56 protein-coding genes and 1 riboswitch (2 of these 57 cut by a window edge) are annotated in these 57,671 nt (G+C 53.3%); of the genes, 34 read left to right on the top strand and 22 right to left on the bottom strand.

The window, feature by feature from the left end:
* The 6 genes from NST08_RS19780 to NST08_RS19755 all read right to left on the bottom strand — a co-directional run.
* Positions 1-227, bottom strand: partial view of a carbohydrate ABC transporter permease gene (locus NST08_RS19780; RefSeq protein ID WP_341342643.1) — the 5' portion only. 673 nt of this gene lie to the left of the window's left edge; 227 of the gene's 900 nt are visible here — the first part of the coding sequence; its start codon is at positions 225-227; its stop codon lies off the left edge, out of view.
* The gene (locus NST08_RS19775; protein WP_186332934.1) at positions 220-387 is read right to left on the bottom strand and encodes a hypothetical protein; all 168 of its coding nucleotides are present in this window, start codon (positions 385-387) and stop codon (positions 220-222) included. The genes NST08_RS19780 and NST08_RS19775 overlap by 8 nt, the downstream gene beginning before the upstream one ends.
* A gap of 69 nt (positions 388-456) precedes the next feature.
* On the bottom strand, positions 457-1,794 hold the full coding sequence (locus tag NST08_RS19770) for an ABC transporter substrate-binding protein (RefSeq protein ID WP_028405384.1): 1,338 nt from the start codon (positions 1,792-1,794) through the stop codon (positions 457-459).
* A 141-nt stretch (positions 1,795-1,935) separates the two neighbouring features.
* Positions 1,936-3,480: a response regulator transcription factor gene (locus NST08_RS19765; RefSeq protein ID WP_210094723.1), complete on the bottom strand. Its 1,545-nt coding sequence runs from the start codon at positions 3,478-3,480 to the stop codon at positions 1,936-1,938.
* A 13-nt stretch (positions 3,481-3,493) separates the two neighbouring features.
* Positions 3,494-4,876 (bottom strand): sensor histidine kinase, encoded by a 1,383-nt coding sequence (locus NST08_RS19760; RefSeq protein ID WP_341342193.1) that lies wholly within the window; start codon positions 4,874-4,876, stop codon positions 3,494-3,496.
* A gap of 61 nt (positions 4,877-4,937) precedes the next feature.
* Complete coding sequence (locus tag NST08_RS19755) at positions 4,938-5,228, bottom strand: hypothetical protein (protein ID WP_341342192.1); 291 nt, start codon at positions 5,226-5,228, stop codon at positions 4,938-4,940.
* Positions 5,229-5,456: 228 nt separating this feature from the next.
* Between NST08_RS19755 and NST08_RS19750 the strand changes: the two genes are divergently transcribed.
* From NST08_RS19750 to NST08_RS19740, 3 genes are all read left to right on the top strand, one after another.
* On the top strand, positions 5,457-6,584 hold the full coding sequence (locus NST08_RS19750; RefSeq protein WP_007132201.1) for a rhamnogalacturonan acetylesterase: 1,128 nt from the start codon (positions 5,457-5,459) through the stop codon (positions 6,582-6,584).
* Between the two features lie 162 nt (positions 6,585-6,746).
* A complete protein-coding gene (locus tag NST08_RS19745; RefSeq protein ID WP_007132200.1) occupies positions 6,747-7,127 on the top strand; it encodes a sensory rhodopsin transducer in 381 nt (126 codons plus the stop codon).
* On the top strand, positions 7,124-7,540 hold the full coding sequence (locus tag NST08_RS19740; RefSeq protein WP_007132199.1) for a GNAT family N-acetyltransferase: 417 nt from the start codon (positions 7,124-7,126) through the stop codon (positions 7,538-7,540). The genes NST08_RS19745 and NST08_RS19740 overlap by 4 nt, the downstream gene beginning before the upstream one ends.
* 446 nt (positions 7,541-7,986) lie before the next feature.
* On the opposite strand, the gene sstT is transcribed toward NST08_RS19740, so the two are convergent.
* Together sstT and NST08_RS19730 are read right to left on the bottom strand one after the other, a co-directional pair.
* Positions 7,987-9,216: a serine/threonine transporter SstT gene (gene sstT, locus NST08_RS19735; protein ID WP_007132198.1), complete on the bottom strand. Its 1,230-nt coding sequence runs from the start codon at positions 9,214-9,216 to the stop codon at positions 7,987-7,989.
* A gap of 538 nt (positions 9,217-9,754) precedes the next feature.
* Positions 9,755-10,153, bottom strand: a complete 399-nt coding sequence (locus NST08_RS19730; RefSeq protein WP_341342191.1) for a hypothetical protein — start codon at positions 10,151-10,153, stop codon at positions 9,755-9,757.
* 687 nt (positions 10,154-10,840) lie between these two features.
* On the opposite strand from NST08_RS19730, the gene NST08_RS19725 reads away from it, so the two are divergent.
* The 18 genes from NST08_RS19725 (at position 10,841) to NST08_RS19640 (ending at position 28,230) form a co-directional block, all read left to right on the top strand.
* Complete coding sequence (locus tag NST08_RS19725) at positions 10,841-11,947, top strand: Gfo/Idh/MocA family protein (RefSeq protein ID WP_007132195.1); 1,107 nt, start codon at positions 10,841-10,843, stop codon at positions 11,945-11,947.
* 1 nt (position 11,948) lies between these two features.
* Positions 11,949-12,851, top strand: coding sequence for a hypothetical protein (locus NST08_RS19720; RefSeq protein WP_007132194.1), 903 nt, complete (start codon positions 11,949-11,951; stop codon positions 12,849-12,851).
* 121 nt (positions 12,852-12,972) lie between these two features.
* Positions 12,973-13,686 (top strand): GNAT family N-acetyltransferase, encoded by a 714-nt coding sequence (locus NST08_RS19715; RefSeq protein WP_210094722.1) that lies wholly within the window; start codon positions 12,973-12,975, stop codon positions 13,684-13,686.
* Positions 13,683-14,474 (top strand): lipid II flippase Amj family protein, encoded by a 792-nt coding sequence (locus NST08_RS19710; RefSeq protein WP_341342190.1) that lies wholly within the window; start codon positions 13,683-13,685, stop codon positions 14,472-14,474. Before NST08_RS19715 ends, NST08_RS19710 begins: the two co-directional genes overlap by 4 nt.
* Positions 14,475-14,528: 54 nt before the next feature.
* The gene (locus NST08_RS19705) at positions 14,529-14,813 is read left to right on the top strand and encodes a hypothetical protein (RefSeq protein WP_007132190.1); all 285 of its coding nucleotides are present in this window, start codon (positions 14,529-14,531) and stop codon (positions 14,811-14,813) included.
* Between the two features lie 440 nt (positions 14,814-15,253).
* Positions 15,254-15,952: a FadR/GntR family transcriptional regulator gene (locus NST08_RS19700; RefSeq protein WP_007132189.1), complete on the top strand. Its 699-nt coding sequence runs from the start codon at positions 15,254-15,256 to the stop codon at positions 15,950-15,952.
* Positions 15,953-16,043: 91 nt separating this feature from the next.
* The gene (locus NST08_RS19695; protein ID WP_034273300.1) at positions 16,044-17,423 is read left to right on the top strand and encodes an acyclic terpene utilization AtuA family protein; all 1,380 of its coding nucleotides are present in this window, start codon (positions 16,044-16,046) and stop codon (positions 17,421-17,423) included.
* Positions 17,407-17,733 carry a DUF4387 domain-containing protein gene (locus NST08_RS19690; protein ID WP_007132187.1) on the top strand — a complete coding sequence of 109 codons (327 nt, stop codon included), beginning with the start codon at positions 17,407-17,409 and terminating at the stop codon, positions 17,731-17,733. The genes NST08_RS19695 and NST08_RS19690 overlap by 17 nt, the downstream gene beginning before the upstream one ends.
* 3 nt (positions 17,734-17,736) lie before the next feature.
* Entirely contained in the window at positions 17,737-18,630 is an 894-nt protein-coding gene (locus NST08_RS19685) for an ABC transporter permease (protein ID WP_007132186.1), read from the top strand.
* 9 nt (positions 18,631-18,639) lie between these two features.
* Positions 18,640-19,515 (top strand): carbohydrate ABC transporter permease, encoded by an 876-nt coding sequence (locus NST08_RS19680; protein ID WP_232239323.1) that lies wholly within the window; start codon positions 18,640-18,642, stop codon positions 19,513-19,515.
* Positions 19,516-19,577: 62 nt separating this feature from the next.
* Positions 19,578-21,077 (top strand): extracellular solute-binding protein, encoded by a 1,500-nt coding sequence (locus NST08_RS19675; RefSeq protein ID WP_007132184.1) that lies wholly within the window; start codon positions 19,578-19,580, stop codon positions 21,075-21,077.
* 14 nt (positions 21,078-21,091) lie between these two features.
* The gene (locus NST08_RS19670; RefSeq protein WP_007132183.1) at positions 21,092-22,255 is read left to right on the top strand and encodes an ADP-ribosylglycohydrolase family protein; all 1,164 of its coding nucleotides are present in this window, start codon (positions 21,092-21,094) and stop codon (positions 22,253-22,255) included.
* 287 nt (positions 22,256-22,542) lie between these two features.
* A complete protein-coding gene (locus tag NST08_RS19665) occupies positions 22,543-24,654 on the top strand; it encodes an ADP-ribosylglycohydrolase family protein (RefSeq protein ID WP_210094721.1) in 2,112 nt (703 codons plus the stop codon).
* Between the two features lie 27 nt (positions 24,655-24,681).
* Positions 24,682-25,611 (top strand): ribokinase, encoded by a 930-nt coding sequence (gene rbsK / locus NST08_RS19660; protein WP_210094720.1) that lies wholly within the window; start codon positions 24,682-24,684, stop codon positions 25,609-25,611.
* Between the two features lie 239 nt (positions 25,612-25,850).
* Positions 25,851-26,036 carry a hypothetical protein gene (locus NST08_RS19655; RefSeq protein ID WP_007132180.1) on the top strand — a complete coding sequence of 62 codons (186 nt, stop codon included), beginning with the start codon at positions 25,851-25,853 and terminating at the stop codon, positions 26,034-26,036.
* 371 nt (positions 26,037-26,407) lie between these two features.
* Positions 26,408-26,956 carry a nucleotidyltransferase family protein gene (locus NST08_RS19650; RefSeq protein ID WP_210094719.1) on the top strand — a complete coding sequence of 183 codons (549 nt, stop codon included), beginning with the start codon at positions 26,408-26,410 and terminating at the stop codon, positions 26,954-26,956.
* Positions 26,957-27,034: 78 nt separating this feature from the next.
* The gene (locus tag NST08_RS19645) at positions 27,035-27,742 is read left to right on the top strand and encodes a class I SAM-dependent methyltransferase (protein WP_210094718.1); all 708 of its coding nucleotides are present in this window, start codon (positions 27,035-27,037) and stop codon (positions 27,740-27,742) included.
* Between the two features lie 2 nt (positions 27,743-27,744).
* The gene (locus NST08_RS19640; RefSeq protein ID WP_144870805.1) at positions 27,745-28,230 is read left to right on the top strand and encodes an NUDIX hydrolase; all 486 of its coding nucleotides are present in this window, start codon (positions 27,745-27,747) and stop codon (positions 28,228-28,230) included.
* Between the two features lie 148 nt (positions 28,231-28,378).
* Here the strand turns inward: NST08_RS19640 and NST08_RS19635 are convergent, their stop codons facing one another.
* Together NST08_RS19635 and NST08_RS19630 are read right to left on the bottom strand one after the other, a co-directional pair.
* On the bottom strand, positions 28,379-29,629 hold the full coding sequence (locus NST08_RS19635; protein ID WP_007132176.1) for a methyl-accepting chemotaxis protein: 1,251 nt from the start codon (positions 29,627-29,629) through the stop codon (positions 28,379-28,381).
* Between the two features lie 223 nt (positions 29,630-29,852).
* Positions 29,853-30,575, bottom strand: coding sequence for a class I SAM-dependent methyltransferase (locus NST08_RS19630; protein ID WP_007132175.1), 723 nt, complete (start codon positions 30,573-30,575; stop codon positions 29,853-29,855).
* Between the two features lie 139 nt (positions 30,576-30,714).
* On the opposite strand from NST08_RS19630, the gene NST08_RS19625 reads away from it, so the two are divergent.
* On the top strand, positions 30,715-31,413 hold the full coding sequence (locus NST08_RS19625) for a nucleotidyltransferase domain-containing protein (protein WP_028405362.1): 699 nt from the start codon (positions 30,715-30,717) through the stop codon (positions 31,411-31,413).
* Between the two features lie 116 nt (positions 31,414-31,529).
* A complete protein-coding gene (locus NST08_RS19620; protein WP_007132173.1) occupies positions 31,530-31,628 on the top strand; it encodes a sporulation protein YjcZ in 99 nt (32 codons plus the stop codon).
* A gap of 74 nt (positions 31,629-31,702) precedes the next feature.
* Here NST08_RS19620 and NST08_RS19615 read toward each other — a convergent pair whose 3' ends face one another.
* Together NST08_RS19615 and NST08_RS19610 are read right to left on the bottom strand one after the other, a co-directional pair.
* Positions 31,703-32,308: a YkoF family thiamine/hydroxymethylpyrimidine-binding protein gene (locus tag NST08_RS19615; protein WP_028405361.1), complete on the bottom strand. Its 606-nt coding sequence runs from the start codon at positions 32,306-32,308 to the stop codon at positions 31,703-31,705.
* A 100-nt stretch (positions 32,309-32,408) separates the two neighbouring features.
* Positions 32,409-32,512: riboswitch (TPP riboswitch) on the bottom strand.
* Positions 32,513-32,686: 174 nt separating this feature from the next.
* Positions 32,687-33,289: a nitroreductase family protein gene (locus NST08_RS19610; RefSeq protein ID WP_028405360.1), complete on the bottom strand. Its 603-nt coding sequence runs from the start codon at positions 33,287-33,289 to the stop codon at positions 32,687-32,689.
* 532 nt (positions 33,290-33,821) lie between these two features.
* Here NST08_RS19610 and NST08_RS19605 point away from each other — a divergent pair.
* The 5 genes from NST08_RS19605 to NST08_RS19585 all read left to right on the top strand — a co-directional run bounded on the left by NST08_RS19605 (position 33,822) and on the right by NST08_RS19585 (position 39,637).
* Complete coding sequence (locus tag NST08_RS19605; protein ID WP_007132170.1) at positions 33,822-34,775, top strand: ABC transporter permease; 954 nt, start codon at positions 33,822-33,824, stop codon at positions 34,773-34,775.
* Positions 34,765-35,712 carry an iron chelate uptake ABC transporter family permease subunit gene (locus tag NST08_RS19600; protein WP_007132169.1) on the top strand — a complete coding sequence of 316 codons (948 nt, stop codon included), beginning with the start codon at positions 34,765-34,767 and terminating at the stop codon, positions 35,710-35,712. The genes NST08_RS19605 and NST08_RS19600 overlap by 11 nt, the downstream gene beginning before the upstream one ends.
* A complete protein-coding gene (locus NST08_RS19595) occupies positions 35,709-36,467 on the top strand; it encodes an iron ABC transporter ATP-binding protein (RefSeq protein WP_341342189.1) in 759 nt (252 codons plus the stop codon). The genes NST08_RS19600 and NST08_RS19595 overlap by 4 nt, the downstream gene beginning before the upstream one ends.
* A 364-nt stretch (positions 36,468-36,831) precedes the next feature.
* Complete coding sequence (locus NST08_RS19590) at positions 36,832-37,794, top strand: siderophore ABC transporter substrate-binding protein (protein ID WP_341342188.1); 963 nt, start codon at positions 36,832-36,834, stop codon at positions 37,792-37,794.
* 418 nt (positions 37,795-38,212) lie between these two features.
* A complete protein-coding gene (locus NST08_RS19585; RefSeq protein ID WP_341342642.1) occupies positions 38,213-39,637 on the top strand; it encodes an NAD-dependent succinate-semialdehyde dehydrogenase in 1,425 nt (474 codons plus the stop codon).
* Between the two features lie 127 nt (positions 39,638-39,764).
* On the opposite strand, the gene NST08_RS19580 is transcribed toward NST08_RS19585, so the two are convergent.
* The 6 genes from NST08_RS19580 to NST08_RS19555 all read right to left on the bottom strand — a co-directional run bounded on the left by NST08_RS19580 (position 39,765) and on the right by NST08_RS19555 (position 46,453).
* Positions 39,765-40,733: a Gfo/Idh/MocA family protein gene (locus NST08_RS19580; protein ID WP_341342641.1), complete on the bottom strand. Its 969-nt coding sequence runs from the start codon at positions 40,731-40,733 to the stop codon at positions 39,765-39,767.
* A gap of 427 nt (positions 40,734-41,160) precedes the next feature.
* The gene (locus tag NST08_RS19575; protein WP_144869130.1) at positions 41,161-42,147 is read right to left on the bottom strand and encodes a Gfo/Idh/MocA family protein; all 987 of its coding nucleotides are present in this window, start codon (positions 42,145-42,147) and stop codon (positions 41,161-41,163) included.
* Positions 42,144-43,190: a Gfo/Idh/MocA family protein gene (locus tag NST08_RS19570; protein WP_007132163.1), complete on the bottom strand. Its 1,047-nt coding sequence runs from the start codon at positions 43,188-43,190 to the stop codon at positions 42,144-42,146. The genes NST08_RS19575 and NST08_RS19570 overlap by 4 nt, the downstream gene beginning before the upstream one ends.
* 104 nt (positions 43,191-43,294) lie before the next feature.
* Positions 43,295-44,131 (bottom strand): carbohydrate ABC transporter permease, encoded by an 837-nt coding sequence (locus NST08_RS19565; RefSeq protein WP_007132162.1) that lies wholly within the window; start codon positions 44,129-44,131, stop codon positions 43,295-43,297.
* Positions 44,132-44,151: 20 nt separating this feature from the next.
* Entirely contained in the window at positions 44,152-45,093 is a 942-nt protein-coding gene (locus tag NST08_RS19560; protein WP_210094717.1) for a carbohydrate ABC transporter permease, read from the bottom strand.
* Positions 45,094-45,193: 100 nt separating this feature from the next.
* Complete coding sequence (locus NST08_RS19555) at positions 45,194-46,453, bottom strand: ABC transporter substrate-binding protein (protein WP_028405352.1); 1,260 nt, start codon at positions 46,451-46,453, stop codon at positions 45,194-45,196.
* 440 nt (positions 46,454-46,893) lie between these two features.
* On the opposite strand from NST08_RS19555, the gene NST08_RS19550 reads away from it, so the two are divergent.
* The 4 genes from NST08_RS19550 (at position 46,894) to NST08_RS19535 (ending at position 52,734) form a co-directional block, all read left to right on the top strand.
* On the top strand, positions 46,894-48,105 hold the full coding sequence (locus NST08_RS19550) for an ROK family transcriptional regulator (RefSeq protein ID WP_245255968.1): 1,212 nt from the start codon (positions 46,894-46,896) through the stop codon (positions 48,103-48,105).
* 64 nt (positions 48,106-48,169) lie between these two features.
* Positions 48,170-49,660 carry a glycerol kinase GlpK gene (gene glpK / locus NST08_RS19545; RefSeq protein WP_210094715.1) on the top strand — a complete coding sequence of 497 codons (1,491 nt, stop codon included), beginning with the start codon at positions 48,170-48,172 and terminating at the stop codon, positions 49,658-49,660.
* A gap of 260 nt (positions 49,661-49,920) precedes the next feature.
* A complete protein-coding gene (locus NST08_RS19540; protein WP_083832668.1) occupies positions 49,921-51,603 on the top strand; it encodes a glycerol-3-phosphate dehydrogenase/oxidase in 1,683 nt (560 codons plus the stop codon).
* 138 nt (positions 51,604-51,741) lie between these two features.
* Positions 51,742-52,734 carry an aldose 1-epimerase gene (locus tag NST08_RS19535; RefSeq protein WP_007132156.1) on the top strand — a complete coding sequence of 331 codons (993 nt, stop codon included), beginning with the start codon at positions 51,742-51,744 and terminating at the stop codon, positions 52,732-52,734.
* A gap of 154 nt (positions 52,735-52,888) precedes the next feature.
* On the opposite strand, the gene NST08_RS19530 is transcribed toward NST08_RS19535, so the two are convergent.
* On the bottom strand, positions 52,889-53,644 hold the full coding sequence (locus tag NST08_RS19530) for a YwaF family protein (RefSeq protein ID WP_306436997.1): 756 nt from the start codon (positions 53,642-53,644) through the stop codon (positions 52,889-52,891).
* Between the two features lie 90 nt (positions 53,645-53,734).
* On the opposite strand from NST08_RS19530, the gene NST08_RS19525 reads away from it, so the two are divergent.
* Entirely contained in the window at positions 53,735-54,670 is a 936-nt protein-coding gene (locus NST08_RS19525) for a hypothetical protein (protein ID WP_244869139.1), read from the top strand.
* 96 nt (positions 54,671-54,766) lie between these two features.
* Here the strand turns inward: NST08_RS19525 and NST08_RS19520 are convergent, their stop codons facing one another.
* The gene (locus NST08_RS19520; protein ID WP_007132153.1) at positions 54,767-55,114 is read right to left on the bottom strand and encodes a hypothetical protein; all 348 of its coding nucleotides are present in this window, start codon (positions 55,112-55,114) and stop codon (positions 54,767-54,769) included.
* Between the two features lie 271 nt (positions 55,115-55,385).
* Between NST08_RS19520 and tnpA the strand changes: the two genes are divergently transcribed.
* Positions 55,386-55,859 (top strand): IS200/IS605 family transposase, encoded by a 474-nt coding sequence (gene tnpA / locus NST08_RS19515; protein WP_213613863.1) that lies wholly within the window; start codon positions 55,386-55,388, stop codon positions 55,857-55,859.
* A 194-nt stretch (positions 55,860-56,053) separates the two neighbouring features.
* Here tnpA and NST08_RS19510 read toward each other — a convergent pair whose 3' ends face one another.
* Together NST08_RS19510 and NST08_RS19505 are read right to left on the bottom strand one after the other, a co-directional pair.
* A complete protein-coding gene (locus NST08_RS19510) occupies positions 56,054-57,211 on the bottom strand; it encodes a peptidylprolyl isomerase (protein WP_210094713.1) in 1,158 nt (385 codons plus the stop codon).
* A 129-nt stretch (positions 57,212-57,340) separates the two neighbouring features.
* Positions 57,341-57,671 carry the 3' end of a permease gene (locus tag NST08_RS19505; RefSeq protein WP_341342187.1) on the bottom strand. Its footprint extends 740 nt past the window's final position, so 331 of the gene's 1,071 nt are visible here — the last part of the coding sequence; its start codon lies off the right edge, out of view; it ends in the stop codon at positions 57,341-57,343.

Genomic DNA, 57,671 nt, shown 5'->3' with positions numbered 1-57,671 from the left:
TATGTAAAGGTCACCTGAAACGATTTTCCGATTTTATCGTCCTCCGTGAACATCCGCTCATAATTGCCGAGGCCGAGCCAGCTTGGCGCCTCCATCAGGTTATAGTTGGTGAACGAATAGTAGAGGGACGACAGGATCGGATACAGCGTAAAGATCAGAAAGCCAAGAACGAACGGAGCGGAGAATACGTATCCGGTGATATGCTCGTTCTCGCGAAGTCTATTCATCATTTTCAACCCCTCGTCTTTCAAATTTGACAGCGCCCGTCCGGCGGGCGAATTCGCTGGCGGATAGTTCCATTATAGAAAGTCTGACCGAGAGGGCGTTATGAAGAAAACCGTCCATTTTGTTTAAAAACCAGAGGTCCGCCCGGTCCGGTGTCATCATAAAGGCACCCCCTGCCCCGTACCTGACGTACGTTTGAAAGGGGATGCCTCAAGTTAGGTGCATCCGGAACTACTGCTGGGATCTGGCCAGGATCGCATTCGCTTCCTTGCGGAATTCGGCAGCCGCATCCTCCACCGATATTTTCTTGTACAGGATGCGCTCGCTGAGATCGCGAAGCAGCTTCTCGATTTCCACGGCACCGATCGGATTCGGCGGATCGCCAGGGCTGCTGTTCGCCTCGGCCCAGGTGACGTAATCGAATATTTTCGCCTCATTCTCGGAGAGCAGCGGCTTCAGCGCTTCCTTGACTTTAGCGGATACCGGCACGCCACGCTCGCCCTTGATCAGCTTATTTGCCTCGATGTCGTTGATGAAGAAGCTGATGAATTTCGCCGCTTCTTCCTTATGCTTCGACGTCTCCGTGACGGAGAAATACATGGACGGCTTCAGGAAGAGCCCTTCCTTCGTGCCCGGTCCCGGCATCGGATTCAGCTCCAGCGGACGATCGGGAACGAGATTGGCAACGGCGAGAAACTGGTTGGACCAGCCCGTGCCGGAAATGGCGTTGCCAAGCACGATTTCATCCTCCTCCGCGACGCCTTTCTTCTGGGCTTCCTTATCCAACGACAGGATGTACCCATTGTCATACCACTTCTGGTAGCGGGTGAAATAATCGATAAAGGCCTGATCATCGGCATAGCCGATCGTTTTGCCGTCCGCGCTGTACATTTTTTGGCCGATCGTTCTCAGATAATACGGGAAGAAGACGTCATGCCGGTAGGCGAAGCCACCGATGAGAAATCCTTTTTCCTTCGCTTGCGCGCCCATTTTGTCCATGTCGTCCCAGGTCCAGTCCTTGCCGGGAATATCGATGCCGTTCTTCTTCATCGTCTCTACGTCGAATGTCGTCTGGAGTGCGTTGACGCCAAGGTTCATCGCTACCAGCTTGCCGTTGACCTCGCCTCCGCTCAGGGCATTCTCGCTGACGTCCGAAACGTCCAGGACTCCGCTGTCGGTGAACGGCTTCAGATCGGCAAGCTGATTGCGGCCGGCATATTGGTTCAGATAGGAGATGTCCATCTGAATAATGTCCGGAAGACCGCCGGCTACCGCCTGCGGAGCAAGCTTCTTCCAGTAATCGTCGAACGGGGCGTATTCGGGCTCGATGGTGACGTGCGGGTTCTGCTCCTGATACATTTCAATGACCTTCAACGTGTAATCGTGCCGGGACTGTCCGCCCCACCAGGCGATGCGCAGCTTTACCGGCTCCTTCTCGTCGCTGGCGGCTGCGGACGGCGCTGTATCGGTTCCGGCGCTTGCAGGCTGATCGGCCGAATTCCCGCCGGAGCAGCCGATCAGGCTTCCGAGCAAGGAGCACATGAGCACTGCGGTTAACACTTTTCTCATTCCATTTCCTCCCCTTGGTTGATGAACCCATCTGTGACTCGTTTGATAGTGCTTACATTCCCAATTATTATGTGTAACAAGGGAAAGAGTAAGGAAAAAAACCGTGCACTTTGTTCAAAAAGCAGATATGTACGTACAAGCCTAGCCCTCTTTTTTCATGTATTCCGAAGGCGTGCAGCCCATTTGCTTCTTAAACACCTGGCTGAAGTACTGGGGATTGTCGCCGAAGCCGAGCTGCTCGGCCATTTCGAAAATTTTGATATCCGGGTCCTTCGCCATCAGCTCGGTCGCGCGCTTGATGCGCAGCTTCATGACGTAATTCGAGAATTTCTCGCCGGTCTCTTTTTTGAACAGCTTTCCGAGATAGTCGGCATTCATGTACAGCATGCTGCATGCGACCAGGTTCAGGGTCAGCTCCGAATTGCCAAGCTGTTCCTCGATAATCTCGATCATTCTCCGGACGATCGCATTATATTTCATGGTGTTCCGTTCATAATTCCGCTGGGTAATTTCGATGACCGTTTCTTCCAGAAATGCCTGGATCGACTGGAGAGTCGTCATTTCCGCGATGACCGGTATCCGTTCGTATCGTTCCGCCATCTCCTCGGGATCCGTCAGCCGAATGAGGGATACATACTGCGATATGGCGTGGGACTTGGTCATCTCAATGCTCAGCTGGGCCCTCTTCAGTTCATGGATGAATTCATTCAGCGCCTGCCGGGCCTCTTGGTGGTGACCGGACCGCACCGGCATGCACAGACGCTGCTCGTCGAAGGAAAATGCACCGCTGTCGTCTTCGGATTGCAGCGTGTCGTTCGTCGTAATGATGCCGCTCTCGTCCAGGTAGAAGCGGTAATTCAGGCACTGCAGCGTGTCGCGGTACAGCTTGCGGGCCAGCGTTACGGGCCCAGGATCGCTGATGGCAACCGTCACGTCCAGCTTGTAATACTGCTTGAACGTACAGCGGATGTCCTGGATCCGGTCATGGAGTTGAAGCCCGGGACGCTCCTCAATGAGAACCAGCACATGCGGGCCGATGGTGGTGCTAAGAAGGGTGGTGTCCAGCAGATCCTCGGCAATATTCTTCACGGCGAATAGATGCTCGTAATCCGCCTCGCCTTCCAGCTGGAACAGCAGCAGCTGCACCGGCCGGTCGAAGTCGTATTGGAACAGTCTGCGATATTCCTCCAAGTCATTATGACCGTAAGTCTTGTTCGTCACGAATTCTTTCAGCACCTGCTCCTTCACATGGGGAAGCACTTTCTCGAAACGGTGCTTCATATCCTGAATGAAAGCTTCCTTGCGGCGGTGATCCGCCAGGTCAAAGGTAACCTCCTGCAGCGCTTCCCCGATCTTAGACTCATCGGTCGGCTTCAGCAAATAATGCTTGACCCCGTACTGCATGGCGCGGTTGGCGTATTCGAATTCGCCGAAGCCGGACAGCAGCACGAATTTGATGTGGGGATGGCTTGCATAGGTTTTGGCCACGAGCTCGAGCCCGTCAAGGCCGGGCATGCGGATATCGCACACGACGATATCCGGAGAATCGCTAACGATTTTTTCGTAGGCCTGGATGCCGTTCTGAGCGGTTCCCGCAAGCTCGGTTTGATAGGCGGACCAGTCCACCATGCGGGAAATACCATCCAGAATGATGCGCTCATCGTCTACGAGCAGAACTTTGTACATGGGAATCCCTCCGTTATAGTGGCAGTGATAGAATGATGCGGGCGCCGAGCCCAGGTCGGCTCTCGATATATAAACCGTAATTGTCGCCGAAGGCGAGCTTCAGGCGTTCGTCGATGTTAAGCAGTCCGATGCCGTTGCCTGTCGTCTGCAGGCTTCCGCTTCGAAGCCGGTCGAGGGTGTCCGGAGCCATGCCCGGTCCGTCATCCTCAACGATGACGCAGAAGGCATGCTCCTCCCGCCGGGTGTACAGGGCGATTCTGCATGGCTCGACCGATGGCTCCAGCGCGTAGTGGATTGCATTTTCAAGCAGCGGCTGCAGGGACAGCTTCGGAAGTCTGCGCTCCAGGTCCTCATCCGGTACGTTCATGCTAAACTCGAGCCGGTCCTCAAAACGAAACTTCTGGATGATGATATAGTTCTTGACGATTTCGAGCTCTTCTCGTAGAGAAAGAATCGGCTCCTTCAGGCTGACGGAGTTGCGAAGGAGGAAGGCCAGCGCCTGTACCATATCGGAGATTTGCGTCTGCTTGTTGATTTTTGCAAGCCAGTTGACCGACTCGAGCGTGTTGTAAAGGAAATGTGGATTGATTTGGGCTTGGAGGGCCTTGAATTCGGTCTCCTTGACGAGCAGCCGGCTCGCATAATTTTCGGTGATCAGGACATTGATTCTCTCCACCATCAGACGAAACGTCCGGTGCAGCAGACCGAGCTCATCCATCGCGACGGGCGCCGCGTCTTGGGGGAGTACGTTAGCTTCAGCGAAATTCCCTTTCTCGGCCAGCTTCATCCGGGCGATCAAGCTTTCGATCGGCTTGGTCAGGCCCCGGCTGAACCGAATGCCCAGCAGAATGGCGACGGCGAATATCATGCCGAATACCATGATGACAAGCTCTTTGATAAAAATGATTTGCCTAAAGGCCTGATTGAAGGGGGTAGCATTAATATAAGTCCAGCCCGTATTGAAGGAACGGTTATATGCAACAAAATACGTGTGCCCTTCAATCTCCCGGGTAAAATATCCGCTGCCGGATGATACGTCAGCCTGGATGGACGCCGGGTCGAAGTTCGGCCGGGTCGGGTAGATGACGTCCGTTCCCGAGGTCATGATCAGCTCTCCCTCCTCAGCTGCAGATGTACGTACAAGCTTGTCGATATTGACCCGAACTACGATCGTGCCCAGATATTGAAGGTCGAACAGGGTTCCTGAATAGGAGCGGATCTCCCTGGACAGCAGCAGGGCCGGGTCGTGTTCATCGGGGGAGAACCAGCGCTCTTCACCATCGGCATCGCCCGCAAGCTGCATGATATGCTGCATCTTGGAGGGAGCGATCGGTATGACGCTGCCGACATCGTACTGTTTGTTGAAGGAGTCGATCAGGTGGATGGAGTAGAGCATAGGCTCGGATCCCACGTAGTTGAGGAGCCGATCGACAAGGCGCTGTCTCAAGGTGAGCCGGTCATAGTCGGAGTCGCTGTTGGAAATCGCCCGTAATATTTGCTGGGATCTCCGTGTCGGTAACCATGTTGAAAGATAACTGCTCGATTCGCTCAAGCTCGGATTCGATGGCTGATGAGGACAAGTGTAGGACCTTGGACGATTTGAGGTACAGCTGCCCGTCGTAGATGGAGAAGGCATACTGCTGAACGATGACCGCGAAAGTGAATGCCATGGCCACGATCAGCGCGATGAGGAGCGACAGCTTGTTTTTGATTTTCATATTTTTGTAGACTGTGGTCCACTTCCTCACGGCATCCGTCTCCTTACCTTGGAGTTGAAATGTTGTGTACACATTATGTACCGGGTTGTAAACGCTGTCAACATGGTTATCCAGCGTCGGTATCCGGCTTGCGAGGTGCCGCTTCGGCCTTTGGCAGTTGACCGGAAATTTAAACAAAATAGCCGGATAAATAGATGGAATTGCGCATTTGGGATCGTGCATAATGGGGAAAGAGCGATTTAACGGGAGGGTGCTATGATGCAGAGCGAGGACCGCTATGCTTTTGATTTCGGAACCGGGGAGCCTGCCTTGGATTACGTGAAAATTATGTCCGACACGCTGTACGAGCCGGAGCGGGGGTACGGTTTCTTATCCGCTTCTGGCCTTACGGGAATACGAAGGGAGGGGGAGACGGGACTGGGCGCTGACTTTGTCATCCCGCTTGAAGCCGCCTTTCGGGTGGACGTGCCGAAGGACGGATTATATACGCTTCGTTTGACGATCGGCGACCCGTGGTTTGCGACCGAGACGACGGTCAAGGGAACGGACGGACAGATGCTGTTGTATCAGCTGCGGACGCCGCCCGGTTATATGGAGCGTTTCAGCGTAACGTTGCCGGCAGTCGAGAGGCGGATCGTGCTTTATTTTTCTGGAAGAGCGCCGCGATTGAACGGATTGGAACTGGCACCGGCACCGGATGCTTGCACGTTGTTCATCGCAGGGGATTCAACCGTGGCGAATCAGCCTGCCGATGGCTATCCCTATGCCGGCTGGGGCCAGATGCTGCCGGCCTGGATGAAGCAGGATGCAGCTGTAATCAATGCCGCCGCTTCCGGTCGAAGCTCGAAAAGCTTTGTGGACGAAGGCAGGCTGGACCGGATATGGACTTGCATGCGGCCGGGGGATTATCTGTTGATCCAATTCGGCCACAATGACCAGAAGTCTGACCCTAGTCGATATACGGAGCCTTTTTCGACATACAAGGAGCATTTGAGGATGTACATCGACGGCTGCAGGGAGAGAAAGGCCGTGCCGATTCTGGTCACCTCGGTTCACCGGCGTTTTTTTGATGATAACGTCCGGCTGAAGGACACGCATGGAGATTATGTTACCGCGGTCCGCGAGCTCGCGCAGGAAGAGCAGGTGCCGCTTGTCGATCTGGCTGCAATCAGCATGGGGCTGTTCAACGAGCTCGGTCCGGAAGGTACACGTTCGATCTTCATGTGGGGAGCGCCGGGAGAGTGGATGAACTTTCCGCTCGGGGTTTCGGACAATACGCATTTTCAGGAGAGGGGAGCTCTTCGTCTGGCCGAACTGGTGGCCGAGGGTTTGAAGTCCTTGGCGCTTCAGCCGTTGTCCTTGTTTTTGCGGATGCAGCAGGGATGAGCGTCAGCTGATGACCTATCGTAATCTAACGGCAACCGAAAGGTAGAAGCGTGCTCCTCTCTTTTCGCCAATGCCTTAAAGGTTGTAGAGGAGCCGATGCCCTGTGCGACGAATGTTTACTATAAAGCGAGAGCTAAAAATGCGTCAGGAGGTGTTTTTCGAATGTCAAAAGGCGAGACTTTGTGGATCATTCCCGATGGCTATATCCCGCCGCAGAGCAGCGGGGAACTGACGAGTCATGAGTCGGTATGCGTGCTGAATACATCGGAGGAAGACGTGACGGTGACCATTCATGCCTATTTCGAGGATCGCGAGCCGCTGATGGGCATGGAAACGATCGTGCCGGGGAGACGTACCCGTCACATTCGTACGAGCTCGCTAAGCGCTGATGGCCGGACGATTCCCGCAGGCGTGCCGTACGCCATGGAGGTCGTCTGCAGCGGGCCCGTCTATGTGCAGTACAGCCGCCTCGATGCTACCCAGGCGGAAAATGCGCTTATGAGCGTTATGGCGTACCCCGTCAAGGGGAGCGGGAGCATATGAGCCAGGTTGAGCCTGCAGTTACTTATACGTCGGAGCTGCCCGGGGACTTTACGGCGCTGCTCGAATTATATGAGACATTAGGCTGGAACTTCCTGAACTTGAACATTGGAGACCTTCAAGCCATGTGCGCAGGAAGCTGGTATAGTGTTTATGCCTATGAAGGGAAGCGCCTCGTGGGCATGGGACGTGTCATTTCGGACGGAGTCCTTACCGGACTTCTATGCGGCATTTGTGTGCATCCGGATGTTCAGGCCAGAGGGATCGGCACCGGTATCGTTCAAAGGCTCGTCATGCAGTGCGAGAAGTTTGGAGTCATCCCCCAGCTGCTGTGCGAACAAGAATTGGAAGGCTATTATGAAAGGCTGGGTTTTACGGCATTTACGATCGGCATGAAAAAACACATAGCGCGCTAGGTCAATAGGTCGTAGCCCTGCTACCGCAGACAACAAAAAGGAAGTTTAAGCGGCGATTTGTTCCCGGCATTCTACGGGGATAGATCGCCAATTTGTTTTGCGAACATCTCTCGTTGTAGTAAGCCATGTGTTCTGCCGCTCTGCCATCATTCGTGCAGCATCCGACAAATTCTATCTCTCCTGATCCCTAGCGTCCCGATGATCATGGAGTAACTCCAATTTTCCTCCAATCGTAGGCGCGCCCCTATTTATAGTTCCTTTGTTACATCGGTTTGAGGCTTGTCGTTTCTTGGGGAATAAAAAAATCCCCTCAGATCTACAGCGTTGAATTCATTGGAATAAGAACTCTTCTTTCACTGTATACCATAAGGGGATAATACCAAATTGACTTCCCTAATTATCCACTACAAGCCATGGAAGGACAGTTCACAGACCGACTGCTTTCATTAGGCTTTCGCAATCGTTGCGTTTTCTTCTTTACGCTTCTTCGCATACTCCGCCGTGGCCGTAAACAGCACGTCAGAGGAAGAATTCAGCGCGGTTTCGCAAGAGTCTTGCAAAACGCCGATAATAAAGCCTACGCCAACTACCTGCATGGCAATGTCATTCGAAATGCCGAACAAGCTGCATGCCAGCGGAATGAGCAGCAGCGACCCCCCAGCCACCCCGGAAGCGCCTGCTGCGGCAATCGCCGATAAAATGCTGAGAATAAGCGCTGTGCCAAAATCCACCTGAATCCCGAGCGTATGGACCGCTGCCAGCGTCAAGACCGAGATCGTCACCGCTGCCCCCGCCATATTGATCGTGGCGCCTAGCGGGATGGATACCGAATACGTATCCGGGTTCAGCTTTAATTTCTCGCATAATCGCATATTGATCGGTATGTTGGCCGCAGAGCTGCGGGTGAAGAACGCGGTAATGCCGCTTTCCCGAAGGCAGGTCAGCACCAGCGGATACGGATTTTTGCGCAGCCTTGCATAGACAATGAGCGGGTTCACGACAAGCGCGATAAACAGCATGCATCCGACAAGCAGGAGCAGCAGTTTCCCGTAATCGAGCAGGGACGCTAGTCCGTTTGCGGTAATGGATTCGAAGACAAGCCCCATAATACCGAACGGAGCAAGCTGGATCACCCATTTGACGATTTGGGATACCGCATCCGAGACATTTGTCAGCAGGCTTTTCGTTCCCTCCTTAGCGCTTCGCAGAGCCAGGCCCAGCAGGATCGCCCATGCCAGGATTCCGATATAATTGGCTTTCATCAGTGCGTTGACCGGATTATCGACAACCTGTAACAGCAAGGTCCTCAGCACTTCGAGAATGCCCTCTGGCGGAGTCAGGTCCGTCGATCCCGTGACCAGCGACAAGCTTACCGGAAAAATAAAACTGGCGATGACCGCCACCAGCCCCGCCAGAAATGTGCTTATACCGTACAGGACAAGGATCGATTTCATATTCGTCTGACGGCCTTTCGCATGGTTCGAGATGGCGGACATGACGAGGAACAGCACCAATACAGGGGCAACCGCTTTTAACGCGGATACAAATAAAGTACCGAATAAACCGACTCCAGTCGCACCGGGAACAATCAGGGCAAGGATAATCCCTGCAATGATCCCCGCCAAAATTCGTTTTACAAGACTTATTTGGTTCCACTTGAGAATAATTGCTTTCATCTTACTCCTCCGAAATATGCAATTTCAAAATATCAAAACGCACCGCCTCGACGCTGCAATGTAATATAGCGCTAGTTTATCATGTAAAGTGAAGATTGTATATAACTGGTAATATATATGATTGTTTCCAGAAGTTAGAATTCAAGGGGGCGGTCGGAATGAGCAAAGCCGTCATGCGATAATATTGGAGGTGTTACCAGAGTATGTATAGACCTGGGACAGCTTTCGGGACTCGTTGGGGCTGGGCGTGGAAGATAGAGCTTGAACAAGTCCTATTTAAGGATTTGCAGGGGTCAGGAGCGCCGCAAAAGACAGAACAAGTCCCGTTTCGGGACTTGTTGGGGCCGAGGCGTGAAAGTAGGTCAGAACAAGTCCTATTTAAGGACTTGCAGAGGCCAGGAGGCCCGCAAAAAGAAGAACAAGTCCCGTTTCGGGACTTGCTGGAGTCGAGGCGTGAAAGTAGGGCAGCAGCTAACGGCGTTCCCCTAAAACGAGACGTGGTGTGCGTCAACCGGCGTATCATAACAGATTCGAGTCTCTAAGGGGCGTCAACTTGTTTCAGCTCATACACGTCAATCGAATCCTCTCGAATTTCCAAGGCGATCTTCGTATCATCCTTACGAAAAAAATGCACATGACCCAGACGCTCTTCCTCGATCTCGGTCCAGCCGGAAGCTCTGATACCCTCCAGGAAAGCCTTCGGCGGATATAATCCCTGCTCGCCTCCGATATTTTCCAACTCGTACTTTGCACCCTCCGCGATATTCGGATTCCTGAACGTCACCTCACGCTCCAGCGCTTGCTCAGGGACAGGGAAGTCCTCATGCACGGGCGACATCTTGTATTCGTTGATAACAACAGGCTTGGGGGATGATGCGCAGCCGATCGTTAAGGCGAACATGACGAGCACCAGGAACGCAATCAGATTTTTTCGCACGGGAAACCTCCTTGACAATGGATAAGTGTCTATTAATTGCGTTGAAAAATAAGTTTCTATTGTTTCCGTTGAACCGGTCATTAGAATTCATACAACAAAGGTTAATAATTATGTCACATGCCCGTCATTTTGCTCCTATTCGAGCTGCTCGAAGTTGCTCGGTAGCTTTGCAATCCTCTGGATAGGTTTGCAATGCTTCATGTTTTTGTAACGACTCTGATCTGGTAAAAGTTTCAGATGATTTCCTCGATGGTGGAGCCCCAACAGATTTTTAGCACAAACAGACACATCGGAGGTAAATAATGTTAAAATGGAAGCGAGTTAGAAGGCTGGCATGTACATTCATAGCATGACCCGCCAGCTTGGGTCAAAGCATGAACACAGGCAAACGCAGCATCATAAATTAGCATCGGTTCTTCAAGACAGGTACCGGTGAGAGTAACGATGGAGCTTTTGTTTATACGCCATGCCCAGGCAGAGCATGCGATGAATCCATTCCGCCGTTTTAGCCTTCGAAGGACGATGCGGGCGTGGAACCTCGATGTCCTGCCGGAAGCTTCTGGGTACGAGGTTACGCGATAGGAATTTTTGGTAGAGACGGGAAGTTATTGAGGAAGGTCGTCAGGGATTAACGTGGAAATAGTCAGTTGAACTAATCAGCAATATCACGCGGTAAGGAGCGTATCCATGAACAAAATCAATGTCGGAATTATCGGCACCGGCTTCGGCGCCGAGGTTCACGCCCCCATCTTCCGGCTGCATCCGGGCTTTCAACTGAAATCGATCGCCAGCGTATATCGAAGCGATCATGGAGCGAAGCGTTCGTTTCAGGACATCGCCTTTTACAGCAACTGGCGTGAAATGCTGGAATCGGAGGAGCTGGATTTGGTATCGATTGCCTCCACGCCCGCACAGCATCACGGCATGGCGCTGCAAGCCCTCCGAACCGGGCATCATGTGCTGGTAGAGAAGCCGCTCGCCATAAATGCCGGACAAACCCTGGAGCTGGTCGAAGAGGCGAATCGGCTGAAGCGATGCGCATTCGTTAATTTCTTATGGCGGCTTACACCCCTTCGGCAGCGGATTAAAGCCATGCTGGACCAAGGACTACTGGGCCGGATTCAGCATATTCGGTATTGCGGCAGCTTCTCGGGCTATTCCACTCTGGCGGGAGGGCAGCGTGGCTGGGAGGGCCGAAGCGAGGAGGGAGGCGGCTTCCTGTTCGCCGTCGGGTCCCATATGATCGATTCCCTGATGTGGTGGATGGGAGAAGAGATTGCCGAGGTTCAGGGAGATCTCAGGACGCATATTCCGAGTTATGAAGGCAGCGACGGCCGTGAGGTGCGCAATGCCGACGATGCATTTGCATTCACGGGCCGGTTCCGCAGCGGTGCGAGCTTGGCGGTGGACGTATTCCTGCCTGGCAGAACCGGTACGGGATGGAGACTGGAGATATACGGGGATGAGGGGACGCTCGTTATGCGAGATGACCGTATGTTGGAATTCAGCAGAGGAGGAGCATTGGAGCCAGTTCAGATTGAGGGCGTAGAACCGCCGAAGGGATTGACGGTTCCGGCCGTTCATTACTACGGCGGCTTCTATCCGATGATCGACAGCATCTATAGGAAGCTGACAGACAAGCCGTCGCCGCTCGAAATCCCGAACGTTGCGGACGGACACCGAACCCAGGCGGTCATGGATGCAATCCTTCGTTCATCCGAAACGGGTTCGCGGGTACAGATCGATGATCTATCCCCTTGGAATCAGGCCATTGCCGCGAGGGGGGAGGCCTAGCATGAGACGATTGCAGATCGGCATGTGGGAGCAATTTAGCCCCGATCGGTGGGAGCAGCTGGCCATGCCGCTGATCACCGGGATGGAGGTATGCTGCCTGCCGGATCGAGCCGCTTTAGCCCAGGTCCGGGATTTCTGCCGTCAGCACGGGCTTGGATATGGAATCCATGGACCGGTGCTTGCGGAAGACGGATACCGCCTGCCTGTGTTAAATGCACCCGCCCCCCGGCAGTTTAAGGAAGAGCTGCAGTACATAACCTCCGAGGTTGAGCTGGCTTCATCCTACGATGCGGACTACATCCTGTTCCACTATCCGTTTTATCCGGTGTTTCAAGAGCCCTTCACGCCCTTTCCGCGGCTTCCCGACATTGGACACCGCTACAGCTGCGAACAGCTGGGCAGAGGGCAGTTCAGGGATATCTCCATAACCTTGTTTGAACATCTCGCCGAGCTGCAGCAGCGCTTTAAGCAGCGGATCGTGTTGGAGCATGACTTCTTCGGGGATTACGGTGACATCGTGATCGATGCATTTCTGGCCTATCCGGAGATTCGTTTCGTGCTGGATACGGCAAGGCTGGATATCGCCCGCAGGGCTTTTCCCGGATTCGCCCCGTATTCCTTTATGGAGGCGCTCGCGCCGCAAATCGATGTGGTCCACTACAGCAATGTCCGTTATGAGGGCGGTACGTTCAAGCATCATCTCCCGGTGCTGCCCGAGCATGACGAGGATGAGCGGTTCGGCGACGCATATGCCTATTTGGAATACGCAGCGACGAGGAATCATCAATTTCATGTGACGTTTGAGCACGATGCCAGTCTTGTCAGCAGGCAGGAGCTGGATGCGATTTATCGGCGAACCGCTGCACTTCTCAAAGAGAAGGAGAGCTTACCGCATTCCAGCTGACCAAGGCCGCATTCCAGCTGACCAAGGCCTCTCATGCCATGTAGGCTTGCTAAAGCACGAACCTGGTTCAGCTGGAAGGTATCCGTTACGTAATGATAACGCGAAGGATGGAGGGAAACTTATGCCCTATGCCGCATACGATGATGCGGAGCTGATGCGGATCCAGTCGGAGACGTTATACCTGCTGGACGGCCGAAGGCGGATCATCGGCATCAATGAGCCGTCGCAAGCCGCCGAAACGGCAGTGTTCGTTGGCACAACACGCTTCGGACGGGAGGTGCTGGTAGCGGCAGATATGCCGGACCCCATGGAGGAAGAGCTGCGGATGCAATGCGAACGGGGGACTAACATGAGCATCGTGCAGATGAGCAAGACGATCGAGACATACATGCCGGTAAAGCAGATATGGGTCGGGCCGGCCTATGTGTTCCCGGACAAACCGATCGAGCCAGCAGCCGATCCGGGCATCGTGTTCATTGATCAATCCAACGCAGACTTGCTGGAGACCTACTTTTCAGAGATCAAGTCGGAGCTTGAGGAACGCCTGCCGGTCATAGGCTGTGTGATCGGCGATACGGCCGTATCCGTCTGCTGCTCGGCCCGGACTTCCGCCAAGGCGGCGGAGGCAAGTCTCAGCACGGCCTCCGATTTCAGGGGGCGGGGACTCGCTGCCAAAGCGGCAGCACGATGGGGCTGGGAGATTCGGCGGTTGGGGCGTATTCCGCTATACAGCACGGCTTGGGACAATCTGAGCTCACAGCGAATTGCCCGCAAATTGGACCTTTATCAGTACGGGACGGATTTTCATATCACCATTCAGAGGAATCGCTTATGATTCAAACGCTGATTGTCGTCTTTGTCCTAACGATGGTCATTCATACGGCGGAAACATTGTCCTACTCGATCCGTTATGCAGGCGTTAAGCTGAATAAAATAGCGGTAGCGCTGTCACTGACGGGCATCGTCCTGCTGGTGTCGCGGACCTCGAATTTAATCCAGGCCCCGCTCACCGCCAAATTCGTGGATTACGCCGAAGAACACACGTCATTTGACGTGCTCTCCTATTTTCGGATCATATTGCTTGCCGCTTCGATCGGCACCATCGCAGCCATTGCGCTGTTCCCGACCTTCGTCAACCTGTTCGGACGAATCATCAACAAGCTTGAAGTAGCCGGCTCCATCCCGAAGCTGATCTCGAGCGTGACGGTCGGTCAGCTCAAAAATACAAGGCATTACATAAAGAAGCCCAATCTCAGCTTGAGCCAGTTTCGATATTTGGGCGTGCCCAACCGCTTTATTTTACTTCATGTCGTCGTGACCGCTTTTTATACCGTCGGGGTGCTTTCGTCGTTGTATGCGGCTCATCTCGTGCCCGCGCATAGCACCATGGCCTCCCAAGCCTCGGGGTTAATCAACGGCATGGCTACCATTATTTTAACGATTTTTATCGACCCTCAGCTAGGCCTGATCACCGATAAAGCTACGCGGGATGAAGAAGCGGAGAATCAGCTGGGCAAGGTGTATACCATGCTCATGGTTTCGCGATTCTTCGGAACGATGCTGGCCCAGCTCGTCATCGTTCCCGCTGGATATATGATCAGCGTTATTGTCGGCTGGCTTTAGAGGAAGTCAACCTATCCGGGATTATGGGATGCAATGATGGAGGATGATGATGCTATGATTTCATGGAAACGGATCGCGCTTGAATCAGTATTGTTCGCCATCGCGGTATGCGGCGGATATATGTTGTTCGGGGTCTTCCAGGGAATGATATTGACTCAAACCTATGTGCCCGACATTCAAAGCCAGTATGAACATGTTGAACATCTGCAGTCCCAGGTATCCTTCGGCGCTGTACTGCGCGGTGGAAAACTAATTACGGTACAGGGCGCGGCCCTATTTCTGATGCTGTGCGGCTTGTATGGAAGCATAAGATATGCGTTTGCCAGGCGGAAGCGCTGACTCGCAGCATTTTTTTCGCTTGGTTTTTAGCGGCTCTCAGGATAGCGGCATAAGTCGTCACATGCAGGTGGCCAATCCCATGCGACAGGGAGGGAGCACGTTCGAACAATAAATCGTTAATATATTACACCTAAGATGCCCCCGCCTAAGAAACGGGGGTTGTGCTTTGCAGTATTTAGGCGCACTGTAGAAGAAGCTTGTTTTATTTCGGAGGCTCACAAAGCCATGAACGATCAGGATATTATAGCCGCAGTTCTTCGCGAATTGGATCACCCAATTACTCTGGAACGATGCCGGAAATTCGAATAAACGGGTCTGAATTAATATGTAAGCGCTATATTTTTTGCTTGACAGCCCAATTGTGAACGGTTTATGCTAAATCTGCGGTCCATTGGATGACCCAATTAGTGATTGTCATGAAGGATAGAGAGGGAAATCATATGACCATTAAGAAGATTAAATATCATCGGGTATATGAGGACGTCATTGAACAGATCAAAAATTTGATTTTAGAAGGAAATCTGAGCCCCGGCGATGTTCTGCCGACCGAGCGTGAGCTGGCGCAATCGTTCGGGATCAGTCGCGGAACGCTGCGGGAGGCCTTCCGCATTCTCGAGCGGGAAGGGCTGATCGAAGCAAGGCCCGGAGGGGGGCGTTTTCTCAGCAAGGCGCTGGATGTTGCGGAGGACCGAAGCCGAATTCTCGACAATATCGAACGGGCGACGATCATTGAGCTGCTGGAAGCCCGGGAGCTGTTCGAGACGGGCATTGTGGAGCTGGCGGCCAAGCGGGCAACGGAAGAGGATATCGCCGACATCGAGGCGGCCTTTGAGAAGTGGGGACAGGTCGGGTTAGATGACGAAGACCGTTCCAAGCCGGATCAGGCCTTCCATTTATCGATCGCGAAGGCCACGCATAACGTCGTGCTCGTGAATATGATCGAGCTGCACATGGACCTGCTCCAGCGCACCTTGAACAAGACCCAAGCGATCCCCGGTCGCAAAAGCGAGGTCTATGAGGAGCATCTGCTTATTTTACAGGCGATTAAGGAACGCGATCCGGTGAAGGCAAAGCTCGCCTTGCTGAACCATCTGAGCCGGGTGAAGGAGAACATACAGAACAATTACATTCATGCATAGCAGGGGAGTGGCTTCCCCTTTTTTAACACAAATTGGATAATCCAATTATCCAATGGGCATGAGTGAATATTTTGGTAAAGAGGGACTGCAGATGAATACAGACATTCGAATTTTATCCCCCTGCGGGATGCTTGGATACGGGTTTCCGGAGCAATCCTTCATGAACGGATTGAAGTACGAGCTGCACGGCATTGTGGTCGATGCTGGCTCAACCGACGGGGGACCGCATAAGCTGGGCGCCGGCGTATCCATCGTCAGCAAGCGCGCGGTAAAGAAAGACCTGAAGATCATGCTATCTGCCGGCCTCCCCCGGAACATCCCGATCATCATCGGCTCAGCCGGCGGTTCCGGCGCCAGAACGCATGTCAATTGGACGCTTGCGATCATTGACGAAATATTGAGCGAGCTTGAGATGGAGGCGAAGGTATCGGTAATCTGGGCGGACTTCACGCAAGACGAAATCCATCAGGCGAAGAGGGAAGGACGCATTCAGCCGCTTAGCCCGAACATCCCGCCGCTGACGGATGAGATGATCGATACGACAAAGAGCATCGTGGCCCAAATGGGACATGAGCCTATCGTGGAAGCGCTTCAAGCCGGCAGCGAGATCATTGTCTGCGGCCGCGCTTATGATCCGTCCCCTTTCGCAGCGATCGGCATATTCCACGGGAAGGACCCGGGGCTCTCCTACCATCTCGGCAAAATTCTCGAATGCGGCGCGCTGTGTGCAGAGCCCGGCACGACGAAGGACAGCATACTTGGCACCATAGGGGAAGACAGCTTTACCGTTCAGTCCCTGAATCCGGCACGCACCTGCAGTCCAACCAGCGTTGCGGCCCATACCTTCTATGAGAAGGAGCATCCGTACATCCTGCACGGGCCCGGCTTTACGCTGGATCTGGAGGATTGCCGGTTCGAAGAGACGGAGCCCGGCATCGTCCGCGTCAGCGGAAGCCGGTACCTTCCTGCCGAGAAATACTTCGTCAAATTGGAAGGAGCAAGGCGCGTCGCCTACCGCACCTTCGTGATTGCGGGGATCCGCGACCCGATTCTGATCGGGAAGCTGGAGGAGGTCGAGGATTACGTCCGAAGTCAGGCGAGAGAGTATTACAGCGAAATTCCCGAATCGGATTACCAGATCCGGTTTTACAATTACGGGAAGAACGGCGTACTCGGCAGCAAAGAGACGGAGCCCTTCCAGGGGCACGAGGTCGGGGTGATGTTCGAAGTGGTTGCGAGGACGCAGGAGCTGGCTAGCAGCATATGCGCCACCGTCCGATCGACCTTCCTGCATTACGGCTATGAGGGCCGGAAGGCAACGGCCGGCAATCTGGCGTTTCCATTCGCCCCAAGCGATATCGAGTTCGGCCCTGTTTACGAATTCTCCGTGTATCACCTGATGGAATTGACCGACAATGCGTTCCGTATCGAGTTTCGAAAGGGAGGTTATAAGCATGACCGTGCTCGGTGACGTGGCGAAGGTGCTGCGGAGCAAGAACTCCGGCCCCTTCGAGATTACATTGGACGTCCTGTTTGATTCCAAAGACGATTATGACAGAGTTAAACAATCCGGCTGCATTACGAAACGAACCATCTGCGATCTGTACCGGGTCAAGGAGGAACAGATTCACCATCTGGTGTTTTTTGACCAGGCACTCGGCTTCAAAGTGACCATCTCGCGGGATATTTCGTCGGGCAGCGTCGGCGACCGCGATGTGTACGGAGCACAGCAGCATGCTCCGCTGATGAAGCTGGCCATCCATCAATCAGAGGAGGAGTAGACGATGAAGGTGCTCAGACGCTTGAGGCAGGATTGGGTATTGTACGCCATGCTGGCCTTACCTCTGCTCTACTTTTTCATCTTTCACCTGATTCCGCTCTATGGCATGAAGCTCGCCTTCCAGGATTATCGCATTCTGGGCGACCATGTCTGGGTCGGCTGGAAGCATTTCAAGACCTTGTTCAGTTCGCCGGCCTTCACCAGCGTACTGGAGAACACGATCATTATCAGCTTGATGAAAATCATCTTCGTATTCCCGATTCCGATCATGCTGTCCCTGCTCATTAATGAAGTGCGCAGCAGCAAATACCGCAAGTATGTGCAATCCGTCGTCTATCTGCCGCACTTTCTGTCCTGGGTCGTCATCGCGGGGATCTGGATCAGCCTGCTGAATCCGGCGGACGGCGCGGTCAATCTGATTGCGAATTTCTTTCGATTGCCGTCGGTCGATTATATGACCAGCAAAGAGCATATCCGCTGGGTGCTTGTTTTCTCCGAAATTTGGCGGAGCGCAGGCTGGGATTCCATCATTTATCTGGCCGCGATCATGAAGATCAGCCCGGGATTATACGAGGCCGCAAAAATCGACGGCGCCACCCGGCTCCAGCAAATGCGGTACATTACGCTTCCTCATTTGTACAGCACGATTGTAACCGTCTTCATTCTGAACCTCGGCTTCTTCATGAATGCGGGCTTCGACCAAGTGTTTAACTTTATGAACGATTCCATCATCAGCGTGGTGGACATTCTGGACACCTACGTATACCGGATCGGTATCGGAAACGGGCAGTTTGCGTATGCAACCGCGGCTAGTCTGTTCAAAGGCGTCATCGGGATCGTCCTCATCCTGGGCACGCATTTCATTTCGAAACGCATCTCGGGCAAGGGCGTCTGGTAAAGGGGGAGAATGATGAGACGGCTGGAGTTTTCGAAAATCGTCATATATGTCTTGCTGTTCCTGTTCACGCTCATGGTGCTGGTTCCCATCCTGAACCTGCTGGCGCTATCCTTGACGGACCCGGGCAAGGCCCACCTGATGGGCGGTCTGGATATCGTGCCGAAAGGCTTCACAACGATCAATTATCAGCTGCTGTTTGCCAATCCGCTGATTACAGGCAGCATCATGAATTCGGTGTGGATAACCGCTGCGGGGACGTTTCTGAATCTGCTGCTGACGTCCATGGCCGCATATGTGCTGGCGAGAACGGAGTTTATCGGCAAAAAAGCGGTGCTGTTTCTCCTGATCGTCATTATGGTATTCGAGCCGGGCATGATTCCGGAGTATCTGCTGATTAAAGATCTTGGACTTATGAATACGCTTACCTCTTTGATTCTGTATAAGGCGATTAACGTGTACTACCTGTTTATCTTGATGCGGTTCATTCAGGATATTCCGGAGGAGATATTGGAAGCCTCCCGGATGGATGGCGCCGGGCATTTCCGGCTCTACACCCGGATCATTCTGCCGCTGTCGAAGCCGGGGCTTGCCACGCTGGGACTGTTCTACGGCGTGTACCACTGGAACGAATATTTTCGGGCGACGCTGTACATCTCGGAGCCGGGCAAATGGCCGCTTCAGGTGGTGTTGCGGCAGTTCGTCGTCCGCAAGGACAACACGTCCTTGATGGGCAATCAGAATATGTTCGACAGCGCCATCAATTTCGATTTTGCTTCCTTGCAGGCAGGGACGATCATCATCGCGATCGTGCCGCTGCTGTTCCTATATCCTTTCATTTTGAAATATTACGCCAAGGGCGAGCTTGAAGGAGGGGTCAAGGATTAAGCCGGGAAGGCAAGATGTATCCGCCGCGTACGTTCATTTTCTAAAAAGGGGAGAACAAACCAATGAAAAAGGTAAGCCTGTTGTTAATCGTTGCCATGCTGGTTATGGTCATGTCCGCATGCACATCGAACTCTAACTCGAACGCGCCGGGCGCCGGGCAGGAGCCGGAAGCGGCAAAGCCTGACGGAAGCGGGGATCCCGTGACGCTGAAGATCGTGTATAAGGATGAGGGGACGGCCAATCCGGTCTCCGTAAAATTTTTCGAAACGCTGGAGAAAGCATTGGCAGAAGATGAGGGGCTGAACGTAAAGTTTGAGCTCGTCGATCTGGCGCAAGGCAGCTATGCCGAGAATTTGAATCTGCTGCTGCTCGGCGGCACGATTCCGGACATCATCTATTTCCAGGGCGGCGACCAGCAAATCTCGGAGCAGGGACTGCTGGAGGATCTGACGCCGTATATCGAAAAATCCAAGTACATCAAGGACATCATGGAGCCGCATAACAAAACCCGCATGGAGAGCTATCCGTATCTAATGTGGATCAAGCCGCTCGCGCCGAAAGCGCCGGTGATCCGCGCCGACTGGTTCAATGCGATGGACAGCTCGAAAGCGCTGATCGAAAATCCGACCGTCGACAATTATTACGCCTTCTTTAAAGAGCTGGTGGAGAAAAAGCCGGGCGAAGGCAAGCCTAGTTATGCGCTGACCGCCGCCGGCGATATTGCCGAGATCAATTTCATTTTCAATACCGCTTTCGGCCTTGACACGACTTGGCTCAAGAAGGCTGACGGAACGTATGAATATTCCAAGGTATCCCAGAACGAGAAGGAAAAGCTGACCTTCTATAACAAGCTTTACAAGGAAGGTTTGCTGGACCCGCAATTCATCACGAAGCAGTGGGACACGAAGGAGGATGCCTTCTATAAAGGAGATGCGGCCGTAATTACAGGCACCGTCGGCAAAATCTTGGATCTGTACGACGGAAGAATGCAGGATCTGGGAGGCAAGGAGGCCGAGCTGATCGTGCTGCCGCCTGCCAAGGGAGACGGAGGCCAGGGCTTCGGGGCAACCGACGTAACGAAGGAATCCCGCGGACTCGCGATTTCTTCGCAGTCCCCTCACAAGGATATTGCCTTCCAGGTGTTTGATTACTTGGCAAGCCCGAAAGGACAAATGCTGGACCGTTTGGGATTCGAGAACGAGCATTTTACCGTGGAGAACGGCGAGATTGTGCTGAACGACAAATATTACAGCGAGTGGTATGCACGCTTCTGGGAGCCGACCGAGATGAAATCGGAAACGCCGCTGAAGACGCCGCTGCTTGGCAAGCCGGGAACGGAGTCGCTGAGCATGGCTTCGGAGTTTTACACCGAGGACAACAATTTCCTGATTCCCGATCAATTCGTTGCCAACTGGGATGCGATGAACAATCTGTATAAGGAATACTCGACCGATTTCATTACCGGCAAGAAGGACCTGTCCCAGTTCGATGAATTTGTTGAAGCTTGGTATGCTGCCGGAGGTACGGAAATAACGAAATATGCTAACGAGAACATCAAGTAAGGAGCTTGAAGCTGATGACATCCTTTCGTGACCGAGTAAGGGGCGTGGTCCTATCGACTGCGCTCGGGGATGCCTTGGGGGCTCCCGTCGAGAAGCTGACCTATGCGGAGATCAAGTCCAAATACGGCCGGGTGGAGTCGCTGATGACCAAGTGGCATAAGGCGGATCTTCCCGCCGATGTCCGGCTTGGCAGGATGCGGGGGGACGGCATCGTTACGGACGATACGCTGATGACCATCGCGCTGATGAAGGTGTATATGACCGAGGGCAGGCATTTGGACGCCTACGACATGGGCAATGAATTCGTGAAGGAAATCGCATTTCGCAAGACCTACGTCCCGGAGCTGGATCAAGAGACGCTGATTATTGATCGGCTGTTTTACCCGGAAAAATATATCTTCATGCGCCATGTGCTGGCAAACTGCGATCCGCGGGAGGGCGGCATCGGCAATATGGTCAACTGCGGTGCGGCGATGTACATCGCCCCGATCGGAATCGTCAATGCTTGCCATCCAAAAGCGGCTTATGATGAAGCGATTCTGTTCGCGATGGGCCATCAGAGCAGCTACGGACTGGAGGCTGCCGGTGTGCTTGCAGCCTGCGTTGCCAAAGCCTTCGAGCCGGGCGTGACGGTGGACGATATCGTCCGTACGGCGATCGCCCTCGCGAAGGACGGCACAAAAGCTGCGATCGCCGAACTGACGGAAGCGGCCCGAGGCTTGCGTCCGTTCCGGGACGATATGGACAGGGTCGTTGAGACGTTCCAAGAGATCCTGCTGAAGTACTCGCCGATGGGCGATGACGTCAGCCGTCATATCGACAAGTTGGGCGTTCCAAGCAACCATTACACACCGAGCCGGCTGTGGTCGATTGAGGAGCTGCCGCTTGCGCTTGCCTTTATGGTGCTGAATGACGGCGAGTATTACCGGACGATTCTGGACGGCGTCAATTCCGGCCGGGATACCGACTCCATCGGCGTTATGGCCGGCGTCATCCTTGGCGCTATGCATGGCTATGAAGTGATTCGGACCGAGGACATCGAGCAGTTAAACAAGGTGAACCGTCTGGATCTATGCGGCATCGCCGACCGCTTCTCCGAAATCGCAGCCGGAATCATCGAGGAGGATCTGCGGATTTATGAAAGCAGAAAACGAGTATGGATGGATGAGTTGCTTTAAACCTTTGAATTTAAAGCGTTGAATATGAACCGTTAGATTCGAACCGTTATCAAGCAACCTGATCTGAAGAATTGTCGGTCGTTTCAGCAGGATTTCGTTATCCAAGAGAGCAGGAAATCCGGACTGTGACTTGCCGGACTTGCCAGGGGCGGTAAGGCTTATTTTGAGGGAGACATCGGTATTACACGAGGCTACCGAGCTTGCCGCCCCGATCAAGGAATGAAAGAAGGAACATGACTGGCCTTGGCACAACTTGTTCAACTGGCTGGGAGGGAGAGTGGACGTTTATGTTACCTGAGAATTATGTAGAGTCGGTCTATGCCGGATTTATCGGCATGAACATCGGCATTCGGCTGGGAGCACCCATTGAGCCAGTGGCTTGGACCTACGAACGTATACGTGACGTATATGGGGATATCCGCGATTATGTGAAGCCGTATACCACGTTTGCGGCAGATGATGATGCGAACGGGCCGGTGTTTTTTATACGGGCGCTTTATGACGATGCAGCAGACCGGGAATTGGAGCCGGAGGATGTCGGCAGAGCTTGGCTCAATTATGCCCGCGAAGGCATCGGCATGTTCTGGTGGGGCGGGGAGGATGTCAGCACGGAGCATCGTGCCTACGTGAACCTCCGCAAAGGAATCCCCGCTCCGAAGTCCGGCTCGATCGAGGTGAACGGAGAGGAAATGGCGGAGCAGATCGGAGGCCAGATCTTCATCGACTCCTGGGGGCTGCTGTTCCCCGGGCGGGCGGAGAAGGCCGCCGAATACGCGGAGAAGGCGGCGAGCGTATCCCATGACGGCAACGGGCTCTATGGCGCACGCTTCATGGCTGCGTGCATCGCCAAAGCTTTCGATGCAGCTTCCGTCGGTGAAATCATAAGCGAAGGGCTGCGCATGATTCCGGCAGATTCTACGTATGCACGCGTCGTGCATGCGGTCCTGGATTTCCATCGCGAGCATCCCGAAGATTTCAGGGCATGCCGGCAATACCTGGAGGACCACTGGGGCTATGATAAATACACCGGGGTGTGCCATATTATCCCGAATGCCGGCGTATGCGTGCTTGCCCTGCTGTATGGCGAAGGGGATTTCGCCCGTACGGTCGAGATCGCGTCGATGTGCGGCTGGGATACAGACTGCAACGCAGGCAATGTCGGCAGCATTCTTGGTGTATACGGCGGTCTGGCCGGCATTCCGGACCACTATCGCAAGCCGATCAATGATTTTATCGTTGCCTCGAGCGTATCCGGCTATTTGAATCTGGTCGACTTCCCCACCTTCGCCAGGGAGCTTGCGCTGCTCGGCTATCGGCTGAACGGAGAAACGGCCCCTCAGGATTTGGTGGAGCGCGTGAAGCCGGGCGAGGTGTACTTCGATTTTGATCTGCCGGGCTCAACCCACGGCTTCCGCACCAGCAATCCGTTCAAGACGCCTGTTGTCAGGCACTCGGTGCAGCATTCATATGACGGCAGGGGCTCGCTCGAAATTGTGTTTGACCGATTGGTTGAGGGTGACAGCAGCAAAATTTATTACAAGCCGTTCTACCGAAGAGCCGAGTTCAATGACGAGAAATATAAGCCGACCTTTGCTCCGCTGGCCTATAGCGGTCAAACCGTTTCTGCGAAAATCTATGCGGATCAATGGGAGGGTGAGCCGGTCACGCTGACACCATACGTACGCAACACTTATAATAGAGAAGAAATATTGCTGAGCCCGGTTACGCCGGAGAATGGAAAGTGGAACGATGTCGAATGGGTGATTCCGGATACCAATGGGGCCATGATCGATGAGATCGGCTGGATCTTGGAGAGCCCTTCCCCTCTCGCAGACCGAGCCATCGGCCGGCTGTTCATCGGACAGTTCCGCATTACGGGCGAGGCGAAATACGCCATCGATTTTTCCAAGCAGGCCAAGGAATTCGGCTCAGTCACCCCGTTCTCCCACCATCGGGGAGTATGGGAGCTGCGCGATGGCGCACTCTGGGGGAAGGCAGAAGGGGATGCCTCATCCTACTCTGGCAATTACTATGCGAAGGACATGGAGGTCGAAGCGGTTATCACGCCGATCTCGGGGGACAGCCATTGTCTCATCGTAAGAGCGCAGGGCGTGATGAGGCACTATTTGGCCGGCTTTGACGGTCCGAACGCCGTATCGTTTATCAAGCAGGATTTCGGAGTGAAACGGCTCATCACCGCAAGATACGATTGGGAGCATGGGCAGGAATATCATTTCAAGCTGAAAGCGCAGAAGGATCATTTCACTTTGTATATCAATGGAGAAAGTGTTCTGGAGTGCAAGGACGCTGCATTTGAACACGGCATGTTCGGGTTCGGCTGTCTGGAGGATGGGGAGCTCGAAATTCGAAAGGTTCAGGTCCGAACGTCCGTATCGTAACTAGAGACAACAAGGGAGGAGATCGATGTGGGTAAGCTGTACGTCATTGGCAGCATCAACATGGATGTGGTCAGCAGCGTATCGCAGTTCCCGCTGCCGGGGGAGACGATTCACAGCAGCGGAACGTCCTTCTTCCCCGGAGGGAAAGGGGCGAATCAGGCCGTGGCCGCCGCAATGGCCGGCGCGGAGTGTGCGATGATCGGAGCGGTCGGCCAAGATCCGTTTGGCGATACGCTCGTTTCTTCCCTGGAGGATCGGGGAGTAGAGGTGAAGTCCGTTCTAGCCAAGGAAGGCACCTCGGGCATGGCGATTATTACGGTTAATGAAGAAGGCGAGAATCATATCGTGTTGTCAGCGGGAGCCAACGGCCAATTAACGGAGGCTGATGTCCAAGCGGAGGTCCGCTTTGAGGATGTTTATGCAGTCCTGCTGCAAAATGAAATCCCGTGGGAGACAAACGTGGCTGTCATTCAGTCTGCGAGTGCAGCGGGGGTTCGCGTCTGGCTGAACCCGGCTCCTGCTCGGGCTTTGCCTCCGTCGCTGTTTCCGCTGCTGGATACATTGATTCTGAATGAGACGGAGGCGGCTGCCGTCAGCGGCGTGAAGGTGGAAGACCCGATGACGGCCGAGCTTGCCGCAGGGAAATTGTTAGGCCTGGGAACGGAGAACGTGATCGTTACACTGGGAGAGCAGGGATGCTTCTATGCAAATCGCCGAGGAGAACGGATCACCGTGCCGGCTTGCCGCGTGAAGCCCGTGGATACGACGGCCGCAGGCGATACCTTTATCGGTGCATATGCGGCAGCGAGTTCAGGGGGCATGGCAACCGAAGCTGCGCTTCGATTCGCTGCAGCTGCCGCCGCGTTAACGGTCACACGGCCCGGTGCACAGGCTTCCATCCCGTCCAAGCAGGAAATCGAGTTGTTCTTGGAGAAGCAGCCGGCATCAGCTCATTGATGGAGCACTTCTGTTCGGAGGATTTACCCTAAGCAGCCAATAGCCAATAAGCTATAGAGGACGTTTACTTAAAGCTCCCTCTATGGTTTTTTGGCTTTTTCTTAAGACTGGGCGGCTTGAACAATGTTCAAATTTTAAGTATGTACTCATTCAGCCATGTTCTTGCAACATGTTGCGGCACCCCCGTTCATACAATGTAGAGTCAGCGAAATGATGAATGAAACGGGGGATTGAATGTAATGGCCAAGCAAAAAAGAGGAAAGGCGCTGTGGCATCTGCCCAGCCGAGCCCGGGGCACGTGTCCGGTGTGCGGAAGCACGCGAACGAAGCTGCTGTATCCGCGGACGAAGACGGACGGAACGGCACTGAAGGTGTGCAAGCGCTGCGACGTCGCATCACAGGAGCGAATTGACGCGGCGGTCTGACCGGCGGTTGCGGTACTCAAAGGCGATTTGATTGTAATCAAGCCTCAAATCCTGCTCGGGTGGAGTCTCGATCTACTAAGGGGCTTTCGTTTGCTTAAAGGAATATCTTGTGAACTTTGCTGTATTGCCGGCAGGGATTAACTGGAATATAATAGGTTTACTTGTTGACTGAGCATAGACCGTTTTCCATTAGGAGGCGGTCTTTGGCTTTTTCGCGGGAGGATGTAATCGTTCGGACGAGCCTTCGCCGTTATTCCTTCTGTAACTATTTTTCTGAAAATGCAGCTAAGCCTTAAAGTTGTGCGCTCGGTTAAAATCAGTCTTGTTTTCAAAACTTGGATGTTACGGCATGCTTGCAGGAGGTGAATGGAATGTTAGAGGAACGCTTAAAGAGCTGGATCAGGGAGCATCAGCCATTAATGGCTGATTTGCAGCGGGTGCGGGAGCTGGACCTGCCGCAATGCTATATTGCTGCAGGCTATATCCGCAACTATGCGTGGGATATTCTCCATGGATATGATCGTTCCGATCGGCACAGCGATATCGATGTGGTGTTTTTTGATCCGGACGATGCTTCCGAGGACCGGGACGAGCATCTGGAGCGGAGACTAAAGGAAGAGACGCTGAATCCCAAGTGGTCCGTCAAGAATCAGGCCCGAATGCATATCAAGAATGGGGACGGGCCTTACCAGTCAACAGCAGATGCGATGTCGATGTGGCCCGAAACCGCTACGGCCATCGGGGCTAGGCTAAATCCGGCTGGAGGAATCGAGCTGATCTGCCCGTATGGACTGGAAGATTTATTCGGGCTTCGCGTCAGGCGCTCCCCCGCATTCTTAAAGCGTGAGTATTATCTGGAAAGGGTACTAAGAAAGGAGTGGGCGAGCCAGTGGCCGCTGCTTACGATTTTTGAGGATTAGCGCTTGAAGCCTGCCCTCATTTAGCGGCACATGTGGACATCGCCTAAGCTATGCCGCAACAGGAAGGGAGAGATCGAGATGAGTGATTTTCAGCAAGCCCGCGAGAAGGAAATAGCTTATCACGAGCAGTTTTACGATCAAACCGCATTGTTTGAGCAGGGGACCTGGCTGGCGCGGCCAGTAGCCGCGGTTATGGATCATCTGGAGCTGCTGAAGGTCCAGAACATGCGGGTTTTGGATTTAGGCTGCGGCGTCGGCCGGAACAGCATTCCGATGGCTCAGCGGATCCAGGACATGAACGGGACGGTCGTCTGTGTGGATCTGCTCGAGTCGGCAATCACGAAGCTGCGGCAGTATGCCGAGCAGTATGGCGTTGCGTCCCATATCGAGACGCACGTGGCGGATGCCCAGTATTTTCGAATCACGCCGGGCATGTATCATTATATTGTGGCTTGCTCCTGCCTCGAGCACCTCACCTCGGAGGAAGCGTTCGTTGCCAAGCTCGAAGAGATGCAGGAAGGCACCGCTCCCCTTGGTATCCACTGCATCATGATCAACACGAATGTAAAGGAAATAGATGTGGAGACGGGCAAGGAGCAGGAGGGCTTGATCGAACTGAATCTTCCAACGGAACGCGCCTTCTCGATCCTGCATCGTTTATATGCCGATTGGGAGATCCTATGTGAGCGGCAGGTCCATCAGGAAATTCCCGAGGTCCACGACGGCAGGGATATAATGTTTTGCGGCGAATGGATTACCTTCACTGCACGAAAAGGAGCGCGGTAAGTTTGGAGAAATATACCCATCTCGGCATTTATGGCGTATTGATTCGCAGTCAGCGCCTATTGCTGGTTCAGAAAGCCCGGGGTCCTCATCGGGGGAAATGGGATCTGCCCGGCGGATCGGTCGAGTTCGGAGAAGAGCCCGAGCGAACGCTGCAGCGTGAATTTCTGGAGGAGACAGGCCTATCGTCCGTCCAGGGAACGATTCGGACTGCGGTCTCCTATACGATGATCTATCAATATGATGAGAACAGGCTGGAGGAGCTCCATCATATCGGGATCATCTATGATGTTCAGCTGGCGGATGAGCCGGCAGGTTTGAAATCGGAAGGGGACGGCGAGGATTCGTTAGGCGCGGCATGGATTCCGCTGGAGCAGCTGAGCGGGCTGCCGCTGACGCCGTTTGCGGAGATGATGGCTGAACAGATCATGGGCGAGGACGATAAGCGGATCACGAAGAATGATCTCAAGCCGCACATGAGCGAGGAATAATTGGTTTTTCCAAAGTATTTTCTTGTGAAACGTAAAATACGGCTTCCGCGATCCAGGATCATCGAACCAGGAGGAGCATCGTGAAATGCAAAAAGCAGGCCCGAATCGGAGTGAAGCCGATTCAGGCCTGCTTCTGTATGTAATTCAGCTAGAATTTGAAAATATTGATCGTCTTCTGCAGCTGGAAGACAGCGTTGTTCATTGCCTCTGCTTCTTCGGCCATCTTCTTGATTGAGGTAATCCCCTCGTTCATGGAGGCGGATACCTGCTCCGTCCCTGCTGCGGACTGCTGGGTAATGGCCGAAATGTTCTGAATGGCGGCGGATATGCTCTGCGCGCTCTCCAGCATGGACTCGCTTTCCTTGGAGAAGGCGGCAATCTGCTCGGTGATGTACTGCACGCTGCTTACGATCTGCATGAAGACTTCCTCGGCTTCCCGGATCAGCTCCGTTTGTTGGCGCACGACATCCTCATTGATCTTAATGTTCTGGGTCGCATGCTTAATGTCTGCCTCAATGCTGCGAACCAGATTGAACACTTCACGCGTGGAGGAGGTCGATTCCTCCGCGAGCTTTCGAACCTCCTGGGCTACAACGGCAAAGCCGGCGCCGTGCTCGCCGGCACGGGCCGCCTCGATTGAAGCGTTTAATGACAGCAGATTCGTCTGATCGGCCAGCTCGGATATCGTTTCGGTAATTTTCGTAATGCCTTTGGCGTTTCGCGCGAGCGCATCAATGGATTCGGATACTTTGGCCGTTGCCTCGATATTTCGCAGCATGCCGGCCGATTGCCGGGATACCGATTCTCTTCCTTGCTCCACCAGCTGCAAAGTTGCCATCGACCGGGAGTTCATTTCATGGGTTGAGTGGGTGTAATTGCCGACCTTCTCCTCGATTTCCTTGATCGAGTCGGTCATTGCGGACACGTCCTCCGATATTTCGCCTGCTCCGACGGCCAGCTCTCCTGCAGAAAGCGATACCTGGTTCATGACCTGGATAAGCTCCTGATTTTTCGTTGATATATTCCGGCTTGAAGCCATGACGCTGCGGGTGATGTCGGAGGTTTCCTGAAGGATTTTGCGGAGCTTGTCCACCATGCTGTTGAAGGTTCTGCTGAGATCATTCATTCCGCCCATCTCTTCTACCTGGAAGGTAAAATCTCCTTTGGCAATTTTGGCGGAGACGCTGGAGATTTCGGAGAACGTGCTCGTAAGCGCTCTCTCAATGACACGGGAAAGTGGATAAGTGAGTCCGATTAGCACCGCAACAAGTACGATACCAATGACCGCTTTGCCTACGAGTATAAAGGCGATCAGCATTGGAAGCGCGAACAAGGCGGCAATGAGATAACAGGCTGCTGTGATTTTTTGAGCGATCGGGAGTCTGTTGAACCATGCCATACGAATGAATCCTCCTCAAGCTATATAGGATATTTTTACCATGATTATATCATCGTGCGACAAAAGTAGATACAAGGAATTACAAAATTTTCAATCAGGTGAGTCTAAAGACCCTGAATGAAACCCGGAAGATTCTGATCTAATGTTATCCTCGTACAGAACTCGTGAAAAAGAGAGCGGATTTGTGAACGCTTATGCGCTACAAACCCGCTCCAACGATTGTCTATTTCTCTGCCCGGAACAATGCGGAGGCCAAATATTCGGTGTTATCGAGAATCATGCGGTCATGCTTGAAGACCGTCTCCCAGAGTGCAAGGTCGAGCAATATTCCTTTATCCCGCTGCTCATAGGCATCCAGATGGCGTGTCTGTTCCTCCTTCAACTTCTCGTTGAAATGATTGTATTCCAGCACCTCGGCCTGCTTGAAGCCGCTGCCCAGCAGCGCATCGCGCCATTTCTCCCGGTCCATGAGGCGGGGGATGCCGAAGAAGGCAAGCAGCTCGTTGAGCTGCGGTTCAGGCATGCTCTTATCCAGAATCAGCTCCCTGTCCATTAAAATTCCGCCGGCATCCAGAACGCGGTAATATTCCGGAATGGAGCGCGACGTATCGGTGAAGACGGTGACCGACTCGGCCAGAATGACATCGAATTGATTGTCCGGAAAAGGCAGCGAGCATACGTCTGCCTGAAGAAATTCCACATCACTGCCCATCGCCGCTGCTCTTGCTTTTGCTTTTGTAATCATATGCTCATTCAGATCAATGGCCGTCACTTGGTAGCCTAGGCCGGCTAGGTGACAGGCCGTTCGGCCGGTTCCGCAGCCAACCTCCAGAATTCGGCTGCTCGGCCTGATAGGGTACGAATTCAGCATTCTCAGAGTGGCCTCGAATCCCCCGGGGTGGGCGCTGCCCATCCCTAATTTGGACAGCATGTTAATGTAATTCATCGAATGGATCCCTACTTTCGTTATCTGCATAAGGATATTTGTTTATTTACCATATGATTGAGGTACGTTTGGGGTTTTCGCTGAATTTACTATTTTGAGCCCTTTTTTTGAAGATATGAGCGGTTTGGGGGAAATACGCATGAAGATGGAGCCGATTCAGGCCGCAAGGAAGGTCGTGTCGGAACAATATCCGGATTGTCTGCTGGCTGTACTGGGGGGCAGTGCTTCCAGGGGAGAGCATAACGAGCACTCAGACCTTGACGTGATCATTGTAGAGAGAGAAGGCGAAGGGCTGAGGAGAAGGACGATTGAAGCTGCCGGCTGGATCGTAGAGCTGTTTATTTTATCTAGCTCCGGCTATCGCGAAGATTTTGACGCAGGCATCGTTGCGGCGAATCCGACGTTGCAGCGGATCATGGCTGAAGGCGTTGTTCTCTGCTCGCTACCGGAAGGGGAAGCCATTCGCGGGGAGGCCCAGGCTGATCTGGATTACGGCCCGCTGCCATTAACGATGTCCGATATTGACGCAGCCCGGTACATGATCACCGAATACATGATGGATCTTAAGCAGGCCAAAGGGGACGGGGAAGCCTGGTTTACCGTTCAAAAAATATCGACTTTGCTCTGCGAGTTTGTCCTGAGGGTGAACCGGCAATGGACGGGGGAAGGGAAGACGCTGTTCCGGCTGGTCTCCGGCTTCGATCCGCATTTTAGCGAGCGGTTGGTGCAAGCGCTGGAGGCGATGTACCGTACCCGGCAATCGCATCAGCTCATGAAGCTGTGCGAGCAGGTTTTGCTCCCTTACGGAGGCCAGCTGCTTGTCGGATATGAAGAATAAGGCCATCGGCTGGGGGAAAAGACAAGCGGTACAGCTGCCGTGACCGTCGTTCTTTCCGGCTCATACCTTAATATGTGATGACATCACGTATTTCAATAAATCCAGGAGGGATCGTCATGAGCGGAGCATATGGTGGAGATGTTTGGGGCACATCAACGGGTATTATACTGGTTCTCTTTATCCTGCTCGTAATCATCTCGCTTGCTTGGGTTTAATTCATCAAGGATACGCGGTGGATAGCACAAGGACTCGGCATATCGCCGGGTCCTTGTCTGCTTAAGCGTGCATATTATACGCTATTCTGCTTTGGCGATGGACTGTGCGCGGAGACGACAGCGGTCATCACGAGGTGGCTGGTATCTGTCTGGATGGCATGCTTGAACGCATCCTCGAGGGATTCGAATACGCGAGTGAGCGTTCCGTCGAGACGGCTTGCGTAATGGACGCTGCCCCCGAAGGTTCCCTTTTCCTTGGCGCGCTGCACTTCTCCGTAGATAATATCCATATAATGCTCGGTTCCGAGCGGATACAAGGCGAACTGGCAGGCGGTTTCAATATCCGCGTGTGGTCCAAGCTCGCTGTTTAACACCCCGGAATCCTCAGACATATAGACATCCGCATCCGTATCGCCTGGGCAGCCGATGGAGTAGGTCCCATTAAAGACTGTATGTACGCCGGAAGCTGCCGCATGGGCGAATATCGCACGGGTAACGTCAAATACGTGCTCGGCACGTCCGCGAACACAAGTACTGACATCATCGGTATGAATCCATACCTTATCCGTATGCACAGACTCCAACGCCCCCACAATCACTTCGACGAAGCGGTCCGTCATCGGAAATACCGAGAACCGGCAGCCAACAATCCGGCTGGTTCCGCATGCTAACTCATTCATTGTAGATTCCTCCTGCAGCATAAATTTGAGAACGCAAAATAACGCAAAAAAACCGCACCTTAAGGGATAAGTGCGGCGATGTCTACGCGAAAAAAACATAAACATGAACGCTACACTTCCCCACGCTAGCATGACCTAGATCGGGTAGTAAGGGTTAACGGCGGTTCCGCCGTTTCTCAGCACAAGGCACCCCTAGTACAGCAACACAAGATATGAAATTTTGCTTTGATTCCGGCCGGTCCAAGCTTTCGAAAGAGGGCGGCTTCTTACCTGGTAATTGTAACGTCTCGGCATCGAAAAAACAATGGCACCGCAGCAAAAAGCCGCCATGAGGAGCTTTAATAGGCTTCCTGATGGCGGCTCTTTGTCTTGTTTCGCTTACTTGTAAACTTTCACGCGATCTTCAAGCGGAGCAAATTCTTTGTCCCCTGGCTCAGCAGCCGGCTTGCCGAATGGCATTTGTGCAATCAGCTTCCAGTTTTCAGGAATGTTCCATTCAGCTTTTACTTTTTCGTCGATCAGCGGGTTGTAATGCTGCAGGGAAGCACCAAGTCCTTCGGCTTCCAGCATTGTCCAAACGACGAGCTGAAGCATGCCGTTCGACTGATTCGCCCATACCGGGAAGTTGTCGGCATAGAGCGCAAAGTTTTGCTGAAGCCCTGCGATGACATCGTTGTCCTCGAAGAACAGCACGGTGCCATAGCCTGCGCGGAAAGAGGCCATTTTCTCAGCGGTGGATTTGAATGCTTGCTCGTCGCCCACCACTTCCTTCAGAATGCCTTCCGTAATATTCCACAGCTTGTCATGCTGCTCACCAAGCAGAACGACCGCGCGTGCGCTTTGGGAGTTGAAGGAAGAAGGCGTGTATTTCACGGCATCTTTCACGATTTCTTGGATACGCTCATCGGAGATGACGGAATCCTTGCTGATCGCATAGTAGGAACGGCGATTTTTAAGTGCGGTAAGGAAGTCTTTAGACATGTTGATAAACCCTCCTGAGTCATGGTTTGGATTGCATACGCCTGATAAAAAGATGTCCTATCATTCAAGCAAATATGCATTAAGGTGATCGCTGAAATATGTTGAATTATTATTCCTTAACAACTTACTAATTGTAAGAAATAATACTTCCGTTAGTATGTTATTATATCACATTGGTCATTGTCAACCCTGTGATTGAGAATTTATAGATGAAATACCCCGTGATTGGGAGCTAAAACAGGGGAAGGGATTTTTTATTTCCTATTTATAAGAGAGGGCGAGGAGAACAATGGAAGGATTGAGGACAACAACGGCTAATTTCTGCCAAGCTTCATATTATGAACAATTGATGAACAAATCATGCAAAGATTAAAAATTTAATTGAGTTTGATTCTCAATTATACTTGTCGGTTGAGAATGAGGGTGATATAATGCTTATCAGAACGTAATTGATAATCAATCTCAATGAGAATGATAACTGAATTACGAGCTGACGAAATGATTTAGAGACATATGCATAGAAGGAAGAGCCATGAAGATCATTTACTTAGCCGCAGCCGTTGTGGCGCTTTCCATCGTCTCCTTATTTATCGGAGTCAAGGATATTTCGCCGCTGGACTTATTCTCCATGACGGAACAACAACAGCATATTATGCTCGTCAGCCGCTTGCCGCGTCTAGTCAGTCTAATTCTGGCGGGAGTCAGCATGAGTATCTGCGGATTGATCATGCAGCAGCTTAGCCGCAACAAATTCGTATCGCCGACAACGGCGGGAACCATGGATTCCGCAAGACTGGGAATTCTCGTTGCGATGCTCGTATTTACGACAAGCGGACCGCTTGTGAAAATGCTGGTGGCTTTTGTATTCGCTCTGGCCGGCACGTTTATCTTCATGAAGATCTTGGACCGGATCAAGTTCAAGGATGCGATCTTTATTCCGCTCGTTGGACTCATGTTCGGGAACATCGTAAGCTCGATCGCTACGTTCTTCGCTTATAAATATGATCTCATTCAGAACATGTCCGCATGGCTTCAAGGCGATTTTTCCATGATCATCAAGGGACAGTACGAACTTCTGTATATCAGCGTTCCGCTGGTCATTCTGGCCTACCTGTTCGCCAACAAATTCACGGTTGCCGGCATGGGTGAGGAATTCGCCACGAACCTTGGACTTCATTACCGGCGCGTCGTTAATTTGGGCTTGGTCATTGTAGCGCTGGTAACCGCATCCGTCGTGTTGACGGTCGGCGTGATTCCTTTTCTCGGTTTGATCATACCGAATATTGTAAGCCTGTATCTGGGAGACCATTTGAAAAAAAGCCTTTCCCATACCGCGCTGCTAGGGGCCGGATTCGTTCTGTTCTGCGATATCCTTGGTCGGATCATCATATACCCATACGAAATTCCGATCAGTCTGACCGTGGGCGTGCTCGGAAGCGGTATTTTCATTTACTTACTGATGAGGAGAAAGGCTTATGACTTATAGAGCCAAAATCGGCCTGCTGGCCGCGGTGGCAATTATCCTGGTGGCGGCCTTTCTGTTCATCGATCTTGGCGGCAGTTGGGATTACGCCTTCCCGCGAAGAATTAAGAAGGTGCTGGCCATTATTCTGACCGGCGGGGCGATCGCCCTGTCTACCACGGTGTTCCAAACGGTCACGAATAACCGGATTTTGACGCCGAGCGTCATGGGATTGGATTCTTTATATATTTTGATTCAGACGACAGTCATCTTCGTATTCGGTTCCTTTACGCTGTACAAACTGGGCAGCAACGCAAATTTCCTGATCAATGTCGGGGCCATGATTCTGTTCGCCGGCGTGTTATACCGGCTTCTGTTCCGGAGGGAAGGCAACAATATTTACTTCCTCCTCCTAATCGGCATGATCTTCGGAACCTTGTTCTCCAGCATGTCCTCCTTCATGGAGGTGCTGATCGATCCGAACGAGTTCCAATACGTAGCGGATAAAATGTTCGCCAGCTTTAACAATGTGAAGACCGATCTGCTGATCATGGCGAGCATTGTCGTTGCCGTTACGCTCCTGTACTTCGCAAGATTCACCAAGTATTTGAACGTGCTTGCGCTCGGGCGGGAGCAGGCGATCAACCTCGGCGTGAACTACGATTATGTTGTAAAGCGGCTGTTGATCGTCGTGGCAGTGCTGATCTCGGTTGCTACCGCGCTGGTGGGTCCGATCACGTTCCTTGGACTGCTGGTCGTCAACGTTGCTTATGAATTTATGAAAACCTACCGTCATTCCTACTTGATATCAGCTTCCATACTGATCAGCGTCATCGCATTGGTTGGCGGTCAATTGATTGTAGAACGGGTGTTTACCTTCTCCACGACGCTCAGCGTCATCATCAATTTCATCGGCGGTGTTTACTTTATATACCTGCTATTAAAGGAGAGTAAAGCATGATCCAGGTTACGAACGTATCGAAAGTCTATGGCGGCAAAAAAGTCGTCGACAACGTGTCGGTTACGATCCCGAAGGGCCAAATCACGTCCTTTATCGGTCCGAACGGGGCCGGTAAGAGTACATTGCTGTCCATGATCAGCAGATTGACGGGCAAGGATAGCGGACAGATCACGGTGGACGGCAAAGAGGTCAGCCAATGGAAGAGCGGCGATCTGGCGAAGAAGGTTTCGATCTTGAAGCAGTCGAACCACATCAGCCTCCGCCTGACGGTACGCGAGCTCGTATCCTTCGGACGTTTTCCTTACTCCCAAGGCAGGCTGACGGCGGAAGATGAGAAGTACGTGGATGAAGCGATCGCGTATATGGAGCTTCAGGATATGCAGCATAAATACCTGCACCAGCTCAGCGGCGGTCAAACCCAGCGCGCCTACATCGCGATGGTCATTGCCCAGAACACCGAGTATATCCTGCTTGATGAACCGCTGAACAATCTGGATATGAAGCATTCGGTGCAGATTATGAAAATACTCAGAAAGCTTGTCACCGATCTGAACAAAACGATTGTCATCGTCATTCATGATATCAACTTCGCGTCTTTTTACTCCGATTACATCGTGGCGCTGAAGGATGGGGCGATCGAGAGCGAAGGCCGGACAGAGCATATTATTCAGAGCAACGTTCTTCGCGGCATCTATGATATGGACATTGAGATCGAAGAGATTAACGATAACAGAGTGTGTGTATACTACGCCTAACATAAGGTTGGAATATGTGTTCGGAGGATACGAGCCCGGAGCAGACCGCGAGAGGTGCGGTTCTAGCGAGTTCCTATCCGTCCGGACAGACCTGGCTGCCTTTTAGAAGGACGGCACGGTTCTATACGCCCTCTTTGTATTACAAAATCAACCAAATATTCAAAATATATGTATATCCATATTGTTCTTGATTACAGCAAGGAGGGATGAACGGTTATACATAGGATCATAACGTTGGGTAGGATAAGCTTAACCGGGCTTGACCAAAGGGTTGTTTGCGACAAACATAAATGCAAAAGCACGACATGCAGTCATAAACCATGTATTGCGAAATATAAAAAATCATTCAAACGGGGTGGAAGCAATGAAAAAATGGTTAGCGTTAGTTATGGTAGCAATGTTCACTTTTGTACTCGCAGCATGCGGACAGGATAAGGAGGCAACGGGAGCAGCCGGCGGTGATACGAACACGCCAGCTTCCGAGGAGATTACGATTAAGCATCAGCTTGGCGAAACGCCTGTGAAGAAGAATCCTACGCGCGTTGTCGTATTCGATTTCGGTATTCTGGATTCCCTGGATAAGCTCGGCGTAGAGGTGTTGGGCGTACCGCAAGCGAATATTCCTTCGTACCTATCCAAATTCGAAGACAAGAAATACGAGAATGTCGGCAGCTTGAAAGAGCCTGACTTCGAAAAAATCAACAGCATCAAACCGGACCTGATCATCATTTCCGGCAGACAGCAGGAAGCCTATGAGGAGCTTAACAAAATTGCGCCAACGATCTTTTTGGGCGTGGATACAAGCAAATACATGGAATCCTTTGAAGAGAACATGAACACGCTCGGACAAATTTTCGGCAAGGAAGCCGAGGTTGAGCAAGAGCTGAAAACGATTGAAGACAGCATTAAGGCACTGAATGAAAAAGCAACGGCAACAGGCAAAAACGCACTGATCATTCTTGCGAACGAAGGCAAAATCAGCGCATACGGACCAGGATCGCGCTTCGGCATCCTGCATGATGTGTTCGGATTTAAAGCGGTGGACAGCAACATTGAAGTAAGCACTCATGGTAAGGACATCTCGAACGAGTATATTGTAGAGAAAAATCCGGACTATCTGTTTGTCGTTGACCGCGGCGCTGCCGTAGCTACAGGAAACGGCGAATCCGGCGCTAAAGCAGTCGTGGAGAACGAGCTAGTCAATACAACGAATGCTGCGAAAGAAGGAAACATCGTGTACCTGGACCCTGACTTCTGGTACCTGTCCGGCGGCGGATTGACTTCCGTATCCGAAATGGTTAAAGAAGTGGACGCGGCCATCAAGTAATAGTGAGGACATGAAGACTCATTCATAATACAAGCTCAATTCAAAAGATGGCGGTACCGGATTATTCCGTGTCCCGCCATCTTTCGTTGTGTGCGCCCGGCATGGGCGATAACTCGGCGGTGAAAGTCCGCTACAGGCTTGGCAGTAGGAAATGTTAGCCAAGGGCAAGTGTGTCCGCCGCGAGGCGGAATCTGAAGAAAGCCGGGCCGGTGGCAAACCCTCGGTCCGACGAACAGAATCACATATAAGGCGCGGGGGTCCGGCTAAAGCTCTGGTTTTGTCGTCCCTTCTCGTATGTTCGTTTCTTTGCTTTGGATCATCGATTATCGGATAATAAAGAATATGGCAGCATTCGTCGAATCAGGGTTTAAGTTGCAGGATGGCTGCAGTCTTGCAGGAAGACAGGAGGTTATATATGATGTTTCGAGATCAAATATACATCGGCGGCCAATGGATCCGGACCGACAAGTCGATTGAGGTGTTAAATCCGGCGGACGGCAAGGTGATCGGGACCGTGCCGAAGGCCGGCAGAATCGAGGCCGAACAAGCCGTGGATGCCGCGGCTGAAGCATTCGGGCATTGGTCGGGATTGACGGCCCAGGAGCGCGGGGATCTGCTTCGCCGCTGGTTTGAACGGATCAGCGAGTATACCGATGAGCTGGCGCGGATCATGACGATGGAGCAGGGCAAGCCGCTGAAGGAGGCGGCAGGGGAGATTGCCTATGCGAACAGCTTTGTCTCCTGGTATGCGGAGGAGGGCAAACGCATCTATGGCGAGACGATTCCCGCTTCGTCGAACAAGAAGCGGATTATCGTAACCAAACAGCCGGTCGGAGTCGTTGCTGCGATTACGCCTTGGAACTTTCCGGCCTCGATGATAACCCGTAAGGTCGCGCCGGCGCTGGCTGCGGGCTGCACCGTGGTCATCAAGCCTTCAAGCGAGACGCCGTTTACCGCCATCAAGCTGGTGGAGCTTGCGGAGCAAGCGGGCATCCCAGCAGGGGTGATCAACCTCGTGACGGGTCCTTCTGGCGAAATCGCGGAGGCGTGGCAGCAGGACGGCCGGGTGCGGAAGCTGTCCTTTACCGGCTCGACCGAGGTCGGCAAGAAGCTGATGGCCGGGGCGGCCGCGAATGTGAAGAAAATATCGCTGGAGCTTGGCGGGCACGCTCCGTTTATCGTGACGGCGCATGCTGATTTGGAGCAGGCGGCTTCGGGTTTGATCGCGTCCAAGTTCCGCAACGGGGGACAGACCTGCGTCTGCGCGAACCGGATTTATGTCGAGGAGCGAGTAGCTGAAGAGTTTGCGGAACGCGTTGCGCGGCTTGCTTCCGAGCTGAAGGTAGGTAACGGCCTGCAGGAAGGTACCGATATTGGACCACTCATTAACGAGGACGCAGTGGATAAAGTGGTGAAGCAGATTCAGGATGCGAAGGCGAAGGGAGGCGTCGTGCTGACCGGCGGAAAGAAGCTGCCTGAGCTCGGCGATCGCTTCGTGGAACCGACCGTCATTATGAACGCTACCGATGACATGGCGTGCATGCAGGAGGAAACATTCGGGCCGCTGGCGCCGATCACCACCTTCACCGCCATCGAGGAGGCGATTAAGAGTGCCAACAACAGTCCGTACGGGCTGGCGGCTTATGTATTCACGCAGCATCTCGGGGAAGCGGTGCGAATCGCCGAAGCGCTGGACTACGGCATCGTGGGCGTGAACGATCCCGTTCCGTCTACAGCCCAAGCGCCGTTTGGAGGCTTCAAGGAAAGCGGGCTTGGACGGGAAGGCGGGCATTACGGGATCGATGAGTTTTTGGAGGTCAAGTACATTTCGCTTGGTTTGTAGTTTGATGGCAGTGTAATTGCAGTTCATTTATGTTTATGATTTGTTCGTGTATTGGCATTGGAGAACGGATCTAAGAAGGGCGATCCCCGTTGACGCTGCGGGATCGCCCTTATTGCCATGCATGATATTATTTATTAGATGATAGCTGAATAACCTGGCCGGTCTCTGCGGATTCGTTCGCGGCCAGCGTCGCTTCAAGCGTCTTAAGGCCTTCCTCATAGGATGCCAGAACCAGGCTGGGATCTTTTTGCCGGATGGCCTCGATCAGCGCGTCGGTCAGGTTTTTATAGAAATTGGAGCTGCTCCGGTATATCGTTTCTTTCCCCTTCTCGACAATGGACAGCGTTGTTCCGTCAAGAACTAGGCGGAAATCCCGTCCCATGATTTCGACGCCAGTGCGGTGGTCGAATTGGATGAATCCGGTTTGCATCTGTCCAAGCGCTCCGGATTCGAGCACGAACTGGATGACGCCGACATCCGGAATGTCCAGATCCGGGATATCCTTCACGAGAAGCAAATCCATATTCGCATACAGATTGGTAATGTCGCCGCATAAATAGCGGACCAGATCCAAGGTATGCGTAGACTGTTCCACTAGCTGACCGCCCGAGAGTTCTTTCTTGCGCCACCATGGTGTTGGTACAGGCACGGTGATGTAATGGGCTCGAACCATTCCGATTTTCTTGTCCTTGAGATAATCCTTTGCGATTGCAACCGTATCCAAATAACGCAAGCAATAGCCGGAAGCGGCAATAATTCCGCTGTCCGCGATGGCTTTCGCTTTGATGCGGACAGCTTCGAGATCAAGTCCGAGCGGCTTCTCTACCATCAAATGAATGCCTTTCGCTGCCGCTCGCTCTTCCAGATCGCCGTGGCAGAACGGCGGGATGCAGATATACAGCACATCGAGCGGCTCCTGTTCGATCATGACGCTGCCGTCCGTATAATAAGCGGCTCCGTATTGCTCCGCCTGTGCCTTGGCGAGTGCTTCGTTGGAATCGCAAATGGCGGCGAGCTGCACATGCTCATGCTCGTGGAGATTTTTGATGTGTACGGCGCCCATCCCCCCGGCCCCGATTACGCCTGCTTTAATCATTGGCATTGATCACTCCTAGTGGTTAGGTTAACGTACCACACCCGTTCCGGTACGTAGTCCTCGTGATTATATCCCTGATTTCCATATTATTCAACACGGTAATTTTCCCTTAATACCGGAAGACAGCCGATATAAAGCCATAGGAAGCATGGGGGCATTTAGGATGCACGGATGCACGGATTCATGCACATGCCGGCTCAAAGCACATGCCAGCTGCATGCATATGCCAGCTTGAAGCACAGCCGGCTCGAAGCACATGCCAGCTCGAAGCACAGCCGGCTCGAAGCACATGCCAGCTCGAAGCACACGCCAACTCCACGCACATGCCAGTGCGAAACACATGCTAGCTCCACGCACCGAGCGTACGGTGACAAACTCAAGCTTTATGAGGCTGCCGTCTGTAATTACCCTTGCAATGCCCCTAGGATTAGTCCAATTCCTGCATGGTCACGGTCCGTCCCTGCTCCGATGAACGGTATGCAGCTACAGCAACCGCGAGTGCGTGTAATCCGTCCTCGCCGGTGACTGATGCTTCGGCTGCGCCGGAGGAGATGGCCGATATAAAATCACGGATCAGCTCGGCATCCATGCTGTCACCCCATGCATGATGGCGGTAGCCGGACTCATCGGTGTAGACGTGCAGCTTCTGGCTGGTCGCATTCACGCTGATCGTCCCCTGCGAGCCGATAATTTCCAAGGTAACGTCGCCCCAGGTCGGGTATTCCTTATTGCGGGACCAGCTGCAGTCTAGCGTCGCGAACACGCCGTTTTCAAATTCCATGGTCAGCATGCCGCAATCATCGATCGGCTTCTCCGAAATCAAATGGCCGACCTCGGCGTAGACATCCTTTACCTCTGCGCCGGAGATCCAGCGCATAATGTCTGCTACATGCACCGTATGATCGATGACGGCGCCGCCTCCGGAGAGAGCCGGGTCGATGAACCAGCCCCCGGGATTGCGCCCCCGGTTGGTCCCCTTCATGGCCAGGATGCGGCCTAATGCACCGTCATCCACCAATTGCTTGGCGCGGATGACCGTGGAATTATAGCGGACGGGGAAGGCGGTCTGCAGCAGCACCCCGCTTGCCTTGCATGCTTCAATCATCTCTTGGGCATCCGCTATATTGGTGGATAGCGGTTTTTCGCAGAGAACATGGACACCGGCCTTGGCAGCGGCAAGAGTATGCTCTTTGTGACGGGCATTCTCGGAAGTGACGATGACACCGTCAATGCCTTGCGCCAGCAGCTCCCGGTAATCCGGATAATAGGTCGTTCCGAAATATTCCGCATACTTGGCTCCACGCTCCGCATCGGTATCGGCGATTCCGGCCAGCTCCACGCCGTCAATCTGGAGCAGCGCCTTCGTGTAGCTGAATGCATGCATATGTGCAAAGCTTATAACGCCAATCTTCATGACATCACCCCTCTATATGAATGAGCACCGACTAAGGCTCCGGAATCTGCATCTATCAGAACCGGCTGACCGGAAGACATGGACGACAGTGCCGCCAGCGCGATGCGCAATGCCTCGAGCGCATCCTCCGCCGTGACCAGCGGGTCGCTTCCGTCCTGAATGCAGGACATGAAGTGGGCAAGCTCGCGGTAATACGGGCTCTGGGCGAGCGGGCTTTCCGGGACGATGACGCCCGGGACCGTCTCCGAACGGCGGCGCGATTTGTATACGATCGGGGTGTCCGTCCGGCTGTCGTAATCTATAACGCCCTTCGTTCCGGCTATTTCGAAATGCATGGAGAAGCCCTCATGGGCCCAAGTCCCTTCGACATGGGCGATGACTCCGCTTCGGAACCGCAGGGTCACGAGCGCATAATCGAGCTGGGCCTGATGGCGGCCGTGAAGCCCCTTGGCGTATACGCGCTCAACCTCGCCGAAGCACCAGCGCAAATAGTCGAAATCATGGATCATCGCATCGAGCGTAACGCCGCCGCTGGCGCTGAAGTCGCTGTACCAGTCATTCCAGCCGATCGGATAACCGCCGCCGCGGCCGGCCCGGATGACGGCTGGCTTGCCGATCGATCCCTGGTCCAGCAGCGCTTTGGCTTTAACATACTCCGGAAAGAACCGAAGCACATGCCCGACGAACAATCGAACCCCCTTCTCGCGGCAATAGCGGATCATGAATGCGGCATCCTCCGCGCTGCGGGCGATCGGCTTTTCGCAGATGACGTGTTTGCCGGCATCGGCCGACTTCACGACATATTCCTTATGGAGAGGGGTTGGCAGGCAAATGTCGATAACATCGATACCGGCAAGGCCAAGCTCCTGCACCGCTTCCTCGAAGGAAGGGAACGCTCGGGTGCTCCATTTGGCAGCCAGACCGCTCGCTTTGTCCGCCTGGATGTCCGCGATGCCGACAAGCTTCACGCCAGGCATCACGGCATAGGCTGAAGCGTGGGCTCTTCCCATGGTGCCCGCCCCGATAACTAATACACGTATCACTTCATACACTCCTTTATAGATGAGACCGGCGACGCTCTTGTCGGCCGGGCTCGTAAACCATGTGAACTACAATCAAATTTTCGGCAGAACAAGCCGCTTAACCGTTAACCCTTAATACCGTTCATCGCAATCCCCTCAATGAAATAGCGCTGAAGGAAAATGAACAGGATGATGATCGGAAGCGTGGCCATTACCGCGCCAGCCATCAGCAGCGGGTAATCGGTGGAATGCTGTCCCTGGAAGCTGGAAATACCGATGGAGAGCACCCGCATTTCCTCGGAGCTGGTCATGATCAGCGGCCACAGCAGATCGTTCCAGGATGCCAGTATCGTAAAGATGGCAAGGGAGACGAGCGCGGCCTTGGACAGTGGCAAATAGATGTTCCAGTAGATGCGGAAATAACTGCAGCCGTCGATTTTGGCGGCCTCCTCAAGATCCTTCGGCAGCGTCATGAAAAACTGCCTTAACAGGAATGTGCCGAAGGCGCTGAATATGCCGGGCACAATCAGCACGTAGAACGTATCGAGCCATTCGAACTCGCGCATGATGACGAAGCTCGGAATCATGACGACCTGCGATGGCACCATCAGCACGGCCAGCAGCGCGAGGAATATCGTATTTTTGAACGGGAACCGCAGGCTTGCGAAGGCATAGGCGGCAAGGGAGCACAGCACGAGCTGGCCGGCGGTTCGCCCGAGCGTGACTATGACCGTATTCAAGTAATACGTGCCGAAATCTATGCTGTCGATCACCCGGGCATAGTTATCAAAGCGCCATTCGGTCGGGAGCCATTTCGGCGGGACGGACATGGAGTCCGCGAACGATTTGACCGAGGTGGAGAGCATCCACAGAAAGGGCATGATCATGACCAGCGCGCCGACAGCTAACAGGAGATGGGCAGCCAGACGGCTCGTTTTATCGGTTCGGGTTGTCGTTTTCACGTCGTATACTCCTCCTCCCGTTATTGGTAATGAACCCAGCGCTTTTGGATATACATCTGGACCATCGTAATCACCAGAATGACAATGAACAAGATGAAGGCCTGGGCGGATGCATAGCCCATATTAAAGTACTTGAAGCCGTCCTCCCATATGCTGTATACGACCGTCCGGGTGGATTCGAGCATCGTGGCCTGCTGGTCCATCATGATAAAGATCAGATCGAACACCTGAAAGGAATTGATGAAGGACATAACCAGTACAAAAAACAAGCTTGGCGTCAGCAGCGGCAGCGTAATCCGGAAAAACTTATACAGCGTCCCGGCCCCGTCCAAGGAGGCCGCCTCGTAGTAGCTCCCCGAGATTCCCTGCAATCCCGACAGCAGGATGACGGCATTGTAGCCGATGCTGCTCCATACACTGACAAGGACGATGGAGAAGAGGGCGAATTTCTCATCGAACAGCCAATTCGGCTGCGGTAAATTCATCGCGCCCAGCACATAGTTAATCAAGCCGAATTCCGAGTTGTACAGCCATTTCCATACCATGCCGACCGCAATCGGCATCGTGATGACAGGGATGAAATACAGCGTCCGGTAGAAGACCATCCCTTTGATTTTCTGGTTCAGCAGCACCGCCAGCACCGTTGCCAGCGCGACGGACAAGGGGACCGTGCCGACGGTATACAGGAGCGTGTTCAGCAAGGATCCCGTAAACTTGTCGTCCTGCATCAGATTGACAAAATTGTCGATGCCGATAAACCGGGGAGAGGTCAACCCGTCCCATGCGGTAAACGACAGGAACAGCGATGCGGCGGAAGGAGCCATGTAGAACAGACCCAGGCCGAGCACCACAGGCAGGATGAAGACATAACCCCAGATGGCCTCGTTGATCGAAAGCTTGGAGGGCTTTCGTTTGGCGGACGTTCCCGGCGGATCCGTGGTGACTGTTACAGGAGAGCTCACAAGCAGCACCGTCCTTTCTTCATTCGTTATCGAGTAATTCGGATTAGCGAGTTGCTAGAAGAGCTGGTGTCACTTCATGATCAGAAAAGCCAATGAGCTCCTATTTCGTTTCGGTAGCCAAAATAGCGTTCATCTGATCCCCGGCATTTTTGAGAGCTTCTTCAAATGACTTTTTGCCCAGGAAGGCTGCCTGGATTTCCTTAACCTCGGCATCCTGCCATTCCGCGGTTTTCTGGGAAACGGGATACGGGACGGCAAAATCCAGACTGTCTACGAACACCTGCAGGTCCAAGGACGGAATCGATTTGAGCCAGCCTTCTTCCGTTCCCTTATAGGCAGGCATCGAGAAGCCCGATTTCGCCAGCAGCTCTTGCCCCTCTTTCCCGGACAGAACCTGGATCAGCTCCCAGGCTTCCTGCTCGACCTTGGTCTTTCCGTTGATCGCCCAGCTCAGGCCATGAACGATGGAGGCCTTCTCCTTGCCCGCCGGGAGGACCGCAACGCCAAGCTTGTCTCCAAGCAGCTCGTAGAGCTCCGGCGAATTGACCGAAATCCCCGGGAACATGGCGGCTTTGCCTGAACCGAACAGCTGGCGGGATTTCGTCTCGAGCTGCTGCTGAGCCGTAGGGGAATAGCCCTTATCGATCAAGCTCTGCTGCCATTTGAACGCCTCCAGCGCTTCCGGCGTATTGAAGCCGGAGGTTGTCTTATCCTCGGAGATGACGTAGCCTCCCGCTTGGGAGATATAGTTGTAATATCCGATTTGGCTGTCGATCGGGGCAATATAGCCGTAGATGCCGTTCGCCTTGTCGGTGAGCTTGGCGGCATTCTCTTCCAGCGTCTCCCAGGTCCAGGTTTCATCCGGGTAGGCAAGACCGGCCTTATCAAACAATTCCTTGTTGTAGTACAGACCGATGGAATCCTGGAAGTAAGGAAGGCCGTGGAGCTTGCCCTGATACGTATACATGTCGATCAGCGCTTCGTTATAGACCGAAGTATCCAGACCGCTTTGTTCAATGAGCGGGGACAGGTCTTTGATGAGACCCGAGGAAGCGTACGAGTGGAAGTTGGGACCGTTCATCCAATACACATCCGGGCCGCTGTTGCCGGCCAGGCTTGTTTTCAGCTTGGTCCAGTAATCCGCCCATGGCGTGTACGTCACCTTGACCTCGACATTCGGATGCTTCTGGTTGAAGATTTTGATCGATTGATCCAGCGTCTCCCGCACATTTTCATCCCACAAGGCGACATTGATCACTTTCTTGCCATTCTCTCCGCCGGACGCATTGCCGCCGCAAGCGGACAGAACGGCTGCGAGCATCAGGATTACGGAAAACAGGACCGCCATTCTTTTTCTCATCACATAAAACCTCCCTAAGGAACTTGGTTTGATCCAACACGTGACTCCAACTTGACGCTTGGCTTGAAAATGACTCCTCTTGCATTGCCCCCTTTATCTGTGATTAAAAAGTCATAGTTATTCCAGTGATCGAAAAAAGTTGACACAGGTATGCAATGTTTTGAGTGGAATAACGATGCTTCTGTTGCGAAAGATTATATATTTTGATTCAAAATATTTCAAGACAGCGGTTTCATTTTGTTTTAAATTATTTTTTTCACATTTTATGATGTCGCTGCTGCACCTGTGGAACTTGAGTTATTTTCGTTAATGGAATAAGTTTATAACAGATTCCCCGAAATGGTATAGTGTAACTAGCGCTTGATCCGCCAGCTCCCAGGGTACCAACCGGGAACGAAGCGATGATGAAACGAAAGAAAGGTTGAACTTGCTTGAACAATATGAAAAAAGGCGACCACAAGCTGATCCAGGCGCTGAATCGGTCCAAGGTGCTAAACAAGATAAGGACGGAGGGTCCGATCTCCCGGATCGACCTGGCCAAGAAGAACAACATCAGTCCTTCAACGGTGGCGTCCGCCGTGCAGGAATTAATCAAGGACGGCTACGTCGTTGAAATCGGAACCGGCTCCTCCAGCGGGGGCAGAAAGCCGATCCTGCTTCAATTCAATCCCAATAACCACTATCTGTTTGCGGTTGCGATCACGAATTCCCTCATCATTCTGGCGGCGATGAACCTGGAAGCGAGCATATTGAAAAAGGCCACTTTTCCGATCGACGGACTTCAGGGAAAAGAGCTCGTTGAGCGGCTCCTGCAGCTTACGGATGATTTTATCCGATCCTACGGCGGCGGAGGACAATGCGTTGGCCTATCCGTTACCGTGCCCGGAATCGTCAGCGATACTCAGGGCGTCGTCTACTACAACACCAAGCTGCGGATGGAGAACGTCCCGCTGAAACGGATCATGGAGGAGCAGTACGGTTTACGGGTATGGGTAGAGAACGATATGAACTCGGTGGCTCTGGCTGAGCGGCGGTTCGGCAATTATGCCTACTCCAACCTGATTTACATTTCGATCGGCGATGGCCTCGGATCCGGGATTCTCATTAACGATACCCTGCTTCGCGGCAAGCATGGAGGAGCGGGGGAGTTCGGCCATACCAGCGTGAACTGGAACGGCATCCGCTGCGAATGCGGAAATATCGGCTGCCTGGATACCAGCATCAGCTGGGTGGCGATCTATTCCCGCATCATAACGGCGATCGCTACGGGGCGGCCGACCTTGATCCAGGAGCTAAGCGGCGGCGACTATGCAAAAATTGACCCTTCGATGTACAAGGAGGCGCTTCGGCGCGGTGACCGCCTGGCGATCTCGATTAACGAGGAGGTGGCGGAGCATCTGGGTGCGGGCATCGTGAACCTTGTGAATATGTTTAATCCGGAGGCGCTTATTCTCGGAGGAGAAATGGCTTTGGGGAACGAGGAGCTGCTGGCGATGGTTCGCAACTATATTGGCCGGCATGCCATGCCGATCCTCGCGAATGACATGGTATTCGGGCTCGCCTCGCTGGGCGGTGACGACAAGCTGATCGGCGCAGCGGCCGTCCTGCTGCAAGATCTGTTCGGCTTCTCGCTGATCGAATCTTCGATTTGACAACGTTTCCATCAGCACGTAATCTTGGGGTACATGAATCTCAATCGGAAGGGGAGCTGACGAATTGGAGCAATATATACTGTCGCTGGATCAGGGAACGACAAGCTCGCGGGCGATATTATTTGACCGGAAAGGGCAAATCGTGCATTCCGCCCAAAAGGAATTTCCGCAGTACTTCCCTCAGCCGGGCTGGGTGGAGCAGAACGCCAACGAAATTTGGGGCTCGGTGCTTGCCGTGATCGCCACCTGCTTGTCGGAAGCAGGAGTCAAGACGGAGCAGATTGCCGGCATCGGCATCACGAACCAGCGGGAGACCGCGGTCATATGGGACCGGAAGACCGGTGATCCGATCTACCATGCGATTGTTTGGCAATCGCGCCAGACCGCAAGCTTGTGCGAGCAGCTGATTGCGGACGGACATGATTCGATGGTTAGGGAGAAGACAGGACTCCTGATTGATCCGTATTTCTCAGGAACGAAGATCAAATGGCTGCTGGATCATGTTGAGGGGGCCCGTGAGCGCGCGGAGCGTGGAGAGCTTCTCTTCGGTACGATCGACACTTGGCTCATCTGGAAGCTGTCCGGGGGCAAGGCCCACGTGACCGATTATTCCAATGCATCGCGGACGATGCTGTATAACATTCATGAACTGAAATGGGATGAAGAGCTGCTTGCGCTTCTCGATATTCCGGCCGTGATGCTGCCGGAGGTGAAGCCTTCCTCACAGGTATACGCGAACACGGTGTCGTATCATTTCTTCGGGCGCGAGGTTCCGATTGCGGGAGCGGCCGGGGACCAGCAGGCGGCGCTGTTCGGTCAGGCCTGCTTCTCGGAAGGGATGGTCAAGACGACTTACGGCACGGGCAGCTTCATGCTGATGAATACGGGGGATAAGCCCGTTAATTCCGAGCATGGCCTGATTACGACGATCGCCTGGGGCTTGGAAGGCAAGGTGCAGTACGCTCTGGAGGGCAGCGTATTCGTTGCCGGCTCCGCGATTCAGTGGCTGCGCGACGGACTCCGGATGTTCCGGGAGGCGAAGGATAGCGAGCCGTATGCACGCCGGGTAGATTCAACGGATGGCGTGTACGTCGTTCCCGCTTTCGTCGGACTCGGGAGCCCTTATTGGAACAGCGAAGCGCGCGGTGCTGTTTTCGGCCTGACGAGAGGCACGTCGAAGGAGCATTTTATCCGTGCAACACTGGAATCGCTCGCCTACCAGACGCGGGACGTGCTGTCTGTCATGATTGAGGACTCCGGGTACCGGATTCCGGCTTTGCGGGTGGATGGCGGCGCGGCTGCCAACACATTCATCATGGAGTTTCAGAGCGATATTCTGAACGTGCCGGTCGAACGGCCGGACATCCTGGAGACGACGGCGCTCGGAGCGGCCTATCTCGCCGGCCTTGCAGTCGGGTTCTGGAAGGACCAGGACGAAATCCGCAGTCTGTGGTCTGCCGGGCAGCGGTTCGAGCCGAAGATGCCGGAGGAGACCAGGGAGAAGCTGTACAACGGGTGGAAAAAAGCCGTTTATGCGACAATGGCTTTTCATTGACGGGAATTATGCTATAATAAATATTAAGTGAATACATGTCTGGAGACTTGGAGAGACCACTGGACACACAAAAACCCGGCAGACGGGGATATCGTTGTGTGTTTGTGGTCTCTTTTTTGTTGTCTTTTTAGTCGCCTCTAGATATTAGGAATTCAGGAATTTAGGGTATATAGAGCTCGGGTAAAACATACAGGGAGGGATCAGTTGTGAAGCATTTACGGACATTTTCAAGCCTGGACCGCAAGAAGCGATTCCGGGAGATGGATACCACGCATTACGAATTAATCGTCATTGGCGGAGGAATTACGGGAGCAGGCATCGCGCTCGATGCAGCAACCCGCGGCATGTCAGTGCTGCTGCTGGAAATGCAGGATTTTGCATCCGGCACGAGCAGCCGTTCGACCAAGCTGGTGCACGGCGGGCTTCGTTATCTGAAGCAGTTCGAGGTCGGAATGGTAGCCGAGGTCGGCAAGGAACGAGCGGTGGTTTATGAGAACGGTCCCCATGTCACGACGCCGGAATGGATGCTGCTTCCGATTCACCAAGGCGGCACGTTCGGCAAATTCAGCACGTCGATCGGGCTGATGGTGTATGATTTCCTCGCCGGCGTCAAGCGGGGAGAGCGGCGCTCGATGCTCTCCTCGGAGGAGACGCTGAAGAGGGAGCCTCTCCTCAAGCGGGACGGCTTGAAGGGCGGCGGATATTACGTGGAATACCGGACGGATGACGCCAGACTGACGCTGGAAGTCATGAAGGAAGCGGCGGCCAGAGGCGCGAACGTGTTCAATTATGTAAAGGCCGAATCGCTGAATTACGATGCGAACGGACGCATTACCGGCGTCACGGCCAGAGACATGCTCGATGGTGAGGTTCGGCAGGTGACCGGCAGTCAGATTGTGAATGCATCGGGGCCGTGGGTCGACCGCGTGCGGGAAATGGATAAATCCAAGAAAGGAAAAATGCTGCAGCTGACCAAAGGCGTGCATCTGGTGATCGATCAATCGAAGTTCCCGCTTCGTCAAGCCGTATACTTCGATACGCCGGACGGACGGATGGTGTTTGCGATTCCAAGGGATGGAAAGACATACGTCGGGACTACGGATACGGTATATAAAGCTGATCCCGCACGGCCGTTCATTACAATCCAGGACCGGGATTACATCCTTAAGGCGATATCATATATGTTCCCGGACATCAAGCTGTCTCCGTCCGACGTAGAGTCAGGCTGGGCCGGCGTTCGGCCGCTCATTCTGGAAGAAGGCAAAAGCCCTTCGGAAATATCCCGCAAGGATGAGATCTGGGAATCTCCGTCGGGGCTTATTACGATTGCGGGCGGCAAGCTGACCGGCTACCGGAAGATGGCGGAAACCGTCGTCGACCTTGTTGCAAAGCGTCTTCAAGAGAGAGGCGGCAAGTCTTACGGCGCCGGCATAACCCGTGAGCTTCCGATATCCGGCGGCAAGGTTGGCGGTTCCGCTCAATTCCCGGATTATGTGCGCATTCAAGCCGATCAGGGCGCGGCGCTTGGGATTGAACGGAAGCTTGCAGAGCAGTGGGCGAAAATGTACGGCTCCAATGTGGCAGAATTGTTCCGCTTGGCAGGGGAGGAAGCCGCGGGCACGGGAGCACAGGAGGAAGCGGAGGCGCTGCCGCTGTCGGTGCTCGTTCCGCTGCGGTATGCGATCGAGCACGAAATGGCCGTGAAGCCGGTCGACTTCTTTATCCGCCGGACAGGTTCATTGCTGTTCAATATCGAATGGACCAAGAGATGGAAGGAGCCGGTCATCGATTATATGGCTTCGTTACTCGGCTGGAGCAATGATGAGAAGGAGATGTACACTTTAGAGCTGCAAGAGGAGCTTGCCAGGGCGGAGCATGCCGCACCTTCCGAGGAGAGCGGGCTGGAAGCCGCGGCGGCTTCTGCAAGCAAGCTGTCATCCTGAATCCATCCCTAATGTTCAACCAGCTCCCGGGCGCGTGAAGCGGGAGTTGGTCTTGTTTTGATCGGTCAAGTTATAGAAGCATGGGCATCGGTGTGATATTCTATATACGTCGTCAAATATGAGAGGAGAGATCAACCGATGAACCACAAAGCGTATGAAGGCACGTTCCACGGCGAGCCTGCGGTATGGCTGCAGCACGGCCCTTATGAAGCGGCAATTTTGCCCGCAGTCGGCGGTAATCTTATAGCCTACCGGGATATCGAAAGCGGTTACCGGTTTCTGCGGGAGCCGGAAGCGGACGAAATGGAGTCGTTCAAGGAGAATCCCGGCGTACACGGAATCCCTGTCCTGTTTCCGCCAAACCGCTATGAGGACGGACGGTTCCCATGGAAAGGCAAGACCTATCAGTTTCCGGTGAATGAGGAGGCAACGGGCAATCATCTGCATGGCTTTTTACATACGACTCCGTGGTGGGTCGAGGAGTATGGCAGCACGGAAGCGGGCAGCTATGTCGTCGTATCGGTCAAGGTCGATGAAGACCATCCGGTATATGCGATGCTGCCTCACCGCTTCACCTTCCGTCTGCGCTACACGCTTAATCAAGACGGTCTGTCCCAGCATGTCTTGATTCGCAACGAAGGCGACAGCGACATGCCTTGCCTGCTCGCCTTCCATACAGCGATCATGGCGCCGTTTGCGCCAGGGAGCACGGCAGACGATGTGGTTGTCCGCATGACCATCGGCGAGCGTTGGGAGCTCAATGAACGCATGCTGCCGACCGGTCGCTTCCAGCCGCTGACTCCGGACGAGGAGAAGCTCCGCGGCGATGGAGTCAGCCCGTATTTTGCCGAGATGGACAATCATTATACGGCTGCTCAGCAAAACGGGAGAAACCGCATGGAGCTGACCGATACGCGCATCGGCAAAACATTCGTATACGATGTAGGCACTTCCTATAAGCAGTGGATGGTTTGGAACAACAAGGCATGTGGGAAGTTTTTCTGTCCGGAGCCGCAGGTCAACCTCGTCAACGCGCCGAATGTGGATCTGCCGGCCGACGAAATCGGCCTGTTCGGGCTGGCGCCGGGCGAGATCTGGGAATCCACCTCGCGCTTATACATGAAGAACTGATCGACAAGACTTTCAATCGAGTGAAAAAAAGCGTATTGGAACCACCCGGTTTACGGGTTGACATGTCCGTACGCTTTTTTTACAGCTGGCCAATATGGCGCGTTGTCCGAGTCCCGCGATAATCGTCGGGCAGCAGCAGCGTCACCGCTTGAGGCTACCCTTTCAAGCTGAAAGAGGATGGGTTAGCCTGGCTCCGTCTTTTCCGCACGCGCTCCGGAATGGCAAAGAACGCAATATGCATGACGACAAACAGGCACAGCGCAATGAGCTCCTCTGCGAGAATGTAATAGGGATGCGGCCCTAGGAGATCAAGCAGGGAAGGGGTATTCGGCTTATGCATCAAAAACATGTAGTTGGACCCCAGCGCTGCATTTGCCAGTCCGACCACAAGTGCAGCGGCGTTCAGGAACAGCATGGTGTGGCCGATCGATTTCCAGGTCGGACGGTATCCGCGAATCCAAGTCATATACAGTGCCGTTAAGATAATGGCTATATGGACGATAAAGAAATGAAAGAAGCGGAAATGCGGGAATGGATAATCGAGATTGGGCGTCAGAATGGCCTGAAGCGCCCCGCCGATGCCTGCAAAATAGACGAGCGGATACAGCTTTGCCGAATCCGTTAGCAGCACTGCAGCTGATAGAAATAATGTAAGGCTGCAGAGCTCAAGCGGCAGGGACGTGGCCGGATCCCATATCCCGGTGACGCCGTACCAAACATGAAGGGCTGCTTCAGGCAATACCAATGCAGCCAACAGGCCGATCCGTACCCCTTGCCGAAGCCAAGGACGGCTTCGAATCCTGTACCGGAACAGAAACAGCAGCAGTCCGAGGCCGGCCAGCATCCCGATAGCGACGAAGTGCCAGGGGGAGAAGGCGGCAAAGGATTGTGAGACGTCCGGATCAAAGATCGTTTCGATGACATAACATCCTTTCCGAAAACGTAGTATCTAAATATTATCATCCTTACATTTTGAAAGAAAGGCTGGTGTTGGATGACCATGCTTCGAGCGATAAAGCGGTTTACACTCACGATGTTATGCGCGGTGCTGCTGCTCGGGATGAGCGGGCTTACGGCATCCGGGAAAGCTGATGCGGCCTCCAAATACAAGAAGTTTTTCGATGTCAGCAGAAAGGGAGCGCCGACCCCGGGGCTGAGCGGAAACAAGGAGTGGGTGCCTCAGGGGCTGGCGCTCGTGCCAAGCAAAAACTGGATTATCATATCCCATTACTGGGGCAACAAAAACAAAAATCAAGCCAGCTCCATCTCGATCACAAACAGCAAAACGAATAAACGGATCAAGACGCTTTATTTATATGAGAGCGGAGGCAAGAAGCATACCGGACATGTTGGCGGACTTGCGGTAAGCAAGAAGCATCTGTGGATCGCATCGGGTAAAAATGTCTACCGCATTCCGCTAAGCACGCTCAGCAGCAAGAAGGATTACAGCAATATCGTCATGAGGAAATATTCGCTCGGACATAAAGCCTCCTATGCAACCTATGCTGATGGGGTTCTGTGGGTAGGCGAATATATGGACGGAGAAGATATCGGGAAGAAGCAGTGCGCCCCGGGACCAAAGGGCAAGCTGCGGGGGTATAAGCTGACTGGCAGCGATCTGTTGCCGCCTGGCCGCAAGCCATCTTACACCTGGACGACACCGGACAGGGTGCAGGGAGCGGTGGTGACCAAATCGCGGGTGCTGTACAGCCAGTCATGCGGCCGCAACAACGCAAGCACGCTCCTGATTTATACCCGCGGGACCTCGGGCAAGCCGGCGGCGACACCGCTGGCGATGCCGCCGATGTCCGAGAATATCGCGCTCCGCGGCAACGATCTGTATGTCCTGTTCGAGTCCGGGGCGAGGAAGTATCGGAACGGGGCGCTGCCCTTGAAAAACCTCTACATCGTCAATTTGAAAAAGCTGAAGCTGTAACATGAATCGGCGGTCCTAATAGCACAAAAGCACCCGCTTTCCTATAACAGGAAGGCGGGTGCTTTGCGCGTAGGACAGGAGCGTAAGCTCGTCGTCTTACAGGACCGGCTGTCTCGCTTCGGCGACCAGCCGCTTGAGCGGCTCCTGCTTCCATCTCGGGATTCGAAGATGCTTGGCGGAGGGAGCCTTCTCCCCGAAGTATACGATGCCTTGCTCGACGTCCGTCACCTTGTCGATATTGACGTAACAGTTGCCTCCGACATAGTAGAATTGTTTGCCCGAGACCAGGGAATTGATGTTGTCGGCAGTCATTCTCTTTTTTATATTATAGTTCCTGCCGTGAAAGCTGACCAAACCGTGCGATCCGGTTTTAAAGAACAGAATGTCTGTCTCCACCACGAAGTCCTCATACATGTTGCGGGATTCCGATACGCGCTTCGTCATTCTGCTTCCCCCTTTTCCTTGATCAACTATTGATAACGCTTACATTTTATCATGTTTTATTCTGGGATTAAAGAACTTTTTCGAAATGCCGCTAAAAAACCCTGTACCGTTCGGTACAGGGTTTTATTATGGCTTTAGCCAGTTGAGCTCGCGAAGCGTGCGAAACAAAAAACCACCCGCTATGCGGGTGGAGGGATCGAGGGTTTGACCAACAAGACCATTCCGATAAAATTGAGATGTTCAGGCTCAATAATGAAAGGAATGGTCTTAGATGGCAAACAAGAGCTATAGTTTAGCTCACACGAAGTGGATGTGCAAGTACCACATTGTGTTCACCCCGAAGTATAGACGGAAAGAGATTTATAATCAAGTGAGGAAAGACTTAATCGAAATTTTCAAACGATTATGCAAATACAAGGGAGTGGAGATAATCGAAGGCCACATGATGCCCGATCATGTACATATGTTGGTAGCAATTCCCCCCAAAATCTCAGTATCATCATTTATGGGATACCTGAAGGGGAAAAGCTCACTCATGATATTCGAGAAGCACGCTACCTTGAAGTATAAATATGGTAATCGAAAATTTTGGGCGGAGGGATACTACGTCAGCACAGTGGGCTTGAATGAAGCCACCGTGGCCAAATATATCCGTGAGCAAGAAGCACACGACCAGGCAATTGATAAACTGAGTGTGAAAGAGTATGAAGACCCATTCAGCAAAAACAGTAGCAAGAAGAAGTAAACCAGTTTAACTGGTAAGTGAAAGTGACAAATTACACTGAGCCTGAACAATTTTATTGTCAGGCTAGCGTCTTTAGGCGCAGTTTGGCAACAAGGGGTTATACCCCAAGAGCAAACCACCCGTTTGACGGGTGGTTCTGATTTGCAGGGGATGGCCTAGCTTGGGCAATCCTCCTGATAAGACTTTTATTGGTGTTATTTAGCCGGCGTTGCTGCTGTGTCATCGGCTGCTGTATCCTTGCCTTCGGCATCTGCAGAGCTTTTATCGAGCGTGTTGGTGATTTTCGCTTTGTCCTTAAGCTCCTGGATATAAGCCGGGGACTCCTGATACACCTTTTGGTTGACCATCTGGCCGCGGATTTCTTCCTTCTTCTCCTCGAAGGTCGGGTTGGTTGCTTCCTTGCGGTCGGTCAGCTTAATGATATGGTAACCGAAGGAGCTCCTAACCGGCAGGCTGATCTCGCCCTTCTTCAGCTTGAATGCCGCTTCCTCAAAGGCAGGGTCCATCTCGCCGCGTCCGAAGAAGTCCAGGTCGCCGCCAGTATCCTTCGTTGCATCCTGGTTCTTCTCCTTGGCGATCGCAGCGAAGTCTGCGCCTTCCTGCAGCTCCTTGTAAATCTTGTCGGCTTCTTCCTTCGTTTCGACCAGAATGTGGGAAGCCCGCACCTGTTCAGGCGTAGCGAAGCTTTCCTTGTTCTGCTCAAAAATTTCCTTCACTTCATCATCGGTAACTTTGACTTTGTCGCCAAGCAGCTTCTTGAGCTTCACTTGCTCACGCATTTGCTTGCTTAGATCCTCTTCCGTCATGCCGGCCTGCATGAGCGCCATGTTGAACTGGTCCTCCGATGGGTAGCTTGCCTTGAGGGCGGCAACCTCGGCCGTTACCTCTTCGTCGGTTACGGTGAGGGACTTCTTGTTCATCTCCTGATCAATCAGCTCATCTCGGATAATGCCGTCAAGCGTTTGTGGTCCTCCGGCTTGCACCAGCGCATCGTACAACCGATCCTTCGTAATGCTGACACCGTTGACATTCGCTACTGCTTCGTTGCCGGATCCTTTGGCAAACGGTGGCACGATAAGGACGACAATCAGTGCCGCCGCGAGTACGAGGGAGGCGATCATCCATCCTTTGCTGCCGTTTCCGCCGCCGCCGGAAGGGGCTGCTTCCTCTTGCGAAGGCTGATCATCCGGGATCATCAGTCCAACCTTGTCATCCTCTTTGGACAAATCCAAGCTGCCCGAGTCGCGGAAATCCTCCCCGGAATGGCTCTCTTGCTGAATATTCTCCTCGGCTTGTCCGCTTTTCTCATCGGGCTCTCCCGGAAGATTTGGCTGCAAATCATTATCTTTCATTCAGTAATTGACTCCCTTCGATTCCAAATAATATGTTGGATCATTCTGTAACCACTGTACCAGATATGTCCGGGCTTTACCTTAAGAAAAAATAAAAAATATGAAATCAGGGATGGAATGCCCCCTAAACTATAGGAACAGCTTGCCCGCCAATCCGCAGACTATGCCCAGGAGCACGACGGAGCCCGCCACGAACCAGAGCACCTTGCGGGGGAAGGATCGTCTTACCATAAACAAGGACGGCAGACTGATCGCCGGCAGCGTCAAGAGAAGAGCCGCCGCAGGCCCCGCTCCAAGTCCAGCCGCCATGAAGGCTTGGATGATCGGGATCTCCGCTGCCGTCGGGATGACGAAGAGCATGCCCATCACGGCGAAGAACATGATCGCCAATATGCCGCCGCCGGCGGCTTCACCGAGCTGAGGGAACATCCACACCTGCAGCGCTCCGAGCAGCAGCACG

Origin of the sequence: Paenibacillus sp. FSL K6-1566 (genome assembly GCF_038050475.1) — a bacterium.
GTDB classification, from domain to species: Bacteria; Bacillota; Bacilli; order Paenibacillales; family Paenibacillaceae; genus Paenibacillus_AQ; species Paenibacillus_AQ lactis.
The sequence above is the reverse complement of the archived record's forward strand: the minus strand, read 5'-3'. Positions and strand labels throughout refer to the sequence as shown.

Bases quoted from the DNA above. Each gene is read 5' to 3' on its own strand.
- NST08_RS19775 (WP_186332934.1), bottom strand. From the start codon at position 387: ATGATGACACCGGACCGGGCGGACCTCTGGTTTTTAAACAAAATGGAC.
- NST08_RS19770 (WP_028405384.1), bottom strand. From the start codon at position 1,794: ATGAGAAAAGTGTTAACCGCAGTGCTCATGTGCTCCTTGCTCGGAAGC.
- NST08_RS19765 (WP_210094723.1), bottom strand. From the start codon at position 3,480: ATGTACAAAGTTCTGCTCGTAGACGATGAGCGCATCATTCTGGATGGT.
- NST08_RS19760 (WP_341342193.1), bottom strand. From the start codon at position 4,876: ATGCTCTACTCCATCCACCTGATCGACTCCTTCAACAAACAGTACGAT.
- NST08_RS19750 (WP_007132201.1), top strand. From the start codon at position 5,457: ATGCAGAGCGAGGACCGCTATGCTTTTGATTTCGGAACCGGGGAGCCT.
- NST08_RS19745 (WP_007132200.1), top strand. From the start codon at position 6,747: ATGTCAAAAGGCGAGACTTTGTGGATCATTCCCGATGGCTATATCCCG.
- NST08_RS19740 (WP_007132199.1), top strand. From the start codon at position 7,124: ATGAGCCAGGTTGAGCCTGCAGTTACTTATACGTCGGAGCTGCCCGGG.
- sstT (WP_007132198.1), bottom strand. From the start codon at position 9,216: ATGAAAGCAATTATTCTCAAGTGGAACCAAATAAGTCTTGTAAAACGA.
- NST08_RS19725 (WP_007132195.1), top strand. From the start codon at position 10,841: ATGAACAAAATCAATGTCGGAATTATCGGCACCGGCTTCGGCGCCGAG.
- NST08_RS19720 (WP_007132194.1), top strand. From the start codon at position 11,949: ATGAGACGATTGCAGATCGGCATGTGGGAGCAATTTAGCCCCGATCGG.
- NST08_RS19715 (WP_210094722.1), top strand. From the start codon at position 12,973: ATGCCCTATGCCGCATACGATGATGCGGAGCTGATGCGGATCCAGTCG.
- NST08_RS19710 (WP_341342190.1), top strand. From the start codon at position 13,683: ATGATTCAAACGCTGATTGTCGTCTTTGTCCTAACGATGGTCATTCAT.
- NST08_RS19705 (WP_007132190.1), top strand. From the start codon at position 14,529: ATGATTTCATGGAAACGGATCGCGCTTGAATCAGTATTGTTCGCCATC.
- NST08_RS19700 (WP_007132189.1), top strand. From the start codon at position 15,254: ATGACCATTAAGAAGATTAAATATCATCGGGTATATGAGGACGTCATT.
- NST08_RS19695 (WP_034273300.1), top strand. From the start codon at position 16,044: ATGAATACAGACATTCGAATTTTATCCCCCTGCGGGATGCTTGGATAC.
- NST08_RS19690 (WP_007132187.1), top strand. From the start codon at position 17,407: ATGACCGTGCTCGGTGACGTGGCGAAGGTGCTGCGGAGCAAGAACTCC.
- NST08_RS19685 (WP_007132186.1), top strand. From the start codon at position 17,737: ATGAAGGTGCTCAGACGCTTGAGGCAGGATTGGGTATTGTACGCCATG.
- NST08_RS19680 (WP_232239323.1), top strand. From the start codon at position 18,640: ATGATGAGACGGCTGGAGTTTTCGAAAATCGTCATATATGTCTTGCTG.
- NST08_RS19675 (WP_007132184.1), top strand. From the start codon at position 19,578: ATGAAAAAGGTAAGCCTGTTGTTAATCGTTGCCATGCTGGTTATGGTC.
- NST08_RS19670 (WP_007132183.1), top strand. From the start codon at position 21,092: ATGACATCCTTTCGTGACCGAGTAAGGGGCGTGGTCCTATCGACTGCG.
- NST08_RS19665 (WP_210094721.1), top strand. From the start codon at position 22,543: ATGTTACCTGAGAATTATGTAGAGTCGGTCTATGCCGGATTTATCGGC.
- NST08_RS19655 (WP_007132180.1), top strand. From the start codon at position 25,851: ATGGCCAAGCAAAAAAGAGGAAAGGCGCTGTGGCATCTGCCCAGCCGA.
- NST08_RS19650 (WP_210094719.1), top strand. From the start codon at position 26,408: ATGTTAGAGGAACGCTTAAAGAGCTGGATCAGGGAGCATCAGCCATTA.
- NST08_RS19645 (WP_210094718.1), top strand. From the start codon at position 27,035: ATGAGTGATTTTCAGCAAGCCCGCGAGAAGGAAATAGCTTATCACGAG.
- NST08_RS19635 (WP_007132176.1), bottom strand. From the start codon at position 29,629: ATGGCATGGTTCAACAGACTCCCGATCGCTCAAAAAATCACAGCAGCC.
- NST08_RS19630 (WP_007132175.1), bottom strand. From the start codon at position 30,575: ATGAATTACATTAACATGCTGTCCAAATTAGGGATGGGCAGCGCCCAC.
- NST08_RS19625 (WP_028405362.1), top strand. From the start codon at position 30,715: ATGAAGATGGAGCCGATTCAGGCCGCAAGGAAGGTCGTGTCGGAACAA.
- NST08_RS19620 (WP_007132173.1), top strand. From the start codon at position 31,530: ATGAGCGGAGCATATGGTGGAGATGTTTGGGGCACATCAACGGGTATT.
- NST08_RS19615 (WP_028405361.1), bottom strand. From the start codon at position 32,308: ATGAATGAGTTAGCATGCGGAACCAGCCGGATTGTTGGCTGCCGGTTC.
- NST08_RS19610 (WP_028405360.1), bottom strand. From the start codon at position 33,289: ATGTCTAAAGACTTCCTTACCGCACTTAAAAATCGCCGTTCCTACTAT.
- NST08_RS19605 (WP_007132170.1), top strand. From the start codon at position 33,822: ATGAAGATCATTTACTTAGCCGCAGCCGTTGTGGCGCTTTCCATCGTC.
- NST08_RS19600 (WP_007132169.1), top strand. From the start codon at position 34,765: ATGACTTATAGAGCCAAAATCGGCCTGCTGGCCGCGGTGGCAATTATC.
- NST08_RS19595 (WP_341342189.1), top strand. From the start codon at position 35,709: ATGATCCAGGTTACGAACGTATCGAAAGTCTATGGCGGCAAAAAAGTC.
- NST08_RS19590 (WP_341342188.1), top strand. From the start codon at position 36,832: ATGAAAAAATGGTTAGCGTTAGTTATGGTAGCAATGTTCACTTTTGTA.
- NST08_RS19585 (WP_341342642.1), top strand. From the start codon at position 38,213: ATGTTTCGAGATCAAATATACATCGGCGGCCAATGGATCCGGACCGAC.
- NST08_RS19580 (WP_341342641.1), bottom strand. From the start codon at position 40,733: ATGATTAAAGCAGGCGTAATCGGGGCCGGGGGGATGGGCGCCGTACAC.
- NST08_RS19575 (WP_144869130.1), bottom strand. From the start codon at position 42,147: ATGAAGATTGGCGTTATAAGCTTTGCACATATGCATGCATTCAGCTAC.
- NST08_RS19555 (WP_028405352.1), bottom strand. From the start codon at position 46,453: ATGAGAAAAAGAATGGCGGTCCTGTTTTCCGTAATCCTGATGCTCGCA.
- NST08_RS19550 (WP_245255968.1), top strand. From the start codon at position 46,894: ATGAAAAAAGGCGACCACAAGCTGATCCAGGCGCTGAATCGGTCCAAG.
- NST08_RS19540 (WP_083832668.1), top strand. From the start codon at position 49,921: ATGGATACCACGCATTACGAATTAATCGTCATTGGCGGAGGAATTACG.
- NST08_RS19535 (WP_007132156.1), top strand. From the start codon at position 51,742: ATGAACCACAAAGCGTATGAAGGCACGTTCCACGGCGAGCCTGCGGTA.
- NST08_RS19525 (WP_244869139.1), top strand. From the start codon at position 53,735: ATGCTTCGAGCGATAAAGCGGTTTACACTCACGATGTTATGCGCGGTG.
- NST08_RS19520 (WP_007132153.1), bottom strand. From the start codon at position 55,114: ATGACGAAGCGCGTATCGGAATCCCGCAACATGTATGAGGACTTCGTG.
- tnpA (WP_213613863.1), top strand. From the start codon at position 55,386: ATGGCAAACAAGAGCTATAGTTTAGCTCACACGAAGTGGATGTGCAAG.
- NST08_RS19510 (WP_210094713.1), bottom strand. From the start codon at position 57,211: ATGAAAGATAATGATTTGCAGCCAAATCTTCCGGGAGAGCCCGATGAG.